This window comes from Aliiroseovarius pelagivivens, from assembly GCF_900302485.1.
Classification (GTDB): Bacteria; Pseudomonadota; Alphaproteobacteria; order Rhodobacterales; family Rhodobacteraceae; genus Aliiroseovarius; species Aliiroseovarius pelagivivens.
This window is the reverse complement of sequence record NZ_OMOI01000001.1, coordinates 1,078,618-1,135,226: the sequence shown is the minus strand read 5'-3', so window position 1 is coordinate 1,135,226 and position 56,609 is coordinate 1,078,618. Positions and strand designations below refer to the sequence as shown.

The window sequence follows — 56,609 nt, the reverse complement described above, 5'->3', positions numbered from 1 at the left end:
TCACGGCGGATGATTTGGCAGACACGGCGCTTTTCTTGGCGTCGGACGCCAGTTCCAAGGTCTCGGGTCAGGCCTTGGCCGTCGATGGACATACAGAAAGCTTGGTAGGATAGACGACAATGAAAGCAGCAATTATTGGCGGTGGCGTGATCGGCGGCGGATGGGCTGCACGCTTCCTTTTGAACGGATGGGATGTGGCTGTTTTCGACCCCGATCCGGAATCTGAACGCAAGATCAACGAAGTTCTGCTGAACGCGCGCCGCGCGCTTCCGGGGCTCTATGAAACGGCGCTGCCAATCGAAGGGAAGCTGACCTATCACTCTGATCTGGCCGAGGCCGTAGCAGACGCGAACTGGGTTCAGGAAAGCGTACCAGAGCGACTTGACCTGAAGCACAAAGTGTTCGCCGAACTTATGGAACATGCACCGGATGATGCCATCATCGGCTCATCAACTTCGGGCTTCAAGCCGTCGGAACTAAACGAAAAAGGCGCACGTGCAATCGTTGCCCACCCGTTCAACCCGGTTTATCTTCTGCCACTGATCGAACTGGTTGGCGACGCAGACACCTGTACCCGCGCAGCCGACATCCTAAGCGGCATCGGCATGTATCCCCTGAAGGTGCGCAAGGAAATCGACGCCCACATCGCTGACCGTTTCCTTGAAGCCGTCTGGCGCGAGGCGCTGTGGCTGGTCAAAGACGGCATCGCCACCACCGAGGAAATCGACGAGGCGATCCGCATGGGCTTTGGACTTCGCTGGGCACAGATGGGGCTGTTTGAAACCTATCGTGTGGCCGGTGGCGAAGCGGGTATGAAGCATTTCATGGCGCAATTTGGCCCCTGCCTGTCGTGGCCGTGGACCAAGCTAATGGACGTGCCAGAATTCACGGACGAGCTGGTGGACCTGATTGCGGGTCAGTCAGACGCCCAATCCGGCCATTTGTCGATCCGCGAGTTGGAGCGCCTGCGCGATGACAACCTCGTGTCTATGCTGCGTGCGTTGAAAGCCCGTGGTGATGGCTCGGGCGCAGGACGCGTGATCCGGGATCACGAAGGGGGGCTGTGGCCTGCCATGTCTGACGAGACACCGATGCGCACTGTCGCTCGTGACGTGCCGATCGATTGGACCGACTACAACGGCCACATGAACGAAGGGCGCTATGGACAGGTCTTCTCGGACGCGGCCGATCGCATCATGATCCATGTAGGCGCGGATCCAGAGTATATCGCATCAGGCCTCAGCTATTTCACAGCGGAAACAAACATCAAATACATCGATGAATGCCATGCGGGCGAAGCTGTCTATGTGGACACAACCGTCACTCTGGGTGAAGGCAAGAAACTTCGTCTGTGGCATGAAATGAAACGCACATCAGATGACGGGCTGCTGGCCACCTGCGACCAGTTCCTGCTGCATGTGGACCTGAACTCTCGCAAATCCTGCCCGCCCCGCGCGGATGTCGAAGCGAAAGTAGAGGCCCTCGCCGCTCTACACGCCAAAGGAGACGCGTGATGCATTTCGGATTGTCCGACGAACAGGAAATGATCGTCTCGACCGTGCGATCGTTTGTCGAGAATGAAATCTACCCGTTTGAGGCCGAAGTCGAGCGCACTGGGCAAGTGCCCCACGAGTTGGGCATGGAGATCAAGCAAAAGGTCGTCGACCTTGGCTTCTATGCCTGCAACTTCCCGGAGGAGGTCGGCGGCGCGGGTCTGTCCCACCTCGATTTCACGCTGGTCGAACGCGAACTTGGGCGCGGCTCGATGGCGCTTACGCATTTCTTCGGGCGCCCCCAGAATATCCTGATGGCCTGTGAAGGCGACCAACGCGACCGCTATCTGCTACCTGCCATTCGGGGCGAGAAGATGGACGCACTGGCCATGACCGAACCGGATGCCGGATCGGACGTGCGTGGCATGAAAGCAAACGCTGTGCGCGACGGAGGGGATTGGGTTCTAAACGGATCAAAGCACTTCATCTCTGGCGCTGAACACGCTGATTTCTTTATTGTTTTCATAGCCACAGGTGTGGATGAAACCCCCAGAGGGCCAAAGAAACGCATCACCTGTTTCCTTGTCGATCGTGGCACGCCGGGCTTCGAGGTGCGCGAAGGCTACAAGTCGGTCAGCCATCGTGGCTATAAGAACTATGTGCTCGATTTCGACAATTGCCGCCTGCCCGACGCGCAAGTGCTGGGCGAAGTTGATGGGGGCTTTGCGGTCATGAACGAATGGCTTTATGCCACCCGCCTGACAGTTGCGGCCTTCTGTGTCGGCCGTGCACGCCGGTGCTTTGATCTGGCGCTGGAATATGCTGCTGAACGTAAGCAATTCGGCCAGCCAATCGCCAAGTTCCAAGGCGTTAGCTTCCAAATCGCAGACATGATCACCGAGATCGATGCCGCTGATCTGATGACCCTCTCAGGCGCATGGCGACTGGATCAAAACCTCCCTGCCAACCGCGAGATCGCTTCGGCGAAGCTCTACGCCTCGGAGATGCTGGCACGTGTGACCGATACCAGCCTTCAGGTCTTCGGCGGTATGGGGCTGATGGACGATTTCCCCATCGAACGCTTCTGGCGCGATGCCCGCGTGGAACGGATTTGGGACGGCACCTCGGAAATCCAACGTCACATCATCAGCCGCGACCTGTTCCGGCCGCTGGGCGCCTAAGATGAGCCGTCTAGACCGGCTTCTGCGACCGCGCTCCATCGCCGTGATTGGCGGTGGATTCTGGTGCGCCAATGTGATCGAGCAATGCAGAAAAGTGGGCTTTCAGGGCGAGATTTGGCCCGTCCACCCGACGAAATCTGAGGTCGGCGGTTTGGCAACTTATCCGTCGATCGAAGCCCTGCCCTCGGCCCCAGATGCCAGCTTTGTCGGTGTGAACCGAAACGTCACCATCGAAGCCATTGCAATCTTGTCAGCGGCTGGTGCGGGTGGTGCGATCTGCTTTGCGTCTGGCTTTCGCGAAGCCCGTGCCGAACTAAACGATGGCGAAGCGCTGGAACAGGCGCTTTTGGAGGCCGCAGGCGACATGCCGATCATCGGTCCCAACTGCTACGGGTTTCTGAACCTTCTGGACGGCGCTGCACTTTGGCCCGACCAGCATGGCGCCACGCGTTGCGACACCGGCGTGGCGATCATCACACAAAGTTCCAACATCGCGATTAACCTGACCATGCAAAAGCGCGGCCTTCCCGTGGCCTATGTGGTCACGGCGGGCAATCAGGCACAGACCGGACTGGCCGAGATCGGGCAAGCTCTGCTCGAGGACAGCCGAGTCACGGCGCTTGGGTTACATATCGAAGGGATCGGCGATCTGCGCGCGTTCGAGGCACTGGCCTTGCGCGCCAACGAACTCGGCAAACCCATCGTGGCCCTAAAGGTCGGACGCTCGGATCAGGCGCGCGCGGCCACTGTTTCACACACAGCCTCGCTTGCGGGCAGTGACGCGGGCGCAAACGCGCTTTTAAGGCGGCTGGGAATGGGGCAAGTGGACAATCTGTCGGCCTTCTTGGAGGCGTTGAAACTGCTTCACGTCACTGGCCCGCTCCGCTCGAACCGGATCGCGTCGGCCTCGTGCTCGGGCGGCGAGGCCAGCCTGATCGCAGATGCGGCCCATCCGCTATATGTCGAGTTCCCTGCCCTTTTACCCGCCCAGTCTGACGGGTTGCGCACGGCTTTGGGCCCCAAGGTGTCGCTGGCCAATCCCTTGGACTACCACACCTATATCTGGGGCGACGTAGCCGCGATGACAGCGACCTTCACCGCGCTTATGCAGGGCGACCTGTCGCTTGGACTGGTGGTTCTGGACTTCCCTCGCTCGGATCGCTGTGACAGTTCCGAATGGACCAAGGTGATCGACGCGGTCGAAGCGACCATGACCGCCACGGGGCGCCCCATGGGCATTCTGGCTTCGCTTACCGATACGATGCCTGAAGACGTGGCACAGACTCTGATGGCACGCGGGATCGTACCATTCTCTGGGATGGCCGAGGCGATGGCGGCCATTGATCTGGCGGCGAACTTACCCCCGTTGACAGAGGATGCCCTGTTTCTTGAGCCCCCCTCAGAACGGGACACAACGCTGTCAGAAGCCGAAGCGAAATCCGCGCTGGCGCAGTTTGGGCTAAGAGTACCTGGGGCGCACCGTGCTCCCGCGCCTGAGGCCGCTGCAGATGTCGCCGAGAAATTAGGTTTCCCTGTTGTTCTGAAAGGCGAAGGGATCGCCCACAAGACCGAAGTCGGTGCGGTGGCCCTGAACCTGACCAGTCCGAAACAAGTTGAGGACGCCGCGCGTTCGATGCCCACTGACAGCTTCCTTGTCGAAGAGATGCTGACCAACGTACTGGCTGAGTTGCTGGTCGGCGTGACCTATGACCCCGCCCATGGCTATGTGCTAACGCTGGCTGCGGGTGGCACACTAACCGAAATCCTGAAGGACAGCCGCTCTCTGTTGGTTCCTGCCAGCCGCGATCACGTCCGCAGCGCTTTAGATCAGCTAAAAATCGCACCGCTTCTGGCAGGCTATCGCGGCGCACCGCCCGCTGATATGGACGCTGTTCTGGACGCGGTCGATGCAATCCAGTCCTATGTAATGGCCAATCCCGTGGCCGAAGTTGAAGTGAACCCACTGATGGTCATGGCCGATCGTGCCGTAGCCGCAGACGCCCTGATCCGTACTGGAGGAGAGACATGACCGACCTGACCAACCTGACCGAAGGCCCAGTACGCACCGCCCGGAATGGCCATGTGTTCGAGGTCACTCTGGACCGGCCAAAGGCCAACGCAATCGATCTGGCCACAAGCCGGATCATGGGAGACGTCTTTACTGCCTTTCGCGATGATCCCGAACTGCGCGTGGCCCTTCTGACCGCCGAGGGTGATAAGTTCTTCTGCCCCGGCTGGGACTTGAAAGCGGCAGCTGATGGCGATGCTGTGGATGGCGACTATGGTGTCGGCGGCTTCGGCGGTCTGCAAGAACTGCGTGGGCTGAACAAGCCCGTAATCGCGGCCGTAAACGGCATCTGCTGCGGTGGTGGGCTGGAGCTGGCTTTGTCTGCCGACATCATCCTCGCTGCCGATCACGCAAGCTTTGCCCTGCCTGAAATTCGGTCGGGTACGGTAGCGGATGCAGCATCGATCAAGCTGCCCAAGCGGATCCCCTATCACATCGCGATGGAGATGCTTTTGACCGGGCGCTGGATCGAAGTGGAGGAAGCCGCGCGCTGGGGCATGATCAACCATGTCTATCCGGCAAGTGATCTGATGGCCGAGGCACGCAAGCTGGCCGAACTCTTGGCCTCGGGTCCGCCGCTCGTCTACGCTGCGATCAAGGAAGTGGTGCGCGAAGCCGAAGACATGAAGTTTCAGGATGCGCTCAACAAGATCACCAAGAGCCAATTCGAAACGGTCGAAAAGCTTTACCGGTCCGAGGATCAGCTGGAAGGCGCGCGCGCCTTTGCTGAGAAGCGCGACCCGGTGTGGAAGGGCAAGTAGCCAAATCTGGCGGTCGGAGAGCGACGTGCGTTCACTTCGCTCTCTGACATATCACCTTTTGCTGCTGGCCACCAAACACACCATATCAAGCAGCAACGAGGCCCCAGCCAGCGCAGTAATTTCGGCGTGATCAAAGGGGGGGGAAACTTCGACGAGGTCAGCACCGACAAGGTTGATGCCGCCGAGTTTGCGCACCAGAGACTGCCCCTGATAAGTCGACAGACCGCCACAGACCGGCGTGCCCGTGCCCGGCGCAAACGCAGGATCAAGCGCGTCGATATCGAAAGTCAGATAGGCTGGCCGATCCCCGACGATCTCTTTGATCCGTGCGACTGTGGCGTCAATGCCGTTTTCATGCACCCAATTGGCATCCAAAACATTGAAGCCATGTGTCTTATAATTGAGCGTGCGCATTCCAGCCTGAACTGATGTTTCTGGTGACAAAACACCCTCGACCGCCGCGTGATAGAACATGGACCCATGATCGATCCGCTTCGGATCTTCTTCCCAAGTGTCCGAATGCGCGTCGATCTGGATCAGCGAGATTGGCCCGTGACGCTCGGCCTGAGCTTTCAAGATGGGATAGGTCACGGAATGATCCCCCCCCATCGTCAGAAGGAACGCGCCCGACTTCAGGATCTCGCGGGCTTGCTCCTCAATTTGTCCGGCGATCTGCTCGGGGAACCCGTGGTCGAAATCACAGTCGCCATAATCAACCATGTTCAGGGTTTCAAACGGGTCAAACCCCCACGGCCACGGCCCACCATCCCATGCAAGGTTCGACGACACGGCGCGGATCGCCCGCGGGCCGAACCGACATCCCGGTCGGTTGGTGACGGACAGGTCATAGGGTACACCCCATGTGACCATATCCACCCCTTCGAGGTCGCGCGAGTAGCGCCGCCTGAACAGGCTTGTCGCCCCGCTATAGGTGGGCTCATAGCCCATCCCTTTTGCATCTCGGGCCATAAAGGCGCGGTCGGTTGAGGTCAGCATGTGAGGCTCCGTTCTGTACTTATGTCGGGTGACGGTTCAACTGGGCTGGGCGTTGCGTTGGAACGCCCAGCCTGTCTTTCGTGGATGGCTTCGCACCGTTGGAATGGATCAGGTGCCAGACTTGACGCTGGTCCACAGGCGGTTCCGGTTGCGCAGCGTTTTCGCGCCCACGCTAAGATCTGGAAACAGACGCCCAAGCGTTGCTTCATCCGGGTAGATTCCGGGGTCCGTCAGGATAGCCTCGTCAACGAATGCGTCTGCCGCTTTGTTGGCATTGGCGAAGTAGACATAGTTTGAAACGTCCGCGATAACTTCGGGCCGCAACATGTAGTCCAGGAAACGATAGGCGTCGTCGACGCGTTTTGCATCCACCGGGATGGCCATAAGGTCGATCCACATCAGCGTCCCTTCGGTCGGGATCGAATACAGGATATCCACCCCGCTTTCCGCTTCCATCGCACGCGCCTGTGCGATCCCAGCGTCCCCGCTATACATCACCGAAAGACAGACATCCCCACTGGGAAGATCCGTTGACGCCTTTTGATTGTGGAAATAGCGGATCGAGGGAGAAACCGCCGTATACAGATCCCGAACCTTGTCGAGATCCTCGCGATCATTGGAATAGGGATCTGCCCCAAGATAGTTCAAAGCCACCGACACCATTTCAATCGGAGAATCCAGAACGGCAATCCCGCAATCGGCAAGCTTTCCGGCAATTTCCGGGTCAAACAGAACATCCCAAGATGTGATCGTGTCTGTGCCCAACCGTTCTTCGATCATCGCCACGTTGTAGGCCAGCCCGATCGTGCCCCAAGTGTATGGAACGCCCAATTCGCGGCCGCCCGGGATCGCGTCGAGTGACGTCAGAATATCCGGATTGAGATTTCCATAGTTACTTAGCCGCGAAGGATCGATTGGATGCAGGGCACCTGCCTGAAACTCGCGCTGCGCATTGGAAGCTGCTGGGAACACGACATCATAGCCGGATGCGCCGGTCAGCAGTTTTGTCTCCAACACTTCGTTTGAATCGAAATAATCCAGTGTGACGTCGGTTCCGGTCTCGGCCTCGTAATCCGAAACCGTGGTTTCGCCGAAATAATCAGCCCAGTTGTAGATCGAGAGTTCCTCAGCTGTCGCCGCGATGGGCCCGGCGAAGAGTGAACCAGTGACAATGGCCAATAGGCCCGTTTGCCTTTTCATGGGTTGTCCTCCTTGTTGCGCGTTTTCTTTCCTCCACAATGGAATCGGGTAGCCCCACCTGTAAATTTGCGGCAAGATATATATCTATGGATATAGACAACACAGAATGGGACGAGGCTTTTGCAGCCGTCCTGACACAGATCGGAACGGACCTGTTCCCGACTGCGCTTCGAAAGCTCATCGAACTGCGTGTCGGTTTTGAATCGATGATCCTCACCCGGTATCGGGATCAATCACCTCCGGTTTCTCTGTATTACGACCTGGATGATGTTCAGGCGGCAATTTCCATTCAGTTCTATGCAACCGGCCCGTATCTGCTGGACCCCTTCCTTCAAGCCTGCAAATCGAATGTGACACCCGGGGCCTATTGCCTGACCGACTTGGTCAACGAGGCGTTCTTTCGATCCGAGTACTATCGGACGTTTTATCGAAAAATCCGCATCAGTGATGAGCTTGGTGTGTTGATCAAGCTGGACGCTGAAGATTGGGTCGCCATTTCCCTGTCCCGGGGGCCACGTCAGCCGCGGTTCACATCCGAAGACGTGAACAAGATCAACGCCATACACAAAACCCTGTCAGCCGCCGTCATTCGACATTGGAACCTGAACGACCGCGAGAACGAACAAGACGTTGAAACACAGGTCGAGGCCCGTCTGGCAACTTTTGGAAAAGACAGGCTCAGCCCGCGCGAAGCGGAAGTCATTCGCCTGATCCTTCAAGGTCACTCTGCCGGCTCTGCGTCTGCATTCCTTGGGATCACGGAAGGTACCGTTAAGGTTCATCGCCACAACGCATATGCAAAGCTTGGGGTAAGTTCACAAGCCGAACTGTTTTCGGCGGCCACACGATACTTGGCCTCAAAACAGTCGTAGTCCGCGGTAGCGGCGGCAGAGCTACGCGTAGTGTCTTCAGGGATCTCAATCAGGCTGGACTAAAAGTAATCGGCTGAGTTCAAAAGAGCGGCCTTTGATGAACTCAGCCGCTAGATCAGGCGTGCATTGCGGCGACCGCATCGGCCAGATGCACCTGCCCAGTCACCTTGCCATCAGGATCCTTGACCGGCACGATATGCCCTTCCGCGCCAGCAATCATTTCCAGCGCATCCTCAAGAACCATGCTGTCTGCCAGCGCGTCACCCGCTGGGACCGCCCCCTTCAGGGGCTTTTGAAGCGCGCGCAAGCGCACCACTTTGGCGCGGTTAATCTCGCGGGTGAAGTCCGCGATGTAGTCATCCGCCGGATGCAGCACGATGTCCTGCCCGTCACCCGTCTGGATCAAGGCACCATCGCGCAAGATGGCAATGTTGTCGCCCAGACGCAGCGCTTCGTCGAGGTCATGGGTGATGAAGACGATGGTCTTGTGCAGCTCTTCCTGAAGTTCCAGCAAGATCCCCTGCATATCCATGCGGATCAGCGGATCAAGGGCCGAGAACGCCTCGTCCATCAACAGGATATCCGCATCGGTGGCCAACGCCCGCGCCAGTCCAACCCGCTGCTGCATACCGCCGGACAACTGGCCGGGATAGTAGTCCTCGTACCCTGTCAGACCCACACGATCGAGCCAGTGACGCGCGCGCTTACCTGCCTCGTCGTCTTTGATCCCCTGAATAAGCAGTCCGTACTCGGCGTTCTCCAGAACCGTACGGTGCGGCAGAAGCGCGAACTTCTGAAACACCATGGACATCTTGAAGCGGCGCAAATCACGCAGGCGATTTTCATCCATCGCCAGCACGTCTTCGCCATCCACGATGACCTCGCCAGCCGTGGGGTCGATCAGCCGGTTCAGGTGGCGGATCAGCGTCGATTTTCCCGACCCTGACAGGCCCATAACCACCTGGATCTTCCGGTCATGCATATCCAGAGAGATGTCATTCAGCCCAAGCACATGGCCGGTTTGCTCCAACAGATCGTCCTTGGACATGCCTTCGCGCACTTTATCCATGGCCTTGGCTGGGTTGCTGCCAAAGATCTTGTACAGGTTGCGGATCGAGATCTTGATGTCATCAGTCATGGCCGCTCTCCCGGTAAGCTTGCAGGCGTTTGCCATAGGTCTGGCTGACGCGATCAAAGATGATGGCCAGCGCCACGATGGCCAGACCGTTCATCAGGCCAAGCGCCAGATACTGGTTTGAAATGGCTCGCAGAACCGGAACGCCCAGCCCCTGCACACCGATCATCGAGGCGATCACAACCATTGACAGCGCCATCATGATGGTCTGGTTCACACCAGCAAAGATGTTGGGCAGCGCCAGTGGGATCTGCACACCAAACAGCTTCTCTTTGTAGGACGCGCCGAACGCCTCGGCGGCTTCCATCACCTGTTTGTCCACAAGTCGGATGCCGAGATTGGTCAGACGCACGATGGGCGGCAGTGCATAGATACACACGGCCAGAAGACCCGGCACTTTGCCGATACCCAGAAGCATCACAACCGGGATCAGGTAGACAAAGCTTGGGATGGTCTGCATCACGTCAAGAATGGGCGTGATGATCGATTGCGCGCGGTCATAGCGTGCCATCAAAACACCAAGCGGAATGCCCACAAGGATGCACAGGAAGGTCGCGACCGAGATGATCGCCAGCGTCGACATGGTGTCTTCCCACATGCCGAAAAACCCGATGGTCAACAGGCAGATCCCTGCCCCAATGGTGATCTTCCATGACCGCGCCCCGGCATAAGCCAAGCCACAGAGAACGAAAATGATGATGGGCCACGGTGTGGCCAGCAACAGGTCTTCAAACCAGACGAGAAATCTTAGAAGCGGTGTAAAGATCGCTTCAATCGTTTCGCCCCATGCGCGGGTGAATTCGCGAAACGTGCCATCAATCGCACGTCTGAGCGCGCTCAGGTCCTTGCGCCCAAGTGATGGGAATTCGGTCAGAAACTCCATGTCCTGCCCCCCTGTATTTTTTGCTTATTCATGCATTGGCCGAGGGCACACACAAGGTGCCCTCGGCTGCGATCAATTTGGCTGCGCGATCCCTAGGGATCAAAGCGCGCCTTTGATCTTCTCGGCCACATCTGCCGGAACCCAAGTGGTCCACAGATCTTCGTGCGTGGCCAGGAACTCATAGGCCGCATCTTCGCCGGTGGCCTGATTGTCAGTCATATAGACCAGCATTTCGTTCATCACAGCACCCGGGAAGACGCGCGATTTGAAATACTCCTGAGCAGGACCAGAATTGGCGACGAAATCGTCGGTCACAACTGTGCTGACCTCGGACACAGTCCACGAAGACGGCTTCGGATCTGCACAATCCTGTTCGGCCTTCACGATGCAGCCGTCCCAGTTTTCAGAACCGGCCCATTCGGCTTCGAATGGAAGCTTCACCATCTCGTATTTGCCGATCAGCGCGGTGGGCGACCAGTAGTAGCCAAACCAAGGCTCACCACGTTCAGCAGCTTTCGCCATCGAACCGTCCAGACCTGCGGCCGAACCCGGATCAACCAGAACCCAGCCTTTTTCTTCCATACCAAAGGCACGGAACAGGTTGGCATTGGTCAGCTGACAGCCCCAGCCCGCCGGGCAGGTAATGAACGCCCCTTTCGAGGGGTCTTCCACATCCGGGAACAGATCCGGGCGCGCCAGCACCTTTTCAACCGTGTTCAGGTCAGGATTAGCTTCGGCAAATGCGGGCGTTACCCACCAGCCTTCGCCCAATTCGGTGATCGGACCTTCGTTCAGAATAACCATCGAACCTTCGCCTGTTGCCACGGCCAGCGGCTCGCGTACGGCATTGGTCCAAAGTTCGGGCGCCACGTCAGGTTGGCCCTTTTCATTCATCGAGGCAAATGTGGTGGTGGTGGCACCAGGCACTTTCTCGACGTCACAACCGAAGCCCTCTTCCAAAATGATGGCATCAACATTCGCCATCAACTCGGCCGAGGCCCAGTTCATTTCGGCAATGGAAACCTTGCCGCATTCCTCCGCTGCTGCGCCTTGGCTGAACGCAAACAAAGCACCAGCTACACCAAGTGCACCTTTGATAGTTTTCTTCATTGTTGGGGTTTTCCCTATCCAGATCTTTTGACTTTAAAGGGCCGCGGATCTTCGGTTTCACGGCCAGTCACCAGCCCTCGCGGCTGATTTCCCGGATGTATCGACCTTTCGGTGTCACTGCTCCGAGCTGCGCAGTCAGTGAAGCACGGCAATACAGGCAATGCAACATTTTTGAACATTACCCCACGTACGCGTAAGATTCCGCAAATGCCCAGCCCTCAAGTGTAATTTTCTTACACATCAACCAGAAACACCAACGCATCTAGATGGCTCAGCTTTAGGTGCAGCCCGTCTAACGCAACCCGGCCTTTCCCAGATCCGAGGTCAATGCCATGATTTGGCTCTGCGAGATCATCGGGTATGTCGCCCAGAAGCTTTCTAACGAGAACGAAGGCTCAATGCTAAGTACCTCTTCCACTTCCCATGCGCCCTCCGCGACATCACCTTGTTTTACCTTACAGGCGGCAATGTAAATTCGCGCCTCCAAGTTCGATGGATTTCGCGTTGAGGCCTCGCCCAGATTGATCAGGGCCTGCTTGCAATCATCAAGGAAATAATACGCACGCCCCAGAAGCAAAAAATAGAGATAGCCTGCATCCGGCCGCAACCGGATCGCTTCACGCAACAGGGGCAAAGTGTCTGCTGGCTGGCCAGCATATGTACGAATACCCCCGAGCAGAGCCAATGCATCCGCATAACCAGGGTCCAGCTTTCGGGCTTTATTCAAGGCCGCTTCGGCCGCCGTGAAATTTCGCCTCTGCGTCTGGACGTATCCAATCACCCAGTATTGGTCAGGAAGATTGGGCTCGATGCTAAGCGCCGTTTCCGCCATGGTCAGCGCCTGATCAAGGGCATGGTCCGCGTTGCTTACCCACCCATTGCGAAAATCGGCGGCATGGGTCAGTGCCAAACCACCATAGGCGCGTGCAAAGTTCGGATCACGCATGATCGCTTTTTGGTACAGTTCGCGGGCGCGGGAATTGCTTTGCGGATCTCGCGGCAACAGGGCCGCACGCGCTTGCAGAAACAGGTCATAGGCGTCGATACTCTCGGTTAATCCACGCGATTGAGCCGTCCGGTGCGCCAGATCGATATCAAGTGCCAAGGCCGTGACGACATCCGCCTCGATCAACGCTTGGACCTCTAGAATATCTGAAAAATCTCGATCATGCCTTTGGGTCGACAAGATAACACCGGTGTTGGCGTCACTCAGCCGCGTGTCAATCCGAATACGATTGTCGGCGCGCAAGACATTGCCTTCCAAATGATAGTCCGCAGGCGAACCGGTCTCCAACTGAGAGGCGGCGACCTGATGGACCCCCACAAGCCCGTTCAGAACGGATTGCTGTACGCCTTGCGCCAAATAATCTTGGGCAGGATCTCCACTTATGTTTTGAAACCGCGCCACCGCGACATGAACTCGATCATCGGCCCTTACCACGACCGCTTGAGGGGTTTCATCTGGCTTCCAGAAGGCGGCAAAAAGCCCGGCCACCAAAACAAGGATCCCGACGCTGGCCGCAAGGACCCCCACCGGCTTCGCTTGATGCGTGCGCCTTGGCTCTAGCGGCGACACATCGGCAATCAGACGATAGCCGCGTTTCGGGATCGTTTCGATCACGCGTGGATTACGGGCGTCATCCCCAAACGCTTTGCGGATCTTGATGATCGCATTGGTCAGACTGTCGTCCCCGACAATCACATCACTCCAGATCGCCTCCTGAAGCTGATCACGCGACACGACTTCTCCGGCGTGGGCAAAGAGGTGAACAAGCACCTCCATCGACTTCGGCTCGATGCGCGTGACCTGATCCCCCAACGCGATCTCGTTGGTGTCAGGCGTCACAATGTGATCCAGCACGACGTATTGGGAGTGATCTTGGGGCGAAGGCATAAGCACGCGCTTTCATACGGTTTTTTTCATCATAGCGCAAAAAACGGAAAACCGTCGGAAAACCGTTGGGACTTTTTCCCGCCCTGTTTTGCAAGCTTTTAGAAGGCATTCCACAGGAGGACAGAACATGACGGCTTTCAACGCAGAGGCATATAAAACAACCACACACGCGCAGTGGCAGGACGCTGCGAAAGCATGGAATGATTGGGGACGGGTCCTGCAACAATGGTTGGGACCCGCAACCGAGACCATGCTGGATATGGCAGGGGTCGCTCATGGCAGTCATGTTCTTGACGTGGCTGCGGGCGCAGGAGAGCAATCGCTTGCCGCGGCTGAACGCGTCGGCGCTGCCGGGCGCGTTCTGGCAACCGACATCTCTGAAAACATCCTTGAATATGCCGCCGAGAATGCACGCGCTGCGGGGCATGAGCAGCTGGATACATTGGTCTGCGATGGCGAGGTTCTGGACGTACCCCCGGCCTCGTTTGATGCAGCGATTTCGCGTGTCGGCCTGATCTATTTCCCGGATCAGCAAGCCGCACTGGGTCGCATCCGCAGGGCGTTGAAAGCCGGCGGCCGTTTCGCAGCGATGGTCTATTCCACGCCGGATCGGAACGGGTTCTTTTCGACACCAGTCTCGATCATCCGCGAGCGCGCCGCGCTTCCGCCCCCCCTGCCCGGTCAACCCGGCCCCTTTAGCCTTGGCGGTTCAGGTGTGCTGGCAAGTGTGCTGCAGACAGCAGGGTTCGAGGACATCGAAGAACACGTGATTGAAGCGCCTTTGTGCCTGCCCAATGCGTCGGACTGCCTACGGTTCGAGAAGGAAAGCTTCGGCGCCCTCCATCAGATGCTTTCAAGTCTCTCGCCCGAAAAACGCGAAAGCGTCTGGGATGAAATCGCGGACGCCTTGTCTGCTTATGAAACCAAAGACGGCTTTGTTGGCCCATGTGAAATGGTCGTCGTCTCTGGCCGCAATGGAAAGGAAATCCAATGAAGACCGCAGTTGTTCAGGAACCACCCGTCTATCTTGATCTGGCCGCCAGCATGGAGCGCGCCGTCGGGTTGATCGAAAAGGCCGCCGCCGAGGGTGCCAAGCTGATCGTTTTCCCCGAAGCATGGTTTCCGGGCTATCCCACCTTCGTTTGGCGTCTGCCACCCGGTGCTGGCATGGGAAAAACTGACGAGCTGTTTGCCCGCATGCAAGCCAATGCGATTGACCTGAGCCGTGGCGGCATGATCCCGTTGCAGGAAGCGGCCCGCGAGAACGAGATGGTGATCGTTGCAGGCTATCACGAATTGGATGGCGCGGTGTCGGGCTCGACCCTCTACAATTCCTGCGTCATCATCGATGCCGATGGGCAGATCGCGAACAATCACCGCAAGTTGATGCCAACCAACCCGGAACGCATGGTTTGGGGGTTCGGTGATGGATCGGGCTTGAAGGTGGTCGAGACCGCCGTGGGCCGGATCGGCGCACTGATCTGTTGGGAAAACTACATGCCCTTGGCGCGTTTTGCGATGTACGCCCAAGACATCGACATCTATGTCGCGCCCACTTGGGACAGCGGTGATACGTGGCTGGCCACGATGCAGCATATTGCGCGCGAAGGTGGCTGCTGGGTGATCGGTTGCGCCACTGCGCTTGAGGTCTCGGATATCCCGACCGACATCCCGCATTACGACGAGCTGTTCCCAAACAAGGATGAATGGGTGAACCCCGGCGACGCTGTGATCTACAAACCCTTCGGCGGCGTCATGGCTGGCCCGATGCACCAAGAAAAGGGCCTGTTGCTGGCCGAGATTGATCCCAGCGAGGCTCGCGCCTCGCGTCGTAAGTTCGACGTGGCCGGCCACTATGCCCGTCCGGATGTATTCAGCCTGACCGTCAACCGTGCAGTGCAACCGCCTGCAACCTTCAGCGATTAATACAGAAAAGGAGTACTCCCATGTCAGATCAAACTTATCACGGCAGCTGTTTCTGCGGAAAAGTCGCCTTCTCGGTAACGGGTGCCCCCGCAGGGATGGGGTATTGCCACTGCCTGTCTTGCAGAACGTGGTCAGCAGCACCGGTAAATGCCTTTACGCTGTGGGAACCTGCCAGCCTGACCATCACCGCAGGCGAGGATCAGATCGCGACCTACTGCAAGACCGACCAAAGCCACCGGAAGTTCTGCACGTCGTGTGGCGGTCACCTGATGACGGACCATCCGCAAATGGGGCTGGTCGACATCTATGCCGCCATGCTGCCAGATCTGGACTTCCAGCCGGCCCTTCACGTTCACTATGGCGAGAAAGTCCTAAGCATCCCCGATGGCCTGACCAAGTTCAACGACATGCCCGCCGACCTAGGCGGAAGCGGAACGGAGTTGCCTGACTAACCGCCTTTCGATGTAGGGCGATCCGTCATGAACCCGCAAATTCTTCTGCATCCAAACCAACAGGCGGCCTCGAAACTCCAACCTCGGGGCTGCCTTCTTTTCTGGGTTTTGAGATTTGCCCCCTCTCGGCACCTCGCCTGACTTGATTGATCTTCCGGTTCGGCGTTCAGCGATAGGTGGACGTCACAGCGTATTTCAAATGCAGAAAGCAAACCGGTCTTGTTGCCACTTCGGCTGGCTGGAAGTGACCTTTCGACTATATTTTCCCATAAGGAGACAATGAGTTAGCTGACGTCACTTTGTTGTGCAGAGTCATACCGAATCCATGACGCTGCCCCATTTTGGTCCCAATTCCCCAATTTAATAGTCAGGATTACTAGTAGTTGCATTTTACCAAGTTCCTTTCAGTCACAAGCTGACAAATATTTCGCCGATTACGAGAGATGCAGGTAAGATCAATGAGCCAAAATCAGGCCGCCGGAAAAGATGCGCAAGATCCTCAGGTTGCAGTGCTGCAGCCAGGAGAAACTCTACTGCATGGTCAGTACGAGATACTTCGTTTCCTGAATGGTGGTGGTTTCGGAATCACATATCTGGCGCGCGACAGTCTGGAGCGGCAGGTCGTGATCAAGGAATGCTACCCCGGCGCTTTGTGCCGCCGTGTTGGCAGCAAGGTGGAAGCAGCAGACCCCGAATTCGCGGAAGATCTGAAATCAATTATTGGGTTGTTCCTTCAAGAAGCACGCAATCACGCGCGTTTGGTGCATCCGAACATTGTGAATGTGCATCAGGTCTTTGAGTATAACCAGACCGCCTATCTTGCGATGGACCTGATCCGCGGCGGTGATCTTCTTGATTATGTCCAAGACCGACGGAATGACATCACGCCGGACTTTTTCATCACTGTCACCGAGAAAATGCTGTCGGCGGTGTCGTTCATCCATAACAACGGGATGCTGCACCGTGATATCTCGCCCGACAACATCCTAATCGACGAAGGTGGCGAACCGCTTTTGATTGATTTCGGCGCGGCACGTGAGCTTGCCATGGGCAGTTCAGCGGCTCTGTTGACCCTGCGTGTGGTCAAGGACGGCTACTCGCCACATGAATTCTATGCCCGCGGCGCCGAGCAGGACGTGACAAGCGATTTGTATGTGCTGGCGGCCACCCTTTATCACGCAATCAGCGGCGAGCGACCCATCGATGGCAAGTCGCGGCTGGATGCATTCAACAATGGCACGGAAGACCCTTATGTTCCCCTTACCGGGCGTTTTGAAGGCTATCCGGATGGGTTCCTTGAAGCGCTGGATAAGGCGATGGAAGTGCATATTGTGAACCGTGTGCAATCGGCGCTCGAGTGGCTGCGCATGTTCCGCGGCCCAGATGTGGAATTCGAAGAGTTCGGGGGCAAACCCAGCTCGGTCATCGTGGCGCTGGATCGTGCCGACGACAAGCCCGCCAACGAGCATGCCGAGGCGATCGTGACAGCCCTGCTTACCGGCGATGAAGATGTCGCGGCGACCGCCCGCAGCGAAGGACTGACCCACGCCAAACCTAAGAACGATTCATCGGTTACCGTGGTGAAAAGCGGATCTGGTGGCGGTGGCAGCAAAGCCATCCTTGGTGCACTTGCACTGCTCGCCGTTGGCGCAGGTGGCTTTTTCATGATGGGTGGCTCGGATGACGCCACGCCCACGCAGGAAACCCAAGCGACGGCAGCGGCACCAACGCAGGCTTCTGAACCAGACACCCAGATCGCGGCGGTTGCTTCGGCCCCTGTGCCTGCGCCGGAAGAGCCGGCTGCAACGCCTGTGGAAGCGACCCCCGCCCCTCTTCAAGCTACGACGGACGTGACCCGAGCAGATGAGATGGCCGCTCAGGCGGCGGCTGATCCGACACCAACGCCCGTACCAGAAGCACAACCGATTGCGGAACCGGATATCACGCCTGCACAGCAAGCAGCGGAAACCACTGGCACTCAGGATGTGGCCGAAACAAGCGCTACGGAAGAGACAGAGATCGAGGCTATCGTAGTCGCCGACGCCGAGACAGTTGCGCCTGCCCCCGTTGTGGTTGAACCCGCCCCCGAGCCCGAGCCCCAGCCGGAACCCGAGCCACAGGTAATGGCGGCAGAGGAAGTCGAAGAGTTCTCGGGCGTTCGGACGGCTAATGTGGTCGAATTCCCAGTCCTTCCCAATCTGACAGATCCCAACGTCGTGTTGTTTGCAGGTGGAGCGTTCGGTGACCAAGTTGAACCTGGACAACGGATCACTTCAGTTAACGGCGTCTCGGTCAAAACACTGACGGACATCCCACAGGTCATCAGCGAGACGAGCTCTTATGGCGCGGGTGATCAGGTTACAGTCGAGATTTCCATTGAAGGTGATGCTGGTGCCGTCTCTTCAAGGGACATCACGTTGCCGGCTCTGAAAGAAACCAGCCTGCTCGGCGGTCTGCGCTTCCACACGCAGCTTCAGGACGGCGAATGGATCACAACCGTTGTTGACGGCACCGGAACCGGCAAGACCGGTTTGCTTCCGGGCGATCGCATGGTCGCGCTGATGCCCGCGAAGGAAGCCATCGAAACCGAGACCGCCATGGCCGATATCCTACGTCGAGAGATCGAGAACGGGACCACCAAATTTAGTTTCGCGGTAACGCGTAACGACAGCCTTTGGTTCGTCTCGATGACCTACCAACCAGACGGTGCCAACTAGATTTTCAGGCAGGTTTCTCGGAACCGAAGGCAACCACCGCACAAGAAATAGCCCCTGCGCGCAAGCTGCAGGGGCTTTGTTTTTGGGCGCTGTCAGCGGAATTACTCGTCGAGCGCGCGCCCAACAAGGTGCAAGCGTGCTACGCCCCAAATGCTTTCCGTAGAAGGTAGTTTCCAATGATCGAGCGTACTGCGCAGACGATCGCTGGAAACCGCTTGTTATGCCAAGCCTGAAGACACAAAAAACCCGCACGTAGAACCAGTTACTTGGCCGGTCTACGCGCGGGCTGAGGCCTATTCGTTACCGAAGGTGTCGCCACCGGCATCCCGGATCGAATCCAGATAGTCGGTTTCAGCTACATTGGATTCCGGAACCAGCATCGAGATCAGCGCCCGAATACCAGCTGGTCCTGTACTGGTGACCATGAAGGCAGGGAGAGGGCCCTCATATCCGGTGATCAGATGCTGATGGAAAACCAAATCGGCCTCGGCTTCCGTCAATCCAACCTTCTCGGCGGCCTCAAGATAGCGCTCCGCCGTCGACTTCATGGCATTGCCGTGCTTGTTGAAGCCAGCGGTGTCGCCGGCTTCATTTGCTGCGACAGTGGCCAAAATCTCGATCACAATCTTCTGCGCATAGAAATCCAGACGGCGCTGGTCGGTCTGCTTCAGATCATCATAGCCAGCCTGAACCACATGCCCCTGTGGGATGGCAACAGCCGGCGCCATCACCTGCGCGTAGCCGACGGCTGGGATCGAGATCGCCGTGACCACTGCAAAGTACCTTAAGGTATCTAGTATGTTTTTAGCTTTCATTAGCTCGATTCCGGGACGTGAACGGACAGACCGAGGCTGAGCCAAGCCTGCATTCCACCACGATAGTAGTTCAGCTTTTCAGCCGGATAGCCGACCGACATAAGATTGCGGATGGCGCGTGGCGACTGGCCACACCATGGGCCATTACAGAACAGCGCAAGGTCTTTTGCATTCGTGAAATCCCACGTTCCGTCGCTGGATTGTACAGCGCCGAAGAGCTGCAAAACGGGAACCAGAAATGGGTTCGAGTCAGGGTTTTCAAATAGGTTAAAAGCGATGTTGATCGAGCCAGGAATGGTGCCACCGCGGTACCAGGTCTCGACACGTGCATCGATCAGAGCACCCGACCCGTCTTGAACCTTTTCCTCGAGGAAGGTCAGAAGCTCCAGCTCTCCTAGGGTCGAGACACCATCCGCGACTTCAAGCGGTTGAATACAAAAGGGTGGGCATTTGCGAGACGTTTTAGCGAAGGCATCCGGAATGGTTGCTTCAGTATCTTGATTTCGTTCAATGACGTGGAACTCAACACCGTTGTCAAATTCGAAGAATGGCAGCTCCTGGGTAATAAAAACCTCTTGTGCCGAAACTGGCATGGAAAGAGTTGCTGCCAAACCCAGACCGGCGAGCAAACGGAAAGCTAAAGACGACGCAGAGCGCATGTGTATCTCCTAATGTTAATGTCCCAAATACTGACTGGGCGAGGCACTCACATTACGAACACTTCATACACAGTGCTCAACCACACCCGAAAAAAGGGAACCCGTTAAGGTAGTGGCTTAACATGTGATGTTTGGTGATGAATGTGGACAATTTAAGGCGAGAGGCGGGGATTGTTCTGTTGTCGGCGCATAAAAACTAATTTCCCTGACCAAAAGACTAGGTTGGCAAACGGAAAGCCGTGCCATCTTGGTTAAAATAATATGCATTCCACCTAAAGAAGTTACATGAAGCGCGTCCACTGATTGCAAAAAAACGGAAACAATGCCCGATTATTGCCCCATTTTGTCCAAATATAGTGCGTACCAAACTTCTAACGCTCGGCCACAAGAACGCCGAGCTACCCTACATATACACCTATAGGCCAAACCAAGTGCCATCACTTAAAGGCTTGTATTTTTGAAGAAAAACAGAGGAGATCGCCGTGAAAATGGTCACTATTGGCACCATCAAGCGCTTTTTAAAGACGACCACTATTCTTGGGGCGTTGCAGTTTCCTGCAGTTGCTCTTGCCTCTGAAGTTACTCTTCAATCCTCCGACGGTACGTTAAAATTCGTCGGTGAGCTTATCGAATTTAAAGATGGCAAATACATCCTCAGCACGAATCTTGGTGACATTGCAATTGGCGCCGAAGGTGTGGTGTGTGAAGGCGAGGCCTGCCCGACCATTGAAGCCCCGGCAGAAGAAGTAGCCGCTGCTGAAAGTACTCCTGCCGACTTCAAAGGTGGTCCAGTTTCGCTTCAATCATTTGATGGCGCGCTAAAGTTTGAGGGCAACCTGATCGCCATTGAAAACGGCAACTATATTGTCCGCACACAGCTGGGTGACCTTCAGATCGCGACCGACAGTGTGACCTGCGTCGGAGGGGGGTGCCCGCAAGTGGTTGTGGAATCCCTCGAGCCAACGGAAACCGTTCCCGAGAACATCAAGATTGATGCTGATGACCCCCGCGTGACCCTGACGTCTTTTGACGGAAACCTGAAATTCGTTGGTGATCTTATTGAAGTGACCAATGGCAAATACGTCATCAAAACTAATCTTGGCGAACTTCGCGTAAGTGCAAGTACCGTGAAATGCGAAGGTCCCGCCTGTCCCACGATCGGCTCGCAGATTATCGAGGTCGACAGCGCAGACAGCACTGAAAGCAATACGCGTGATGACACCCCAATCGAGATCAGCTTTACGATTTCCGGTCCCGACCTGATCGGTTCGAAAATGATGCCGCTATTGATCAGTGGTTACGCAGCCTCGAAAGGCGCGGTTGTGGAAGTCACCGACAGCGCAGATCAGGATGGCAAAGTGGCTAGCCTGATCTCTGACGGTGGAAATGGCGAGCGCATGGGATCCTATCTGATCGCCCCTGCTTCGTCCCAGCGTGCCATTCAAGATCTTGGAAATGGTCAGTCGCAGATTGCGATGTCCGCACGACACGCCCTGCCCTCCGAAGTCGCGTCGTTCTCGGTAGCAGGTGCCGGGGATCTGGTCAGCGCAGACCAAGAGCATTTGATTGCCCTCGATAACTTGGTGATCGTGACCCACCCGGATAATCCCATTGGGCAGATCTCTATGGACAGCCTTGGCGCGATTTACGGCGGCATCATCACCGACTGGGCGCAAGTTGGCGGTCAAGGCGGCTCGATCAAAGTTGTCTCGCAAGGTGCCGGGTCAGATTCGCGCGATTTCTTCGAAGATCACGTCTTTGAAGGACGCGGAACAGCTTCCGGAAGCAACCAAGCTGTCGCCGAAAGCGCTGCCGATGTGGTTGCCATGATCAAGGACGATCCAAGCGCCATTGGTTATGTCAGCTATGCCAGCCTGGACGGGTTGAAGCCCCTGTCGCTGGTCAGCGAGTGCGGAATCACATCTTCTCCGGACGCATTCTCGGCCAAGACGGAAGAATACTCGCTTGGGCGCCGCCTGTATCTCTATAACCGCGCAGACAACTTGAATGCTGACGCCAAGCAGATCCTCGATTTTGCGACCTCGGAAGAGGCGGACGCTCTGATCGCTCAGGCAGGTCTGGTGAACCTCGATGTAGCGCGCCGCGTTCAAAGCTCGTCTGACGCACGTGTCGCGGCCTTGCAAAACACCAAATTCCCGAACACCGAGGCGGGTGTTGTCAACGCCATGCTGGATGCGATCGGCAAATACGACCGTCTGTCGACCACATTCCGCTTCGGCACAGGGTCGGCGCGTCTTGACGAGAAAGCCCGCGGAGAACTGCCGCGTCTGGTACAATACCTGAAGGACCTGCCCACTGGATCGGACGTTGTTCTTGTCGGTTTCGCAGATTCTGTCGGTGCGTTTGGTCGCAACCAATCCCTGTCTGTGACCCGCGCGAACCAAGCCCGCAGCGAAGTTGAAGCGGCGGCTAGAAATGGCGAGCTAAACGACCTGAACATCAAGGTGATGGGCTTCGGTGAAATCGCGCCCTCTTCTTGTAATGATACGGATGGCGGTCGCGCACTTAACCGCCGTGTTGAAATCTGGGTCAGCAAGTAATCTTACGGGATGAACGAACGGGAAGAGCCTTGAAGTATTTCAAGGCTCTTTTCGTTTCTCTTGATACGCTGCGGTCTATCGGGATCTATCTTGCAAGACTTGCTATCGCCTCACCAGGCTGGAAGCTTATCGCATCCACGCCTGTGCGGGATCTTCTTCACAATAGATACGAAGATGATCGATATCATCAATTTTGGCGCGGTTCTGCTTGACCTGAACCCCCTCGTCTTTCAGCCGGGCAAAAGCGCGGCTAAGGCTTTCGGGCTTCATACCAAGACGTCCCGCGATCAGGATCTTGTCGTAGGGAAGCACGACTTCGCATGCGCCTGTCTTGCACTCGGCAAGCTCACAAAGAAACTCGGCGACCCTCTGAGCACCGGTGCGGGCTTTCAGAGCTTCAATCTGAGAAACGAGATTGTGCAAGTGCACAAAAGTTGCCGACAACAGTGAAATTGCGGTTTCGGGTGTTTCCCGGATGCGACGAAGATAATCCTCGGCATCAATCCGCAAGAGCGTGCATTGCGTCACAGCTTCAGATGACACTGGATAGACATCGCCCTGAAAGGCCAGTGCTTCGCCAAAACTGCGTCCTTTGGTAAACACGCCCACGACAGCTTCGGCGCCGCTTGGCGCAATGCGATAAAGCTTTGCCCAGCCATCGACAACGATGAAGATAGCGGTCGCCCGTTCACCCTGCAAAAAGACTGTCTGACCGCGGTCGTACTTCGTCACGCTGGCGCGCGAGAGCAATGCCTCGGCGTCATCCGCCGGCATACTGCGTAACAGCAAAGACTGATGCGCCACCGCCTTATGCTCTGGCTGCATTTCTAGCTCCCCAAGCTTGAGATATTTATGGATACGCCGTTCCACGACAGCATTGCAACCAGCCAAAACAGAACGTCAGGCTGGTGCAATAGTCCGTTAGACCACTTTCGGCTGGCCCCACAAGAGCTAATTGAGCGTTGGTCTAGGCCTGCTCAAGATACTCCAAACGGGCCCCGTTAAAGGCCTGAATAATGCCAGCAGACCGATCAGCGGGCACAAGACAAAGCGCGGTGGACAGCCCGTCGGCAAGAACAGCACGAGGCGCGGAAACCGAGGCGATCTTAGCGCGGGCGCGTGCACCTGTTGGGGTCAGGATATGACAGTGTTCCGACCCGATGGTCATCGCATTAGGGACAGACGTTGCAACGGCCCGGTCTTGCGCGGTTAACCGGTGCACGAGCGTGCCATCGGGCAATGCCACGCCAATGTTCCAAGGGCCGTTTGGGCCGTTTCCGACAGCTGCAATTTCACCCATGTCGACCAGTACATTTTGAAGGCCATGGCTTTTCAGAAGGTCGACAACGGCATCTGTTATCGCACCTTGCGCAATGCCGTTCAGGGTCAACGCCCCTTCATCAGGAAGGCGAACCTTGCTTGTGTCAAAGCGTACACGCAACCAGCCGACTGCTTGCTTGGCACGCGAAACCTCGTCTGCTTCTTTGTTCAGCGCAATGGCGCGCCACAACGGCTGAATGCTGGGATCAAATGCGCCGTCGCTTGCAGAGTGCAGTGCGCTGCACAGGCTAAGGACGGACAGAAGCTCGGGCGAAGGCGCTGACAACTGCCCATCCCGGTTCAAGCGGACAAGCTCTGACGAGTCTTGGTACAGGCTGAAGATCGCCTCTAGTCGCGTCAATTCGGCCTCAACCGCAGCAAAAATTGGCTGCGCCTCGGCATCGTTCAAGCCAGCCAATTGCATCGATACAGGCCCGCCCAACGCCCGCCCAGTCCAGCGCGCAACCGAAGCGGCCGCAGCCGCGCCCGGCAGCGCCATGGCAGCTGCTGTGATGGTCAAGAACCGACGGCGATCAAAGCGTGTCATGATGGGGTCTCCAAGGTGAGCGAAAGGTCGACAGGGGCCAAAACGGCATCGTCAGGGATTGCATCCAGCAGCAAAACCTCGCCGCCATAGGTTTCAACAAACGCGGTGGCAGCTTCAGGATTCACGAAGGGCACGATTTCGGGGGCACCCATACCGCCTGCAACCGGAGCTCCGACCACGAAGCTGGCCTCGCCAACGGGGATCCAGTTCGAAATGCCCGGTTCCGACCAACTTGGGGCCGCCCCCATATCGCTGACATAGACAGCCGTGATCTCGGCGTCCCGCTCGGGGCTTTTCAGATATGCCATAAGGTCGCGCACCTGTGCGAAAAACAGCGGGGCGGGATGGCCCTCCAAGTGGATTTGCCCCTTGGGTCCGCCATGCTCCGCGATGTTCATCTGACAGAAATAGCTCAGCGCTTGTTCGGTCAGATCGGCAGGTGGAGGAGGCGCTTTCGCCTCGTCTTCATTGCAGGCAGCCAGCGTCAGAGCCGCGAGAAGGATCAGGCGCTTCATGGCTCAACCCTCTTGAATGCGGCGCGGGCCAGAAGGAAGGCAATCACTGGCCAGACGACCAATGATGCAGGCGCGGCCCAGGCGGGCAAGGTCTGTGCAGCGCCGGCCATGCCAGACGCCAGCGCAACGCCGTCAGAGGCTGCGATGTTCCAAACCCGGAACGCATCCGCCGGGTTGGCCACCATCAGCCACGGGAAAATCGAGCGGGTGAAGTTTCCGCCGCCGTCCATCACCACCGCGCCCAGAAGACCAAGGTCATAAAGTACGACGAACACCAACCACAGGCCTGCCGACAGGCCAGCAGCAGCGGTCGCGCTGCGCGACAGGGCGGAGACGAGGTAACCAAGCCCAAGGAACACCGCGCCCAGCAGGATCGAGGTGGCGATCAGACGGGCCAGAGCGATCAGACTGTCAGCCCCTGCCCCACCGGACCAAGCGGCAATCGCGCCAGCCGATCCGAAGCCAACCGTCATGGCAAAACCCAAGGCTGCCAGATGCGCTGCGAACTTGCCCAGCAAGATTTCACCGCGCCCGGCAGGATAGGATAAAAGCAGCGACAGGCTGCCGCGTTCAGCTTCGCCAGCGATGGCATCAAAACTGATCATCAGCGCCAGAAGAGGCGCAAGGTAAACGGACAGCGTCGTCATCGACGTGACCGAGATGGTCAGCATATCAACGCCCAGCGTGCCCGTTGGGGCGCTGCCTGCAAAGGTCAGCGCCAGCGCGAAAAGCACCATCACGATGGTCGCCATCAAAAGCCACCGATTGCGGCGTAGGATCAGCATCTCGGTTGCAGCGATGGACAGGAAACGGGTCATTGTATCCCCTCCTTGGCGTAGTAGCGATAGAGGTCTTCAAGCCTCGGCGGTGTCATTTCAATGTCAGCCACAGCGTCACCCATCGCGGCCACGTCACGTAACCGAGCCATCTTTTGGTCAGGGGCGCAGAGGACCTCGACCGAGGCGCCGTTGATACGCGTACCGCCCATCGTCTCGGCGATTTGATCGGCATGGGTGCCGGTCGCGCGGATGCGCAATTTGGTTGGCAGACCAGCTTGGGTTGAAAGAGCCTCTAGCGTGTCATCGGCCACTTTCACACCCTTGCGCAGAATGGCGATGCGGTCAGTGCGCGCCTCGACCTCGGTCAGGGCATGGCTGGCGATCAGAACGGCGCTGCCCTGTGCGGCCAGCTCGTCGATGATCGCATAAAGATCTTGCCGCGAGATCGGATCAAGACCGCTTGTCGGTTCATCCAGCAACGCCACTTTTGGCTGGCCCAAAAGCACTTGAGCCAGCCCCAGACGTTGGCGCATCCCTTTGGAATAGGCGCCAATCCGGCGGTCCATGGCATCGCCCAGACCAACGCGATCCAGCAGGCCAGGAATATCCGCACCCTGCCCATCAAGCCGGGCAAACAGCGTCAATTGCTCACGACCAGTCAGGGCAGGATGGAAGCTGACCGCTTCGGGAAGGTAGGCGGTCAACCGTCGGGCCCGCGCCGAACCGGGTCGCGCACCGTCGATGCTTACCCGGCCAGACGTGAGGGGTGTCAGGCCCAGAATTGTTTTGATCAGGGTCGATTTCCCGGCCCCGTTGTGACCCAGAAGCGCCACGCGCTCGCCGGGGTTTACGGTCAGGGAAACATCATCCAGAACGGTCGCTTTGCCGCGATCTTTCCGGACGTTTTCAATAGTCAGTGCGTTATCCGTCATGGGGCACCTTTGCGATCGCAGGCGGTTTCGGAGCCTGCATAAGTGGGTGAGAATCCACCACCCCGCCCGGTAGTAGCGCGGGGAAAGCGGATTGAGACCAGCGCACCAGCTGAACAGCCGGCGAGCCAAGAAGCATTTTTGCGGCAGGTTGGGTCCACAGCACGTGATCCATGCTGTCATTGGGGCGATAGGGCGCGTCGGCCACGCCGTCTCCGTCCACGTCAAACGCGGCGAAGTCGGACCAGTGGTTGCCCTGCCCGTCCTCGGACCATTCGACCCATTTGGTCGACACGTATTTCACCTGCGTGCGATTGCCGATGAAGCTGTTGCCAACGATCCGGTTGTCATCGGACCCGGCAGTGAAGTGAATGCCAATCCCGCAGCCCTGAAACCAGTTGCCCGAGAAGTCATTTTTGTTCGAGTTGTAAAGGAACGTGCATTTTTCAGTCGCGTTCTTCACATAGTTTCCGGTGATCACGCTGCGGTTGGCATAGTTCAGCATGACCCCGTGATCTCGATCGTTGATCGAGACATTGTCGGCCACCTTCACGCGGGTCGAGAACATGACCGCATAGCCAAGGTGGTTGCCTATTGAAACATTCCCCGACACTTCGGTGTTGTCTGCATACATATAGTGCACGGCGAAACGCAGGTCGCGGAACGTGTTGTTACGGAAGATGTTCTTCTTCGACGAGTTGACGAAAATACCATCGCGGCCCCAACGGACTTCGTTGCCTTCGACAATCGCGCCGGGCGCGTTCCAGACGTAAATCCCATTGCCACGCGCATTCATGCGGCGATCTTGGCGCCCTTCAATCCTGTTGTTTGAGACCAGCGCATCATCCGCGCCGTGAACATCGATTCCGTAAAGGTTGCCCAGAAGCACGTTGTTGCGAATGATCGGGGCGTCGGCGGTTTTCAGAAGCTGAATGCCGCTGTCGATGCCGTCATGTTCAGACCCGGACCCGATCACGGTCAGCCCTTCAACGGTCACGTTGTCACCGGTCACGGTGATCACACTGCCGTTGCCCTGCCCATCAATCGTGGCCCTGCCGCCGCCATCAAGCGTCACGGGTTTGTCCAGAACGACATTTTCAAAGTAGGTCCCGGGCCGCAGGCGAAGCGTGTCGCCTTCTGCGGCCCGAGCCAGTGTTTCAGCAATGGCCCCTGCCCTGTTGGGCACATCCCAATCCGCCGCCTGCGATGGGAAGGCAGATAGGATCAGTCCAAGTGTCAGGAGCCACCGCATGTCTTACGCCTCGCGGGGTTCTACGAACATCCGGCCGCGCATCTCCATGTGGAGCGCATGGCAGAACCACTGGCAATAGAACCAGTGAACACCCGGACGGTCAGCAACGAACGTCACGGACGCGGTTGCCTGCGGTGCGACTTCCATGGCGACACCAAAGTTGGCCATGCAGAACCCGTGGGTCACGTCGTCCACGTCATCAAGGTTGGTCACGTAAACCGTAACTTCGTCACCCTGCTTCACAGTGAACTTCTCCATCGAGAAGGTCGGCGCGACCGAGTACATGTAGACGCGGACTTTGGTGGGATCGTCCTTGTCACGGATGATCTCGTCATGTCCGTCTTCCAAGTTGACGCCATCGGCTTCGGCTTGTTTACGGGCGTCTTCCCATGTCACATCGTTACGATCCCAAACGTTGACCGGGTTCACGATGTCGCGGCGAACGATGATTGAATCGTGCGGCTCGGCGAAAGTCGGACCGTCATGGACCACTTTCATCTTGTCACCCGAGATATCAATCAGCTGCTCGTTCTCTGGCTTCAGAGGTCCAACATTCAGGAAGCGGTCTTTCGAGAACTTGTTCATCGAAATCAGCCACTGGCCATCAGCATCCGCAGTTTCACCCATCGAGGTCGAGTTGTGGCCCGGCTGATAGTGCACGTCCACTTTGTCAACGATCGGATCAACGTCGTCGCCAGCATAAGCTTGGATCGCCTTGGCGATGTCCCACTTCACAACCTGGCTGTCCAAGAACAGCGTGGTGTAGGCATTGCCGCGGTTATCAAACGCAGTGTGTAGCGGTCCAAGACCCAGTTCGGGCTCGGCCACGATGCACGAACGCTCGTCCGCACCTGCAAAGACATCATCCAGTTTGGTTACGTCGATCACCGAAACAGTGGGCGACAGTTTACCATTGATCATGATGTGCTGTTTGTCAGGGGCAGCGTTTACGCCGTGTGGCGAGTTCGGGATCGGAATGTAGCGGGTGTAGTTTTTGTTCTGACCTTTGCGGCCATCCACAACTTTCACGCCGTTCAGTTCCTGATAGTCGCCGCTTTCAATCGCTTTCTCGATTTCCTTCAGGTTGAACACTACAACGTGGTCCAGCTCGTTCTCGGTCATCTCGGGCAGGGTCATCCCCATTTCCGAGTTGTACGAGGTCGAGAAGGCGTATTTGCCCTGATAGTCACAATCGGTGTTATCAAGGTTGCCCGAAACGATCACCTGCCACGCCACTTTCATCTCGTCGCCATCAATGGCGGTGAAGATGTTCACGTACTGCTCTGGTTCGTCCAGGATTTTGCCGTCGTTGACCAGCGGTGCTTCGTGCTCGCCGTTGGCGAAGACATAGCCTGTGCGCGGGAATTTCTGCGGACGCAGGCCGTGAATGTCCATTGCGTTCGGGATCTCGATGATCTTGTCGCATTTCATCACGTCACAACGTACACGAGCCACACGCGTGTTGGCTTTGTCATTCATGAACAGATAGCGACCGTCATAAGTGCCGTCTGTGAAGGACATGTGTGGGTGGTGCAAATCGCCGTTGTCATAGGTGACTTTGTTGTTTGACGCGAGGTACTGCTTGGTTTCAGGCAGAAGACCTTCGGTCAGAATTTTCAGCGATTCATTCGTCTGACCCCAACCAGTTGCCGAGCAACGGTTGAAAACAGGCACACGCATAAATTCACGCATGGACGGTACGCCCAGAATGCGCAGCTCGCCGGTTTGGCCCGAAGACCAGAAGCCATAGTAGTCGTCCAGCTCGCCCGGTTCCAGGCTTGCATTCGCGGCGGCACTTGCCTCCTTCGCGGTCATCAGTGTAGCGCCCAGTCCGGTACCGGCGAAGACCGCGCCCGTAGCGGTGGCCCCCAGCATGCCCCGGCGGGTCATCGAGAGTTTGTCATTCGTGTCAGTCATTGTGTTTCCTCCTTAGGAACTGTCGTTCTTTTGGCGTTAGGATGGTTCGCCGGTGGTTTCTTTGACGGAATATTCAGGTCCGCCACGCCGGTCTTGGCCCGCCGCTTAAGCGTGCGGATGACCACCGGACATTTGTCGGCCGACTGATACAGAACCTGACAATGCAGGCAGTCGACACATTCGTTAGGATTGATTTCGCCCGTCGGGTGAATGGCCTGAACGGGGCATTCGTTGCGGCAGGTCTGACAGGGATGGCCGCAATCGTGATAGCGCTTGAGCCAGTCAAACATGCGGATGCGCGCAGGGATCGCCAGGGCTCCGCCCAGTGGGCAAAGGTAGCGGCAATAGAAGCGCTCGACGAACAGTCCAGCGATCAAAAGCAGGACGGCAAAGACCACGAAGGGCCATTCGCGCACGAACTTCAGGATGATCGCGGTCTTGAAGGGCTCGACCTCGGCATAAGTTTCGGCCAGTGGGATCGAGACCATGGACAGCCCGAAAAGTCCGAAGAAGATCATGTATTTGACCGGCCACAGGCGCTCATGCAGGCCCCAAGGCAGGGTCCATTGCGGAATTTTCAGCGCTCGTGCGGCTTTGTTCAGAAGCTCCTGCAACGCACCGAAGGGGCACAGCCAGCCACAATAGGCACCCCGGCCCCAGAAGATCAGGGCGGCAGCCACGGCAAACCATTGGATGAAGACCAGTGGGTCCATCAAGAAGGCATCCCATGTGAAGCCAGACCGCAGGCTGCCAGCCAGCGCCATCAGGTTTACGATGGACAATTGCGCGTTCGCGTACCAGCCAAGGAAGACCAGCGTGAAGGTCAGATACCCGATGCGGAACCAATAGAAGGCGCGCGCATTGCGGGTTGCATGGAACTGAAAGAAGAACGCGCCGGTCAGGACCAGAAGCATTGCGCCAAGGATGCCAATCTCGACCGTTTTGTCTTTCCAGATGCGTTTCCACAGCGCAGATTTGGCAGCGGCTTCGGCTTCCGCGTCATCAACAATGGGCGCGACGGCGGCAACCGGCATCAGGAAACGCTCGGGCAATTTATAGCCCAGGTCGAAGGTCAGGAAGGCCCGTTCAAGGGCACCGATCGAGCGCTGTGCCAGCAATTGCAGGCGAAACGGCTCTGCGGGATTGAACTCGGCTTCGGCGGGGATTTTGAACAGGTCAAGCTCGGCAAAGCTGGGGCTGTCTGTAGTCGCCAGATCGCCCAACCGGCGTTGCTGTTTATCAAAGAAGCGGACCGAGTTATCGCCTTGGATCAACTGGATACGGTCAAAGATACCACCGCGCACATACCCAGATCCCTTGAAGCTGTAAGCGCCACGGCCCAGCAGAAGGATCGCATGCTCGCCCTCGTCCAACCATTCAATCAGGTTCGCATATTCGGCCTCGCCCAGCAGCGATTTGCCGATCGAAGGAACGGACACCACCGCCATGTGCATGTCGATGAACGTGTCCTCGGGCGCACCACGCTCGGGGCGTGCGATGGCTTTCGGGTCGCCGGTGGCCTCGAACGCGGCGTTGATCTGGCCAATGTCGAGCGTCAATCGACGCACCGATCCGTCGCCAGACAAGGTCGTCCAGTCCGAGATGGCCTCGTTCGTCAGATCAATCTCGCGTTTTGGGCCTTCTGCCTGGCGGGGCGACAACCCTCCCAGCCCCAGCGCACGTGCCACTTTGATGCCGCCGCGTACAAGGCTGTCATCAATCACCATGATGGTGACGGTCGCGCCCGAGATAATATCAAGGTCGTGGGCATCGCCGCCAGACGCGGCCTCGGCTTTCAGGTCCAACCCGGCATAGCCTTCGGTCAGCTTTACCATTTTCGAGTTGGGAATGCCGATCAGAACAATGGGTTCCGAGTGCTCCACCAGCTTGACACCGGTCAGAACAGCATCGGGATCAATAGCAGCAACGACGTGAATGGGTTTGCCAGAATACCCCGTCGTGCCCACGTAGTCTGAGGTCAGGAAGGCATAGGCGATCACCTCGCCGCCCTTCAGGATCGGGGCAACGGGCACGTCCTCGCGGATCGGTCCAAACGCATCAGCGCCGGGGGCCAATTCAGCAGGTGTCAGGTCTGGCAGGAATTTGGCAAGGCTGTCCGCCTTCGCCGTATCGGTCATGACCCCGGACAGGATCAGGACAAGGGCACAGAGCCAAGAGTAGATTGCGCGCTTTATGATCACAGCGCACCTCCTTTAAGATGAGGGGTTGCTGTGAATGCGCCACGCGCGGCGCAATTCGGTTTTTCAGTTTTCGCGGCTGGAGGTCCACGGGTTTCGGGCCAAGCTCGTTCTTGGTCCAGACCAACAGTTTGGGTGTGCATAATAGTTGATTGAGTCAATCCGGACCGGTCAAAGCACCGTCCGTCCTGTTCGTGAGAGATACCCGTCATCGAAGATGCGCAGATTCCGCAGTTGGTGCAGTCCTCACAGCATTTTCGGTCGTTCTCTGGATCTGCTTCACCGCCGCTCAGATCGACCTGCACATACGCGCCATCGTCCTCTGCGCAAATCTCAATCCAAGTCATGTTGCTGGCGTGACTGAGTGAAGCGGTAAACGGCTGCAACACCAGCGCCATAACCCCCAACAGTGACAGGAATGCACGAAAAGACAGACGACCCTTTCGGTCACCTGACATAGTCTTTTCAATCCTTTGGCTGCGGAAATACATCCATGGCCCCTGTTGATGGTTCCACGGAACAATGCGGTGAGTCCGAGGGCGTCTCCTTGACGAAAGTCAACCGTATCGCTGTTCAGCATATTGTCGTGCCAATGACGCGATCGACCTTGACTGGGAACGCCAAGCTCATCCCGAAACGACGCTGGTCGTCTTCATGATTGTTGTGATTATCGGTCAGATTTCTGCTGGCCTTCCGATCGAAGGCCTGCCCGGTGCGGCGGCCAAAATGGCGACCTCAAAGCCGCACAAGACGGGCAGCAGGAAGACGGCACGAAGCCCGTCAGGCTTCGTCTTCCGCCTTGTCGATCAATCCGCGCATCCATTTCCCGGCGATCCACGCAAAAGGTACGCCAAGCACCACACCTCCGATGATGGATTGCACCGGTGTCAGCGCGCTAAGCCCGATGGCTTGGGTCATGAGGGTCAGGAAAAACAAGTTTACGGCCGCCGCGCCTGCCGCAAGTGGGTAAAGCACAACGGCCAGCAGCCAGACTGGCCAACGACCCGATCTGTCTGGCAATTCATCCGTCACTTGCGAAACACCGATTTCTGCACAGCGATCAGCGCAATGATCATTGCGACCGCCGCACCGGCCAGCCAAAAGGTCGCGCCTCCGACATCGTGGGTGTGCCCGTCAACAACAGCTTCGCGCAGCGGGGTTTTGTCGTGATGTGCCATCGCGGGGGATGCGACGACCATGATCCAAACTGCAATTTTCAAAGCGTTCATGATGAAACTCCTGTCAAGTTCGACCCCACGGGTAACAAGCCAAGCGGGCCTAGGCCTTGACCAACATCAAGCACTCTACATCGCCAGCGGAAGCGCATAGATCAGCGCAGCCACCCCCAGAAACCCGACCAGAAACGCCGTGAATCCGCCCTGAAAGCTGGGGGCCGCACGCAGGCCCAGATAATCTGACAGGATCACTCGGGCCTTCAGGCCGGACAGTACAAGGACGGTCAGGACAAAGACGGGACCGGCTTCGGGCAAGACACCCGCGAAGACGGTGGTGACAAAGCTTAGGCTAATCAGCAGGATAAGGGCGCGGGTTAGGATCGATGTTGTCATCAGTGCACCAGATAGATGATCGGAAACAGCAGCACCCAAACCAAATCAACCATGTGCCAGAAGGCGGCGCCCGCCTCCAGATTGCGTGGCGTATCCCAACGCATCAACAGCGCAAAGATCACCAGCCCCGCTACGACGTGCAGGGCGTGAAAACCGGTCAGAAGATAGTAGAATGTGAAGAAATCGCTGGTCTCGATCCCGATCCCGTGGCGCGCTTTCTCAGCATACTCGATCCATTTGACGATCAGGAAAACGAGGCCAAGCGCCATCGCGCCGGACAGCCATGCCCGCATGGGACGTGCAGACTGCACTGCGCGCGCGGCGCAATATCCGCTGGAAACCAGAACGATCGTGTTCACGCCTCCCGCCACGCGGTTAAGCGCGGCTTGGTCAGCCGCAAAACCCACCGGATCCATCGCCCGCATCCCCAGAAAGGCCAAAAGCCCCGCGCCGAACACCAAAAGCTCCGAAACGATCAGAACCCAGATCATCAGATCGCCGGGAAGCTCGTCCAGAACAGAAGCCTGATCGCTCATGCGCCACCCGTAATCTGGCGATAGATCTCAGGCAGAGCAGCCGTCAGTTTTGTGGGGTCTGGCACGATCGAAAACCCATCTGTTCCAAAGATACGTTGCACCCAGCCCTGCCCTTTCTGATCAACTACAACGCCATGCACCGCATGCCCTTTTCGGCGGGCTTCGCGTACAGCCATGCGGCTGTCTTCAATCCCGTGCCGTCCTTCGTAGTGGTCCAAATCATTGGGCTTGCCGTCGGTGATGACCAACAGCAAACGGCGCGTGTTTGGACGGTCGTCCAGCTCTGCCGTCGCGTGGCGCATGGCGGCGCCGAGCCGTGTATAGAATGCAGGGGTCAGCCCACCGATCCGTGCTTCAACACGTGGGCCCATCTTTTCGTCGAAGCCTTTGCATTCTTGAACATACACACGGTCGCGTTTCAGGGACGAAAACGCATGGATTGCGAAGTCATCCCCACAAGCGTTCAGTCCCCACGACAAAGCGGTCAGAGCCTCGCGCTCGACATCAATAACATTGCGATCACCGATCGAGGCTTCTGTTGATCGCGAGATATCCATCAGGACCGAAATCGCCAAATCCCGCTCCATCACACGGGCAGCGCGATAAACGCGGTCGCTGGACCGGCCCGTGGCTTTCAATTCGACCTGAGCGGCGATGGCGGCCTCAAGGTCCAGTTCATCGCCGTCCATCTGGCGTGGCAGGATCACGCGTTTGGGGCGCAAGGCCTCGAACTGGCGTTTCACCGCGCGGATGCGGCGTTCGGTGGCGGGATCGTGTTCCAGCGCCTCAACCTCATCTGCTACGCTCGCCAGAACGCGTGCATGGGCAGGAATATGGGCACCTTTCCGGTGATCCCATTCTGGATAGAGAAACTTGCCGGATAAACGTTCCCGTTCCGCATCTTCCGGAGACAAATCTAGGTGGAACTTCAATCGCGTGGCAGTCTTTTTGGACAATTGCCCCAGCGCCAGCTCGTCCTGATCTTCGGCGGCACGGCGGGCGTTGTCTTCGTCATCATCTTCGACCCGACGGTTCATGTTTAGGCTTTCAACCCAACTGAAAATCGCCTCGAACTTGTGCAGGATCAGGCTGTCGCGCCGTTCAGCCAAATCACTGTCAGAGCGGCGTGCCGCCTTGGTGCCCTGGGCCTCGTCCCCCGGCCCCTGCCCTTGTTCTTCGCTTTCCGGCAGACGGTCTGCCGCGGCGCGCTTGGCCATCGGGCGCAAGTCAGGCCACATCGGCACCGGGCGAAACGGTCGATAGCCGTTTGGCGCGCGCAGATGATCCATATCCGCATCTGGCTGACGGATCAGCGCCACGAACGCGCGATCAAGCGTGCCCTTGGGTTCCGGGCCACCCAGCAGATGGTCAATCGCACCCTCAATTGCCGCTTCATATTTCGGCAGCATCGCGTCAGGCCGGGTTTCCCGACAGGCCCCGACAAGGGTTTCATAGAACCCGCGCAGGCCGGGGCAGTCCTTCAACGTTGTCTGCGTCATTGCGATCGACGCCTGCAGCGCGCGCAAATCAGCGCGCAATGGGTCTTGATCGATAACAGGTTCGGGCGCATGCGCCACCGATGCGACCAACCAAAAGTAGAGCGCTGCATTGGCTTCGCGCGCTGGGAACTCGGCGATCGTTTCAGGCAAGCGCAGAGCTTCGCCATCAAAACTGGGACGCGCTTCGCGTTCGCGCCACGTGCCCAAGGCACGGCGGAAGGAAAGTCGGTGGTTTGAGACTTGCAGCGTCGCCGGCTTGATCTCGGCTGCATGAGACCCGCCAAGCCCTCGGAAGAAGACGCCCAGACGGCCCGAGATTTCTTCGAGCGACACAGCGGTTTCGTCATGGGTGCTGCGCGCATCAAGGCCGCTGGCGTACTTGTGCCAGATTTTGCCAACGGTTTCTTCGGGCTCAAAGGGGTCGAAAACACGTTCGGACATGGGGAACCTCGGGTATCGGGCTAGCGTCCAGAGTTGAATGCGTTTGCGACCGACCCGTTGGCCGGTCGCAACAAAGCGTTAGCCATAGATCGCGGTGACAAGGTCCATAAGACCCCGCTTGACGTCTTCATCGTCAGACAGAGGCTCGATCATCGCCGCGCGGATTGCACGATCAACGGACATGCCGTCCTCGATCAGCGTGGCGCAATAGATCACAAGACGTGTAGAGACGCCCTCTTCCAGATCTTGCCCTTTCAGGCCGCGCAGTTTGTTTGCCAGCCGAACAAGGGACGTTGTCCGGCTGACATCCAGCCCGCTTTCACGTGTCACAATCTCAATCTCGCGGTCGTGGGTAGGGAAATCGAAATCGATCGAAAGAAAACGCTGGCGGGTTGAGGGTTTCAGTGTCTTCAGGATGTTCTGATACCCAGGGTTATATGATGCGACGAGCATGAAGCCGGGAGCGGCCTCGATCTCTTCGCCGGTCTTGTCGAGCGGCAGGATGCGACGATCGTCGGTCAACGGGTGCAGAACAACGGTAACGTCCTTGCGGGCTTCGACCACTTCGTCCAGATAACAAATCGCGCCTTCGCGCACAGCGCGCGTCAAAGGACCATCCACCCAAACCGTTTCGCCGCCCTTCAGAAGATAGCGACCGACAAGGTCAGCTGCGGACAGGTCATCGTGGCAAGCGACAGTATAAAGAGGGCGCCCAAGACGGACCGCCATATGCGAGACAAAGCGGGTCTTACCGCAACCGGTCGGGCCTTTCAAAAGCAGCGGCAGCCCATGGCGTTCAGCGGCTTCGAAGATATCGCATTCGTCAGAAACGGGCGCGTAGAAGGGGGCCCGAGCCCCCCCCATGTTTTTATCTGCGGTTTTTTCAGCGGCAGCCATATCAGGCACCTTCGCTTTCAGCACCGCGCGCAATCACTTCACGACGTGGGGCCAATTGCGCGTAGATGAACAAGATAGCGCCAATGACGACACACAGTCCCGACCCCCAACGCATGATGAAGAACAGGTGCAGACCTTCTTGGATCTCCATGAAGTTCTCGCCCAGCACACGTTGCATATGGGTCTGAATGGTACCGGCAAAAGTCAGGACGAATGTCATGAACGCCATACCGCCGGTCATCAGCCAGAAGCTTACCATGTTGAGAACCTGATTGTACGGGTCGCGGCCCGTCAGGATCGGCATGGCATAGGTGATGATCGCAAGGTTCACCGACACATAGGCACCAAAGAAGGCCAAGTGACCGTGGGCGGCCGTGATCTGCGTGCCGTGGGTGTAGTAGTTCACACCGTGCAGCGTATGCAGGAAGCCCCAGACACCCGCACCAAAGAAGGCGACAGTTGCGGCACCCAATGCCCAAAGCAATGCTGCTTTGTTCGGGTGGTCACGTTTGCCCTTCCAGACCATGACGAAGCTGAAGCTCATCATTGCGAAGAACGGGATGACTTCCAGCGATGAGAAGATCGACCCGATCCACTGCCAGTAGCCCGGCAAACCGATCCAGTAATAGTGGTGGCCCGTACCCAGAATGCCCGAGAACAGCGCGGTCGCGACGATGATATAGAGCCATTTTTCAATGACCTCACGGTCCACACCGGTCAGTTTCAGAAGCAGATAGGCAAGAATGGATGCCATCACCAGCTCCCAAGTGCCTTCGACCCACAGGTGGACGATGTACCACCAGAACATTTTATCAAGCGCAAGGTTCGATGGGTTGTAGAAGGCAAACAGGAATAGCAGCACCAGACCCCAAAGGCCCAGAAGCAGCACGTTCGTGATCGCAGTCTTACGACCTTTCAGAACCGTCATCGTGATGTTGAACAGGAAGATCAGCGCCGCAACAACGATGCCTAGCTTCACCCAAACGGGTTGTTCAATGAACTCGCGACCTTCTTTGCCCAGAAACCAGTTTCCGGGGAACAGGTCGAACGTGTAAGTTACAACCACGCCCAACGTGCCGACCAAAAGGATGATCAGCTGAAGGTAGGCAAGCAGCGGTGAATGGATCTCACGCTCGGCTTCTTCCGGTACAAGGAAGTAGGCCGCGCCAAAGAACCCTAGAAGCAACCACACAATCAAAGAGTTTGTGTGCAGCATGCGAACGATGTTGAACGGCAGCAGCTCGGACAGGAAGTTCGGGCTGACATAGATCCAACCTGCCAAAAGGCCACCCAGCACCTGCACGGCGAAAATCGCCATTGCTGCCAGGAAGTACCAATAGGCAATTTTTTGTGTTTGGTATTTCATGTCTTGTCTCCTCGTCCGGCCTTAGCCCGCCTCGTTCGGCGGCCAGCCCTGCGCGTCGATCGTATTCACCCAACGGAAAAACTCCGCCAGATCGCGAATATCTTCGTCGCTCAGGTTGAAATTCGGCATCTGACGACGCCCTTCGATGCCGGTTGGCTGTGCTTCCATCCAACCTTTCAACACTTCGAAAGCGTCTTCAGGTTCGTCTTGCACGCCCCAACGGGTCATTACGTTTTGCAGTTCGGGGGCGAAGTAAGCACCTTCTCCCATCAATGTGTGGCAGTTGATGCAGGCGTTCTTTTCCCACACATGTTTGCCACGGGCGACACTGTCCGTCAGTGGTGCATTTGCCGTCGACTGGGTCACCACATAGCGAACCGAATGCGCCGACAAGAGCAAAAAAACCACGATGAAGAACAGCGATCCGCCATAGAACACGTTACGTGCCATGGTCTTAGTCATGACTTCTCGCATATCGGCCTCCAGCTCAGTTATCCAATTGTCTGGTTAACCGAGCGGCCCCGCCAACCGCTTGACAAATGTTAAGGAGGTTGGGTTTTCATGAGATTGGTGGGGCTGACAGACGAATTCGAGGTCGCCTTAGCTGGGCTAGTCAGGCCAGCACCGCAATCGCTCCACGCGTTTCTTCCAAATCTCAGCTGCGAACAGGGGACCAAACCGACGCCACCAGTATCGTACCGCTTCATGGCTGACATCAACGCCACGCTCGTGCAGAAGACCCTCTACTTTTCGAAGCGACAGTTGAAATCTGACGTACAACAGAACAGCCAAGCGGATGATCTCGGGACTGGATTCTAAAGCTACGGAAAGGGAGCGTTTGGACATGGCGGAACGCTGTGTCAGCGCCTGCTTGCCTCAAGCTAGTTTCTTCTGACCGAACCCAATATAGTTTTCACTGGCAAAGACGCACCGCAGGCTTTTTCCTGTTCAGTCTGTCGAAGGAGTACGATCTCAGAAGGTCGTTGTTGCAAGCCAAAACTGGCTGACACAGATCGTTAGATCACTCGTCCAAAGATCCGTGCACTGCGAACTGATCCAACTGGGCCTGTTGTGGCTGGATCGCGCGATAGCTTTCGCGAACACCTGCGTCCGTCAATTCGCGCGCAACCGTCAAAAGCGTACCGTCTTCGTGTTCGTCACATAGGTCGGCCATATGAGCGATTTCATCAGCCGCGACGGGGCGAGCCGCATCGATGTCCGGCGCGCCATAATATGTCACGAAATGCTGCGCCAGCTGGCTTGTAAGCCGTTCAACCTCGACCGCCTCTACTGCGGTGACGGCAACAAATGTTACACGCCCACCCGTGTCCAAGCCGAACCACCCGTTCGAGAACGCCTGACGCGCCTTGCCCACCAGATCCGCCTCGGCCCAGTTCGAAAACTCGAACCCACCTGAAACGCACCATTCCCCCGTGCGGGCGTGATTAGCAAAGACGCGCGTGTCGCTGTCATCCAGATGGGTCGCAATGGCTAGTTTCATTAGAGGGTCTCCAGAAGGCTGCTCAGGGGAATAAGATGGGTGGTGCCTTCGTCATCGCGTAAAAGCATTCCGAAATTCTCATCAACGCCCATGAAGGTGCCAATCAAACCGTTCTGGCTGACCTCTTCACCCATCGCATACGCCAAGCCGCGCCATTCTTCATGCAACGAGCGCGGTCCGTCCTGTTCCCAACGGTTGATCCAGTTCAGTGTATGACGCGCCCAGGCTTCCAGCAGGCGGGGCGCCTCTACATCGACGCAGCCTTCGGCATAGAGTGCTGTGGCGTCCGGCGTGTCGCCGGGGCGGTCACTTTCGGGCCAAAGCGGCAGGGTAAACCCCACGACCAACCAGTCCGGCACCTCGTCGACATTCGGGTCCGACGCCGCCACGCGGAACGTGCCGCACCGTGCGCCATTCACGCGGATGCCGCCGCCCCATTCCAAATGCACTGCAACCTCAGGAGGTGCCAACGCGCCAAGGGCGTTCTGGAACCCGACCTCACAGGTGGGCAGCATGGACATAGCGCGTGACAAGGGCACTTCGGGTGCAAAGACCAACGCCGCAGACAAGCTGTTTGCACCAAGGTTATAGACGATCAACCCGGCATCGCAGCCCATCGCAGCCTTGGCTTGTGCGGTGGCGAATGCATCGCTGACACCGCTGACGGCGTGGCCCGACATCATAGGCGGAAAGACCAGCGGGTCGGTCATGCATGGCCTCCGTTGATCAGGGCGCGGGCGACCTGACGGAAGGCATCCGCCTGAGGACTGTCGGGCTGGCTTGTCACGATCGGCGCGCCTCCGTCAGCGGCCAAACGGATTTGCAGGTCGAGCGGGATCTCGGCCAAGAGCGGCACGCCCAGCTTTTCGGCCTCGGCGGCGACGCCACCATGGCCAAAAGTGTGCTCTTCGTGGCCGCAATTCGAACAGATATGGGTCGACATATTTTCGATCATACCATGGATCGGCACGTTCATTTGATTGAACATGTCGATACCCTTGCGCGCGTCCAAAAGCGCCACATCCTGAGGCGTCGAGACAATTATCGCGCCATCAACCGGGGCCTTTTGCGCCAGCGTCATCTGCACGTCACCCGTGCCCGGCGGCAGATCCACGATCAAGACGTCCAACGCACCCCATTGGACCTGCGTCATCATCTGTTGTAGCGCGCCCATCAGCATCGGCCCGCGCCAGACGACGGCCTGATCATCATTGGTCATAAGACCGATCGACATCATCGTCACACCGTGATTGCGCAAGGGTAGAATGGTCTTCCCATCTGGGCTGGAGGGCCGCCCCGAAACGCCAAGCATACGCGGTTGCGATGGACCGTAGACATCCGCGTCCAACAGCCCCACGCGCCGCCCTTCAGCGGCCAGCGCACAGGCCAAGTTGGCGGATACGGTCGACTTGCCGACCCCACCCTTGCCCGAGGCCACAGCCAGAATGCGATCCACGCCCGGGATCTTTTCCGGCCCCTTAGGGGCGGCGGCAGATTGCGGTTTCAGGTCGGGCGGAGCGGCAGGAGCGCTGTGCGCGGTCATGACGATATTGGCTGTGGCGCCGATGGCGGTCAAAGCTGCCTCGGCTTGCGCCTTTACACCTTCATAGGCCTCGGCCCGCGCTGGATCTATTTCCAACACGAACCGCACTGTTTTGCCATCCACATTCAGCGCGCGCATCGTGCCCGAAGACACGATGTCACCACCAGCGGGATCGTTCACGCCCTTGAGCGCGTCCAGAACCTGTTCTCGGGTCACGGGTTACTCCTGTGCCTTGATGTCGCCTTCGACCTCGTGGGTCATGCCCAGCTCGTCGATGGTGATGACCGCGCGCGCCTTGAAGCTTTTACCCTCGGTCTCGGGGGCGTCGCGCAAGGCCTCTTCGATGGCTTGTTGCGAAGTTACGCCAACCTGTTTCAGGAATTTGCGCATCGACATGTTGAAATCGTCGCTCATGGAGGTCTCCTATCTCAGTGATCGCGCCGCTTGGACAGATAGTCTGCCGTGGTGCGCGGGCGGGGCCGTTCGCCCCCTTCAAACGGATTGTTCTTGGCGTGATACTGCGCGTTCACGCGACAGTCATCACACATCTGTATCATGCGCACCGCTTCCGGGTTGGCAAACATCGCATGGTTGCCTGCCAGCTTCTCGGTGATCTTTTCAATGGTGGACTTCACACCGAACAGCGCGCCGCATTCAACACAGGCAAACGGCTCTTCTTCGTGAAGCACCTGTTGATCCAGCGCCGCCGGGGTCAGGTTCATCTGAGGCGCAAGCGTAATGGCCTTTTCCGGGCAGGTGGATGCGCAGATCCCGCATTGCAAGCAGGCGTCTTCCTGAAAGCGCAGTTGCGGCATGTCTGGATTGTCTCCCAATGCACCCGAGGGGCAAAGCGATACACAAGACAGGCACAGCGTGCAGGCATCCGTATCGATCAGCGTCGCGCCATAAGGTGCACCTTCGGGCAGTGACAAAGCTTCCACACCGGGGTTCAGCGCGATGGCGGCCTGACGCGCAACCTGACGGCGGCTGCCCACAGGGCGCACCGGCGAGGCGACCGGCGCAGGGGCGTCAGCATCATACAGCGCATCCGACATCGCATCGGGATCACTGGAGTCCAACAGCGTGACCCCTGCCCCCAAAGCGCGGGCCAGTTCGGCCTCATAGGTGATGACGTCGGCATCGACGCCCGGTGCCAACACAAGTGTTACGTCGGCAAAGCCTGCCGCGGCAGCGGCCAGCATCTCGGCATGACCGAAAGCCGCAAGTGCTGACAGTTCCAGCGGGATAACATCAGCAGGCAAGCCGCGCCCAAAGCGCGCCGACAGCCTGATCATCTCGGATCCGTGATCGTTCACAACCAAAAGGCGCGGCGCTTCGCCGCCCGCCTCCAGATAGGCCCGGGCCAGCGTCTGGACGCGTCGCATTGTAAGGTCCACCGGCGGCGCGTCATAGCTAATCGCCCCCGATGGGCACAGCGACGAACACGCGCCACAACCAGCGCAAATCATCGGGTCGATGATGACGTGGTCTCCGTTCGGCTGAATGGCCCCGGTCGGGCAAGCATCCAGACAACGAGAACAGCCCGGTTGGCTGGCGCGCGAATGGGCACAAAGCATAGGTTCTGCTTTGATATACAATGGCTTTTCGAAAGTTCCGACAAGATGCGAAGCCTGCATGACGACCTTGGAAATCGATGGCGCATGGGCGGGGTCTGCACGCAGATACCCTTCGCGCTTTTCCGGTGCCGGAAACAGCGGTATGTCGCCAGTTAGGTCCAAAATGATGTCACATTCCGACTGCCCACCATCGCGCGGCGCGGTCAGGCGTGGGGCACCACGACCGGCAGGATCCAATTGTTCCAGCGCGTCAATTTGTACGCTGAACTGCCCCAGCGCGCCTTGTGCAGATTTTAGGCGTCCGCGGATCACATCATAGGCTCGGGTCACCGGCAGATCCGCGCCGTCCGTCAGCAGAACGGTCACCCCAAGATGATCCTTCAATGCCTCGGCAGCCGGGATCGCAACGGGTTCCGCCCCGATGATCAGACACAGCCCTTCGGACCGCACATCCAGCACCTTCTCTGATGGGGCAGGCAATGCAGCTTCGGCCACCAACGCGGCCATTTTGGGTAGTTTCGAAGCCGGATCCTCGGACCAACCCGCCCTATCGCGCAGGTCCAGAACAGGGGGTGCAGGGGTTCCAATTTCTTCGGCCAGGGCTTCGAAAAGACGGTGTTCCTGAGCGCAACAAATAATTGCGTCTCCCCCGGAAATGGCGGCTGCGACCTGTTCGATTTCCGCCGTACACAGCGCTGAATGCAGCTTCGAGACCGAGGCCCCTGTTGCGTTTGACAGGGCTGTGCCGTCGATGGCCTGACTCCCGGAACAATCACATAGTATCAGTGTCTTATCCAAGTTTCCCCCCATCGGATTACCCTGCAATTCAACCCCATTCAGTGGTGTTGACCGGCAATCAACTAGCCATGATTTCAGTCAGGCGTAAACCGGTTTTATTCGGCACCCCCCATGCCTTGGGGTCCGATTTTTCCGCGACGATTCGCCAATCAGACCAAGCATCAATAATCCGATGGTTTTTGTCAGATTGGACATTTCGACCCGCACCGCCGATCGGCCAGTGGGCGTGTTGACAATTTGTCCCGAATGGCCCGAAGGCCGCAAATAGGCGTTTGCGGGCGCCCAAGCATGGCGCAGGATGTCGCAAGGGAGGACATCCAGAACGTGATCCACGATCCAAACAGGTTTGACGCGATGCCAATTGGCGTCGTTTTGCGCCGCGCTCCGGGCGTGACCCGGTGGGCTGCGTGGACGTGGAAAGCTGTCGATGTGCTGCCCGGTGCCAAGCAAGCGGATTGGCGGGTACTTCGCCAAGAGGGCGAGATAACCGACTATCACGCAGCCACTCCAACGCTTGAGTTACATGGCGCTGATACCGAAGCTTATCTGCACGGCTTAAACGCCCAGTCCCCTTCCCTCTACGCCGTGATGCGCGAAACTGAAGATGACGCCCGCCCGCTTGAACTCGTGTTGCTGACGGCCTCGCCCTACGAGGCGCAGGACTATGCGGATAACGGCGAAGACATCATCGAAAAGATCGCCATGCCGCCCGCCATTCAGGCTTGGGTCAGCGATTTCGTCGACACACATCATCGCGAAGAGGTGTTCAAGAAACGCAAGCGCGACAAGAAAGACATTGGCGCGGTCGAGGATGGCGTCGGAGACGCGCGGATCTCGCAGATGGCCGATGTCTATCGCTCGCCGATACAAGCCAAGAAGGAGCGTCTTCAATGAGCGACTTCTGGGCCCGCCGCAAAGCCGCAGTTTTGGCGGAAGAGCAAGACGCCGCACGCCTTGCTGACGCCGAAGCGCAACAAGAGCGCGAGGCAGAGCTGGCCGAACGCACCGACGAAGACATTCTAGCCGAGCTGGAACTGCCCGACCCCGACACTTTGGAAGAAGGTGACGATTTCAAGGTGTTCCTGACAGACGCTGTTCCCGCACGCATCCGCACCCGTGCGTTGCGCCGTTTGTGGCGGTTGAACCCTGTTCTGGCCAATGTCGACGGGTTGGTTGACTACGGCGAAGATTTTACCGATGCCGCTTGCGTGATCGAGAACCTGCAGACCGCCTATCAGGTTGGCAAGGGCATGACCGAACATGTGCTCGAGATGGCGCGGCAAGCAGAGGCGGCGGCCACCGCCGAAGAAGCTCCTGAACCCGAAGAGCCCCTTCTGGCTTCGACGGATGACGAGGACGACCAGCCAAGGGAGCTAGTCGACGATCCCGCTCCTGTTGATCACGTCCCTGACTATACCCTCTCTGATCCAGATCCGACCGAAGACATGGCGCCGACCGCCTCACGCCGTATGCGTTTCGCATTCGATGTGCCACAATCGGAGGCACACGGATGACACAGACACTTTTGCAGGAGCCGCCCATGAGCGCCACTGACGCCCCGCGTATAATCGACGAAGACCGGATGCGGGCTGACCTTTACAATTTCCTCGGGCTGTTGCTTGCCACGCCGCCCAGTACTGAAACCCTTTCAATGACTGCTGGCCTGACAGGGGATGACACGCCTCTTGGCACCGCCATCAACGCGCTGGCCCGGATTGCAAAACTGTCCAAGCCCGCAGGTGTGGAAAGCGAATTCAACAAGCTGTTCATCGGCTTGGGCCGGGGCGAGCTATTGCCCTATGCCAGCTACTATCTGACCGGGTTTCTGAACGAAAAGCCGCTGGCGAAACTGCGTCAGGACATGGCCACACGGGGCCTGACCCGCGCCGAAAACGTCTATGAGCCGGAAGACAACATCGCATCGCTGATGGAGATGATGGGCGCGATGATCGCCGGCCGCTTTGGGCGCGACCATGACATCGCGGACCAGAAGCTGTTCTTCAATACGCATATCGGCCCCTGGGCTGGTCACTTTTTCACGGATTTGGAAGCCGCCAAGAACTCGGTCTTCTATGCCGCCGTCGGCCAGGCAGGCCGGGTGTTCATGGAAATCGAGGCTGAAGGCTTCCGGATGAGCGCGGAGTGATCCGCACATATTGGCGGGCAACCGTCACCAACAGAGAGGAGGAACTCTCATGACCCAGAAGGACAAGGAAGCGACAAGCCGCCGCGACTTTCTGAAACTGGCCGGAACGGCAGCCCCAGCGGCTGCAGTGACCGTCATGGCCAGCGGGCAAGAGGCCGAAGCGGCCCCGGAACCCGACCTGCAGTCGACCCGTCTGCAGGATACGGCGCAAACCCGCGCCTATTTCGCATCCGCCAAGTTCTGACGCGGCAGGTGCTTACGACCCAAGGCGACTGGTTGCGATAGGCCCGACTGCCAAGGGAAAACATCAACCCAGCCAGCCCCTGTGGGGCAGCAAGGGAGGTTAACATGCTGAGGAAAAAGACCAACGGGGTTGCGAGACGCCCCCAGCGGACAAGTATCCTTTCCGATGTCGCAGAGAAATCTGTCGACCGCCGCGCGTTTCTGCGTGGCAGCGGCCTGGCCATTGGTGGTCTTGCCGCAATCAGCGCCACCGGAGGAACGGTGACGCAAGCTACGGCTGCTACGGCTGCCGATGGCGCAGTAGAGACCTTGAAATCGGTCTGTACGCACTGCTCGGTCGGTTGCACGGTCGTGGCAGAAGTTCAAAATGGTGTCTGGACCGGTCAGGAACCCGGTTATGACAGCCCCTTCAACCTTGGGTCCCATTGTGCGAAAGGCGCCTCGGTGCGTGAACACGCGCATGGCGAACGTCGCCTGAAGTACCCGATGAAGAAAGAGGGCGGCGAGTGGAAGCGCATCAGCTGGGAGCAAGCGATCGACGAGATCGGCGACGGTATGATGAACATTCGGGAAGAAAGTGGCCCGGACAGCGTCTACTGGCTCGGCTCGGCCAAACATTCGAATGAACAGGCGTATCTGTTCCGCAAGTTCGCCGCCTATTGGGGCACGAACAACGTGGATCACCAGGCGCGTATCTGTCACTCGACAACAGTGGCCGGCGTAGCGAACACATGGGGCTACGGCGCCATGACCAACAGCTACAACGACATCCACAACAGCCGCGCGATCTTCATCATTGGCGGCAACCCGGCCGAAGCACACCCCGTGTCGCTTCTGCACGTGTTGAAAGCCAAGGAAGAAAACAACGCGCCGCTGATCGTCTGCGACCCGCGCTTCACGCGCACGGCCGCCCATGCTGACGAATATGTCCGCTTCCGTCCCGGCACCGATGTAGCGCTGGTTTGGGGCATTCTGTGGCATATCTTCGAGAACGGTTGGGAGGACAAAGAGTTCATCCGCACCCGTGTCTGGGGCATGGATCAAATCCGTGACGAGGTGAAGAAGTGGACGCCTGAAGAGGTCGAACGCGTCACCGGCACCCCCGGTGAACAGCTGAAGCGCGTCGCGCATACGCTGGCCAACAACCGCCCCGGCACCGTGATCTGGTGTATGGGTGGTACGCAGCACACCAACGGCAACAACAACACCCGCGCCTATTGCATCCTTCAGCTTGCGCTGGGGAACATGGGTGCTGAAGGTGGTGGCACCAACATCTTCCGTGGTCACGACAACGTGCAAGGCGCTACTGACCTTGGCGTTCTTAGCCACACCCTGCCCGGCTACTACGGTCTGTCGGGTGGCGCATGGGCCCACTGGGCACGTGTTTGGGGTGAAGATGGTGACTGGTTGAGCGGTCAGTTTGCCAAGGTGACCGGCGCAGATGGCAAGGAAAAGAACCTTCAGAACCTGAAGGGTATTCCTGTCAGCCGCTGGATCGACGGCGTTCTGGAAGATCCCGAGAATATGGACAACCCCGACAAGGTGCGTGCCATGGTTCTTTGGGGCCACGCGCCGAACTCGCAAACCCGTCAGACGGAAATGAAGACGGCGATGGAGAAGCTGGACATGCTGGTCGTGATCGACCCGTATCCCACCGTCTCGGCCGTCCTGCATGACCGCACTGATGGCGTCTATCTGCTTCCGGCAGCGACACAGTTCGAAACCCGTGGCTCGGTCACGGCGTCGAACCGTTCGCTTCAGTGGCGCGAAAAGATCGTTGACCCGCTATTCGAATGCAAGCCAGACCATGTGATTATGGGCCTGTTTGCCAAGAAGTTCGGCTGGTCGGATCGCTTCTTCCGCAACATCGAGATGGAAGACGACGTCACCCCCAATGTTGAAAGCATCACGCGTGAATTCAACAGGGGTCTGTGGACCATCGGCTATACGGGTCAAAGCCCCGAGCGGATCAAGCTGCACATGGAAAACCAGCACACATTTGATCGCACCACGCTGAAAGCTGTGGGTGGTCCGGCTGACGGAGACTATTACGGTCTGCCATGGCCGTGCTGGGGAACGGCGGAAATGGGTCACCCCGGAACGCCGAACCTTTACGACATGTCGAAAGCCGTGTCCGAAGGTGGCCTGACCTTCCGCGCCCGTTTCGGTGTGGAGCGTGACGGTGACAACCTGCTGGCCGAAGGCGTCTATTCGAAAAACTCGGAAATCCAGGACGGGTACCCCGAGTTTACGATGCAGATGCTGATGGACTTGGGTTGGGACGGTGATCTAACGGATGACGAACGCGCCTCGATCGAGGCCGTGGCCGGTCCGAAGACCAACTGGAAAACCGACCTTTCGGGCGGTATCCAGCGGGTTGCGATCAAGCACGAATGTGCACCGTTCGGTAACGCCAAGGCCCGTGCTGTTGTGTGGACCTTCCCGGATCCGATCCCGCTGCACCGCGAGCCGCTTTACACGCCGCGTCGTGATCTTGTGGCGGATTATCCGACCTATGAAGATCGTCACGACTATCGTCTGCCGACGCTGTATGCCTCAATCCAGAAGAACGATTTCTCGCAAGAGTATCCGATCGTTCTGACCTCGGGGCGCTTGGTTGAATACGAGGGCGGCGGGGATGAAACCCGGTCTAACCCGTGGCTGGCCGAGCTTCAGCAGGACATGTTTGTCGAAGTGAACACACGTGACGCCAACAACCTTGGTGTGCGTGATGGCGAACAGGTCTGGGTCGAAGGCCCGGAAGGCGGCAAGGTCAAGGTCATGGCGATGGTCACCGAACGTGTCGGCGAAGGCGTTGCCTTCATGCCGTTCCATTTCGGCGGTCACTTCCAAGGCGAAGACCTGCGGCACAAATATCCCGACGGGGCTGATCCGTATGTGTTGGGCGAAAGCACCAACACCGCGCAGACCTATGGCTATGACTCAGTGACCCAGATGCAAGAGACGAAATGTACTCTTTGCAAAATCTGGGCAGCGTAAGGAGGAAAGAGAATGGCAAGAGCAAAGTTTCTCTGTGACGCCGAGCGCTGCATTGAGTGCAACGCCTGTGTAACCGCGTGTAAGAACGAGCATGAGGTGCCTTGGGGTATCAACCGCCGCCGTGTTGTGACCATCGAAGATGGTAAGCCCGGCGAACGGTCGATCTCGGTCGCCTGTATGCATTGTTCGGATGCGCCCTGCATGGCCGTTTGCCCGGTCGATTGCTTCTATCAGACCGAAGACGGTGTGGTGTTGCACTCGAAAGACCTGTGCATCGGTTGTGGTTATTGCTTCTACGCGTGCCCCTTCGGCGCGCCGCAATACCCGCAGGCTGGCAACTTCGGAAGCCGTGGCAAGATGGACAAATGTACCTTCTGTGCCGGTGGCCCCGAGGAAAACCACTCGACCGCCGAGTTCGCCAAATACGGACGTAACCGTCTGGCCGAGGGCAAACTGCCCATCTGTGCCGAGATGTGTTCGACCAAGGCGCTTCTGGCGGGGGATGGCGACGACGTGTCGAACATCTACCGCGAGCGTGTGGTGGCCCGTGGCTTCGGCTCTGGCGCTTGGGGCTGGGGTACAGCCTATCAGCGCAAGGGTGGCTGATCGGTCTTGATCACCTTCATGGGGCGGCCCTGCAACGGGGCCGCCCCACTTCAAACACTTGTTTCAAGGAGGAGCGACCATGCTGCGCATGGCACTCGCACTTGTCCTGATGCTAACGCTTGCTCCGGCAGGGTTCGCACAGGAAGACACTCCGGCAGTCGACCGTTCCGCCACTGGCGGCGCGCAGACGCTGGACGATATTCTGGCCCGTCAGGCCGGGCAGAAACTTGACGACAGCTTCCGGTCTGATGCCGTGGGCGACCCGAACGGCGCAGCAGGCATTGCTGCACAGCTTGGCACTCTGGGAGGCGTCTCAGACGCCGAAACATGGCGCGCCCTGCGCTATGGCTCAGCGAACGTAAACGTCTCGGCCGGTGGTGATGTCGCAACTGTTTTGGTTCAGGACGGCGGCATGCGCTGGCTCGAATTCCGCGACACCACGCTTCGAACCTATGGCGGTTGGTTGTTGGTCGGCACTTTGGTCGCGCTTTTGGCCTTCTATGTTCTGCATGGTCGGATCAAGATCGACGATGGCCGCGCCGGAACCACAGTGACCCGCTTCAAAGCGATTGAGCGTTTTGGTCACTGGCTTTTGGCGGGATCATTCATCCTGCTCGGGGTTACCGGACTGCTGGTCCTGTTTGGCCGCGTGTTCCTTGTGCCTCTCTTCGGAAAAGACGCCAATGCCTTCCTGCTGGTCTGGTCCAAATGGGTGCACAACAACGTGTCCTGGGCATTCATCCTTGGCCTCGTGATGATCTTTGTGATGTGGGTTGTTCACAACATCCCCAATCGCACTGACCTTCACTGGCTGAAGAAAGGCGGCGGCATTTTATTCGGGCATGATCACCCACCTGCAAAGAAGTTCAACGCCGGTCAGAAAATGATCTTCTGGTCCGTTGTTCTGTTTGGAGGCTCGATCGCCCTGACAGGCGTGTCCCTGTTGTTCCCCTTCGATCTGCCGCTCTTTGCGAAGACGTTCAACCTTCTGAACGCTACGGGTCTACCCCATATGATCGGGCTTGGAGAGCTGCAGGTGCAGCTTGCCCCGCAAGAGGAAATGCAGCTGGCGCAGGCCTGGCACGCGATCCTTGCCTTTGTTCTGACGGCCATCGTTCTGGCGCATATCTATATCGGCTCGGTCGGTATGGAAGGTGCCTATGACGCGATGAGCTCGGGCGAAGTGGACGAAGCTTGGGCTGAGCAACACCATTCGATCTGGTTGGAAGAATACAAAGCCGCCGAGCGGGATGCGGAAGGCAATAAGGCCCCACAGCCCGCAGAGTAATCAGACCACCGCCGCGCTCATTCCCATGGTCGTGGCGGTGGGTATCAGGATATTTCGGCGACCCCACATCTGGGCGCCATGACGGAGATGTAAAGATGAAAGCGATGCTTTTGGGCTTTGTGGCGATCATCGTAATTGCCATCGGTGCCAACAATATTCTTGGAACGCTAGGCTATTCCTCGTCCGACCGCTACTCTGGTGCTGCAGTCAGAAACTAAGGTCCGATCATGCGTGACGAATACGGAGAAAGCCTTGCCGGCGCGTCGATCCTTGTGATCGACGACGAACCCGGCATGCGAAACTTCCTGACCAAAATTCTGTCGCCGCGATGCAAGCGGGTTGAACAAGCGGGTTCGGCTATTGAAGCCTCGGCGGCGTTGGACCGGAACCATTTCGACCTTGTGATCCTAGACAACATCATGCCTGGAAAAACCGGGCTGGACTGGTTGCGGGAACAGGGCAAAGTCGGTCTGTTCTCAGATGCGATTTTGATCACGGCCTATGCCGATCTGGAAACCGCGATTGAAGCCTTGCGTATTGGTGTGGCCGATTTCGTTCTGAAGCCATTTCGTGCCAACCAGATCCTAAATGCAGTTGCACGTGCCTTGGATCGCAAGATCCTGCGCCGAGACAACTCGCTGTTGAAACATGAGTTGTCTGTCGAAGGTGGAACCGCGCGCGGTCGCCTGTTGGGGAACTCAATCCCGATCAACACCGTGCGCGAGATGTTGACCCGTTTGGCCCCAATGCCCACGCCAGTGTTGTTCACCGGCGCATCCGGCACCGGCAAAGAGATCGCCGCCCGAACATTGCACGCCATGTCCGACCGCGCCGAGAAACCCTTTGTCGCGGTGAATTGCGCTGCAATCTCGCAAGACAAATGTGCCGAAGACCTGTTCGGCGAAGTCAATGAAGACGGTCAAGGTCGGAACGGGTTGTTCCTACTGGCCGATGGCGGTGTGCTTTTCCTCGACGAAGTGGCACAGATGCCTGAAAAGATGCAGGCCGCCCTACTGCGCGTTTTGGAAGACCAGCGCATCCGGCCAGTTGGTGCAGAACGTGACATCCCTCTGAACCTACGGTTTTTCTTTGCCACCAACGCCGACCTGCCTGCGGCCGTGGCCAAAGGCACCTTCCGTGCCGACCTGTATCACCGGATCAATGTGGTCAATATCGACATGCCGCCCCTGAAAGATCGGTCGGAAGATATCGTCGAATTGGCAGCGCTGTTCATGGGGCAGTTCTCTAAAACACTGGCCTTGCCCGATCTAGAGCTGGATGATGATACGCTTTTGAAGATCAGCCGCTATGACTGGCCGGGCAATGTCCGCGAATTGCGTAACATGATCGAACGCTCTGTGATACTTGGTGCCTTTCCGGAAGAGTTCGCAGGCGGCGGGCAAGTCACGGGAAGCCGTGCCATCGAGACGCTTGATCTGGTCACCAAACGTCACATTCTGAACGTGCTGGATGCCTGCGACGGAAATCGGGCCGAAGCCTCACGCCGCCTTGGCGTTTCGCGCAAGACGGTTGACCGCAAATGCGCGTCGTGGGGGATGTGACAGGGCGGGCTAGTCCGCGAAGTCGCGCTTGGCCTTTGGAAGCCAAACAGTAAACACTGCGCCGCCCTCGGGACGGTTCGCAACCGAAATCGTCCCCCCCGCCTGCCGGATCAACGTCTGACTGATCGAAAGCCCCAGCCCGGTCCCTTCGCCCAGCTTGGTGGTGTGAAACGGGTCAAACACTCGATTCAGGTTGTCCGCGTCGATGCCCGGCCCGCTATCGGCCACTGTCAGCTCGACCCCGTCTTGGGCGTCATTCTGTGCTGGTCGGATGGTCAGCGCCATTTCTCCCACGCCGTTCATCGCTTGCACAGCATTCACCATCAGGTTCACCGCCACTTGCTGCATTTCACCCGCACTGATCGCCACGTTCGGAGCAGCCGCGAAGTCAGTGGTCACACGCACATCCTCCTGTGGCTGAACATGGGCGATCAGACCGCGGCAATCTTCGACCAGCTGTGACAGCTCGACCCCTTCGCCGGTAGCCGCATAGTCGGTCGGGCGCGCAAACTGCAGCAGCTTGCCAACAATTCCGTCAATACGCTGCACCTGCCGGTCGATTAGGTCCAGTTCGGTCTTCAGATCCTCGGCATCCGCACCCAAGGTCTGGCGCATCACGTCTACATTGCCCTGAATAACCGCCACCGGGTTGTTGATTTCATGCGCCACACCCGCCGTAATCTCGCCTATCGAGGCCAACTTCTCGGATGTTACAAGTTGCTGGAAGGTTTCTTCCAGTTTGTCCTTGGCCGCGCGCAGTTCGGCAGTACGTCTGTCAACCCGATCATTAAGCTCGTCAGCCCAGCTGCGCAGCGCTTGGTCACGTTCCTGCACCTGATCCAGAAGCGTATCCAAATGGGTTGCAACTTGCCCGATTTCGTCCTTTGGCCCTACATCGCCGATACGCGCCGCAAGGTCGCCGCGTTCCACCCGCTTCATGGTACTGGTCATCTTTTCGAGCGGCGAAAAGATTCCGCGCGCCATCCGTAGAAAAAGCGGTGCCGTCAGAATAAAAACCGCCGCCATAGACGCCAGCATTGCCAAGTAAGCCGCCCTCTTGGCACTTGAGAACGGTGCTTCGAGAAACCCAACGTAAAGCATGCCGACCCGTTCGCCATAACTGTCGATCAAGGGCTGATAGCCGGAAATGTACCAATCATTCACAACGAAGGCCCGGTCGAGCCATGTTTGCCCTTGGGTCAGAACCTCGGCCCGTACTTCAGCCGAGACGCGCGTCCCCAGCGCGCGCACGTCCTCGAACAAACGTACATTTGTCGATACGCGAACATCTTCAAGAAACAGCGTCGCGGTGCCCTGTCGGTCCCCGTTGGTCGCGGCGTTCAGATAGACCAGCGCGTTAATCGTATCGATGAAGTCAAGATTGCGATTCAGCAAAATCCCTCCGACCAGTACACCTCGGTTATCCGGTAGGTTAACCGGAGCAGCGGTGTGAATAACCATGCCACGATCCTCGACCGTTCGATCTGTGGGTATGGCGGCCTGCGTTTCAATCAGATCAATGCGCGCACGAAGTGCAAGTTGCGGGAAATCTGCCAGATCATCGGCCGAGAAAATGTCAATGTGCGAAGATCTCTGGCCATTCATCGCGGCCTGAATGACCGGCCAACGGAGGGCATGTTCAGCGTCGCCTTCAGGCAGGTAATATAGGAAATCAAGCGCTTGATCGATGCGCATCTCTTCCAAAAAGGCGGCGCGGCTGTCATCCCCTTGGGCAAGCACGGTCTCGAACACACGAGAGTCGGCGATCGCCTCGACCCCTGCCCCGGTGCCTGCCAGAATACGTCCCAGATACTGCTCGGCAATGCGAAGATCGCTGTCGACCTTCGAGATTAGAAGTTCATCGTAATCCGTGGTCCAGCGCGCCATCGCCAACAGCATTAGCAATGGCAAAAGCACCCCCAGAGGCGCCAAAGCCAGCACCAAAAGCTTCAGGCGAACAGAGTTCAAATCGCTTCCTTTCCGGCTTCTGCCGACATCCCCATCAAGCTTAGCAGACTCGGCATTGCATGCCAGTGTCATCGCCATTGTGCAGTGCGGGGGGTGGTCGAATTGGCAGGCTGAGAAGCTAAGAGGCAATTCGGGACGGTCAAAATGTCCAATACGCCGCTTCTTTGCCAGAATTCGGTTTTGCTGTTGCCTAAGATATGGTTGATCGATCCACAGCGGGTCGGACATTATGACCCCGTTCCGATGAAACGCGTTGAAGGATGACATCTTGGAAATATGGTCCGGGATAACCGAGGCTTTTTGGCTACTTGTAACGCTTGACGCGGACCTGGTCGAAATCACGCTAAGGTCTTTATATGTCACGCTGACGGCGCTTGTGATCGCCTCGGCCATTGCGCTGCCGCTTGGCGCGCTTCTGGCAGTCCGACGGTTTCGCGCACGACGGATCACAATTGCTGTTCTGAACGCGCTTATGGGGCTGCCTCCTGTCGTGGTAGGCCTGATTGTCTACGTGATGCTCAGCCGGTCGGGTCCTTTCGGGGTCTTGGGCCTATTGTTCACGCCGACCGCGATGATTATTGCCCAAGTCATCATCATTGTGCCGCTGATCGCCTCCATTGCCCATCAGGCCCTGCGCGAGCTTTGGTCCGACTATCACGATCTTCTGATCTCGATGAACACGACGCAGACACAACGGGTGCAGGCCCTCTTGTGGGACGGTCGTCGGGCGCTATTAACGGCGTCGTTGGCCGGGTTTGGTCGCGCCATCGGCGAGGTCGGCGCGATCATGGTGGTGGGCGGCAATATCGACCATCACACCCGGGTTCTTACCACCGCGATTGCACTTGAAACCGGCAAAGGCGAGTTTTCTCTGGCCCTTGGCCTGGGCTTTGTGCTGATCGCCATGGCGATTGCGGTAAACTTTGCCATTCACGTGATCGGGCGGACTGAACGTGGAGGGCGCTGGTGAGCAATCTATTCCCCGTAACGCTTGAAGACGCTACGTTGCGTCGTGCAGGCAAGACCCTTGTTGGGCCTGTAAATCTCGAACTACAGGCCAAAGGCGTGACCATTGTGATTGGCCCGAACGGCGCAGGTAAGACGTCGCTTCTGCGCATGATGCATGGCATTGCACGATTGGGGGAAGGCAGCATTCACTGGGCTTGCCCGCCCGAAGAAGCGCGCGTTCATCAGGCGTTTGTTTTTCAGCAACCGATCATGATGCGAAGGTCCGTGCTGGGCAATCTGGCCTATCCGCTGCGACTGACAGGCCAATCGCGGTCCGAGGCCCGTGACCGCGCCACTCGGGCCGCCATCGAGGTCGGATTGGGCGACATGCTAGAGCGTCCTGCGACATACCTGTCAGGTGGCGAACGGCAGAAGCTGGCCCTTGCCCGAGCCCTCGTCACCCAGCCCGAACTTCTGTTCCTTGATGAACCCTGCGCCTCTCTTGATGGCCGCGCCACCCGCGAAATCGAAGAGATTTTGACACGGGCGGCAGCTGCAGGCACGCGATTGATCATGTCGACACACGACATGGGTCAGGCTCGGCGATTAGCAACCGAAGTCTTGTTCCTTCTGAACGGCAACATCCACGAACACAGCTCTGCCGAAACGTTTTTTGGCGGCACACCCAGTCCACAAGCACAAGCTTTTCTCAATGGAGACATCGTAGAATGAAACGAACCGTTTTCGCCGCCCTCACAGCGACCCTTCTGGCCACCGGAGCGATCGCGGACGAGATGAAGCTTGCGGTCACCACGTCGTTCCATAACTCGGGTCTGTCCGACATTCTGCTGCCCCAGATCAAAGAAGATACCGGGATCGAAGTTCAGCTTCTGGTCGTCGGCACCGGCCAAGCGATTAAACTGGGCGAGGCCGGGGACGTGG

54 protein-coding genes and 1 pseudogene (2 of these 55 only partly in view) are annotated in these 56,609 nt (G+C 57.8%); 23 read left to right on the top strand and 32 right to left on the bottom strand.

All coding sequences use genetic code 11. The annotated features are described in order from the left end of the window. The 5 genes in view from ALP8811_RS05575 to ALP8811_RS05555 are tightly spaced (at most 6 nt apart) and all read left to right on the top strand, a layout consistent with a single transcriptional unit that may run on beyond the window. Positions 1 to 113, top strand: partial view of an SDR family oxidoreductase gene (locus tag ALP8811_RS05575; RefSeq protein WP_108856160.1) — the end only. 664 nt of this gene lie to the left of the window's left edge; the window shows 113 of its 777 coding nt (coding positions 665-777); the start codon falls outside the window, past its left edge; its stop codon occupies positions 111 to 113. A gap of 6 nt (positions 114 to 119) precedes the next feature. Continuing rightward, a complete protein-coding gene (locus ALP8811_RS05570; protein WP_108856159.1) occupies positions 120 to 1,514 on the top strand; it encodes a carnitine 3-dehydrogenase in 1,395 nt (464 codons plus the stop codon). Continuing rightward, entirely contained in the window at positions 1,514 to 2,674 is a 1,161-nt protein-coding gene (locus ALP8811_RS05565; RefSeq protein ID WP_108856158.1) for an acyl-CoA dehydrogenase family protein, read from the top strand. Before ALP8811_RS05570 ends, ALP8811_RS05565 begins: the two co-directional genes overlap by 1 nt. Before the next feature lies 1 nt (position 2,675). Continuing rightward, the gene (locus tag ALP8811_RS05560) at positions 2,676 to 4,703 is read left to right on the top strand and encodes an acetate--CoA ligase family protein (protein WP_108856157.1); all 2,028 of its coding nucleotides are present in this window, start codon (positions 2,676 to 2,678) and stop codon (positions 4,701 to 4,703) included. Further along, on the top strand, positions 4,700 to 5,503 hold the full coding sequence (locus ALP8811_RS05555) for a carnitinyl-CoA dehydratase (protein WP_370738878.1): 804 nt from the start codon (positions 4,700 to 4,702) through the stop codon (positions 5,501 to 5,503). Before ALP8811_RS05560 ends, ALP8811_RS05555 begins: the two co-directional genes overlap by 4 nt. 51 nt (positions 5,504 to 5,554) lie before the next feature. Here ALP8811_RS05555 and speB read toward each other — a convergent pair whose 3' ends face one another. Together speB and ALP8811_RS05545 are read right to left on the bottom strand one after the other, a co-directional pair. Next, positions 5,555 to 6,499, bottom strand: coding sequence for an agmatinase (speB, locus tag ALP8811_RS05550; RefSeq protein ID WP_108856156.1), 945 nt, complete (start codon positions 6,497 to 6,499; stop codon positions 5,555 to 5,557). A 108-nt stretch (positions 6,500 to 6,607) separates the two neighbouring features. Further along, positions 6,608 to 7,699: a polyamine ABC transporter substrate-binding protein gene (locus ALP8811_RS05545; RefSeq protein ID WP_108856155.1), complete on the bottom strand. Its 1,092-nt coding sequence runs from the start codon at positions 7,697 to 7,699 to the stop codon at positions 6,608 to 6,610. Positions 7,700 to 7,785: 86 nt separating this feature from the next. Here ALP8811_RS05545 and ALP8811_RS05540 point away from each other — a divergent pair, with 86 nt between their 5' ends. Beyond that, entirely contained in the window at positions 7,786 to 8,571 is a 786-nt protein-coding gene (locus ALP8811_RS05540; RefSeq protein ID WP_108856154.1) for a helix-turn-helix transcriptional regulator, read from the top strand. Between the two features lie 115 nt (positions 8,572 to 8,686). Here the strand turns inward: ALP8811_RS05540 and ALP8811_RS05535 are convergent, their stop codons facing one another. The 4 genes from ALP8811_RS05535 to ALP8811_RS05520 form a co-directional block, all read right to left on the bottom strand. Then, positions 8,687 to 9,709 carry a quaternary amine ABC transporter ATP-binding protein gene (locus tag ALP8811_RS05535; protein ID WP_108856153.1) on the bottom strand — a complete coding sequence of 341 codons (1,023 nt, stop codon included), beginning with the start codon at positions 9,707 to 9,709 and terminating at the stop codon, positions 8,687 to 8,689. Continuing rightward, positions 9,702 to 10,589, bottom strand: a complete 888-nt coding sequence (locus ALP8811_RS05530; RefSeq protein ID WP_108856152.1) for an ABC transporter permease — start codon at positions 10,587 to 10,589, stop codon at positions 9,702 to 9,704. The genes ALP8811_RS05535 and ALP8811_RS05530 overlap by 8 nt, the downstream gene beginning before the upstream one ends. 99 nt (positions 10,590 to 10,688) lie before the next feature. Continuing rightward, a complete protein-coding gene (locus ALP8811_RS05525) occupies positions 10,689 to 11,699 on the bottom strand; it encodes a glycine betaine ABC transporter substrate-binding protein (protein ID WP_108856151.1) in 1,011 nt (336 codons plus the stop codon). Positions 11,700 to 11,991: 292 nt separating this feature from the next. Beyond that, on the bottom strand, positions 11,992 to 13,593 hold the full coding sequence (locus ALP8811_RS05520) for a winged helix-turn-helix domain-containing protein (protein WP_108856150.1): 1,602 nt from the start codon (positions 13,591 to 13,593) through the stop codon (positions 11,992 to 11,994). Between the two features lie 127 nt (positions 13,594 to 13,720). Here ALP8811_RS05520 and ALP8811_RS05515 point away from each other — a divergent pair, with 127 nt between their 5' ends. The 4 genes from ALP8811_RS05515 (at position 13,721) to ALP8811_RS05500 (ending at position 18,688) form a co-directional block, all read left to right on the top strand. Then, the gene (locus ALP8811_RS05515; protein ID WP_108856149.1) at positions 13,721 to 14,587 is read left to right on the top strand and encodes a class I SAM-dependent methyltransferase; all 867 of its coding nucleotides are present in this window, start codon (positions 13,721 to 13,723) and stop codon (positions 14,585 to 14,587) included. Then, on the top strand, positions 14,584 to 15,519 hold the full coding sequence (locus tag ALP8811_RS05510) for a carbon-nitrogen hydrolase family protein (protein ID WP_108856148.1): 936 nt from the start codon (positions 14,584 to 14,586) through the stop codon (positions 15,517 to 15,519). The genes ALP8811_RS05515 and ALP8811_RS05510 overlap by 4 nt, the downstream gene beginning before the upstream one ends. A 20-nt stretch (positions 15,520 to 15,539) precedes the next feature. Beyond that, positions 15,540 to 15,971, top strand: a complete 432-nt coding sequence (locus ALP8811_RS05505) for a GFA family protein (protein ID WP_108856147.1) — start codon at positions 15,540 to 15,542, stop codon at positions 15,969 to 15,971. Between the two features lie 458 nt (positions 15,972 to 16,429). Continuing rightward, complete coding sequence (locus tag ALP8811_RS05500; protein ID WP_108856146.1) at positions 16,430 to 18,688, top strand: protein kinase domain-containing protein; 2,259 nt, start codon at positions 16,430 to 16,432, stop codon at positions 18,686 to 18,688. A gap of 293 nt (positions 18,689 to 18,981) precedes the next feature. Here ALP8811_RS05500 and ALP8811_RS05495 read toward each other — a convergent pair whose 3' ends face one another. Together ALP8811_RS05495 and ALP8811_RS05490 are read right to left on the bottom strand one after the other, a co-directional pair. Then, a complete protein-coding gene (locus ALP8811_RS05495; protein ID WP_146183994.1) occupies positions 18,982 to 19,503 on the bottom strand; it encodes a hypothetical protein in 522 nt (173 codons plus the stop codon). Next, positions 19,503 to 20,162, bottom strand: coding sequence for a rhodanese-like domain-containing protein (locus tag ALP8811_RS05490; RefSeq protein WP_108856144.1), 660 nt, complete (start codon positions 20,160 to 20,162; stop codon positions 19,503 to 19,505). Before ALP8811_RS05490 ends, ALP8811_RS05495 begins: the two co-directional genes overlap by 1 nt. 488 nt (positions 20,163 to 20,650) lie before the next feature. Here ALP8811_RS05490 and ALP8811_RS05485 point away from each other — a divergent pair, with 488 nt between their 5' ends. Then, positions 20,651 to 22,723 carry a phosphate ABC transporter substrate-binding/OmpA family protein gene (locus ALP8811_RS05485; RefSeq protein WP_245924640.1) on the top strand — a complete coding sequence of 691 codons (2,073 nt, stop codon included), beginning with the start codon at positions 20,651 to 20,653 and terminating at the stop codon, positions 22,721 to 22,723. Positions 22,724 to 22,849: 126 nt separating this feature from the next. On the opposite strand, the gene ALP8811_RS05480 is transcribed toward ALP8811_RS05485, so the two are convergent. The 23 genes and pseudogenes from ALP8811_RS05480 to ALP8811_RS05370 form a co-directional block, all read right to left on the bottom strand. After that, entirely contained in the window at positions 22,850 to 23,497 is a 648-nt protein-coding gene (locus ALP8811_RS05480) for a Crp/Fnr family transcriptional regulator (RefSeq protein WP_306418710.1), read from the bottom strand. A gap of 193 nt (positions 23,498 to 23,690) precedes the next feature. Then, entirely contained in the window at positions 23,691 to 24,590 is a 900-nt protein-coding gene (locus ALP8811_RS05475) for an FAD:protein FMN transferase (protein ID WP_108856141.1), read from the bottom strand. Beyond that, entirely contained in the window at positions 24,587 to 25,105 is a 519-nt protein-coding gene (locus ALP8811_RS05470) for a nitrous oxide reductase accessory protein NosL (protein WP_108856140.1), read from the bottom strand. The genes ALP8811_RS05475 and ALP8811_RS05470 overlap by 4 nt, the downstream gene beginning before the upstream one ends. Next, entirely contained in the window at positions 25,102 to 25,923 is an 822-nt protein-coding gene (locus ALP8811_RS05465) for an ABC transporter permease (protein WP_108856139.1), read from the bottom strand. The genes ALP8811_RS05470 and ALP8811_RS05465 overlap by 4 nt, the downstream gene beginning before the upstream one ends. Continuing rightward, entirely contained in the window at positions 25,920 to 26,816 is an 897-nt protein-coding gene (locus tag ALP8811_RS05460; protein ID WP_108856138.1) for an ABC transporter ATP-binding protein, read from the bottom strand. Before ALP8811_RS05460 ends, ALP8811_RS05465 begins: the two co-directional genes overlap by 4 nt. Then, positions 26,806 to 28,065 carry a nitrous oxide reductase family maturation protein NosD gene (locus ALP8811_RS05455; RefSeq protein ID WP_108856137.1) on the bottom strand — a complete coding sequence of 420 codons (1,260 nt, stop codon included), beginning with the start codon at positions 28,063 to 28,065 and terminating at the stop codon, positions 26,806 to 26,808. Before ALP8811_RS05455 ends, ALP8811_RS05460 begins: the two co-directional genes overlap by 11 nt. 3 nt (positions 28,066 to 28,068) lie before the next feature. Further along, positions 28,069 to 29,982, bottom strand: a complete 1,914-nt coding sequence (gene nosZ, locus ALP8811_RS05450; protein ID WP_108856136.1) for a TAT-dependent nitrous-oxide reductase — start codon at positions 29,980 to 29,982, stop codon at positions 28,069 to 28,071. Beyond that, positions 29,979 to 32,120: a 4Fe-4S binding protein gene (locus ALP8811_RS05445; RefSeq protein ID WP_370738900.1), complete on the bottom strand. Its 2,142-nt coding sequence runs from the start codon at positions 32,118 to 32,120 to the stop codon at positions 29,979 to 29,981. Before ALP8811_RS05445 ends, nosZ begins: the two co-directional genes overlap by 4 nt. Before the next feature lie 59 nt (positions 32,121 to 32,179). Next, complete coding sequence (locus ALP8811_RS05440) at positions 32,180 to 32,671, bottom strand: hypothetical protein (protein WP_146183993.1); 492 nt, start codon at positions 32,669 to 32,671, stop codon at positions 32,180 to 32,182. Positions 32,672 to 32,960: 289 nt separating this feature from the next. Further along, the gene (locus tag ALP8811_RS05435; protein WP_245924575.1) at positions 32,961 to 33,212 is read right to left on the bottom strand and encodes a hypothetical protein; all 252 of its coding nucleotides are present in this window, start codon (positions 33,210 to 33,212) and stop codon (positions 32,961 to 32,963) included. Continuing rightward, positions 33,209 to 33,409, bottom strand: coding sequence for a hypothetical protein (locus ALP8811_RS05430; protein ID WP_108856133.1), 201 nt, complete (start codon positions 33,407 to 33,409; stop codon positions 33,209 to 33,211). The genes ALP8811_RS05435 and ALP8811_RS05430 overlap by 4 nt, the downstream gene beginning before the upstream one ends. 75 nt (positions 33,410 to 33,484) lie before the next feature. After that, the gene (locus tag ALP8811_RS05425; RefSeq protein ID WP_108856132.1) at positions 33,485 to 33,748 is read right to left on the bottom strand and encodes a hypothetical protein; all 264 of its coding nucleotides are present in this window, start codon (positions 33,746 to 33,748) and stop codon (positions 33,485 to 33,487) included. After that, the gene (locus ALP8811_RS05420) at positions 33,748 to 34,284 is read right to left on the bottom strand and encodes a cytochrome c oxidase subunit 3 (protein ID WP_108856131.1); all 537 of its coding nucleotides are present in this window, start codon (positions 34,282 to 34,284) and stop codon (positions 33,748 to 33,750) included. Before ALP8811_RS05420 ends, ALP8811_RS05425 begins: the two co-directional genes overlap by 1 nt. After that, on the bottom strand, positions 34,281 to 36,224 hold the full coding sequence (locus ALP8811_RS05415; RefSeq protein ID WP_108856130.1) for a nitric oxide reductase activation protein NorD: 1,944 nt from the start codon (positions 36,222 to 36,224) through the stop codon (positions 34,281 to 34,283). Before ALP8811_RS05415 ends, ALP8811_RS05420 begins: the two co-directional genes overlap by 4 nt. 78 nt (positions 36,225 to 36,302) lie before the next feature. Then, positions 36,303 to 37,121 carry a CbbQ/NirQ/NorQ/GpvN family protein gene (locus ALP8811_RS05410; protein WP_108856129.1) on the bottom strand — a complete coding sequence of 273 codons (819 nt, stop codon included), beginning with the start codon at positions 37,119 to 37,121 and terminating at the stop codon, positions 36,303 to 36,305. 1 nt (position 37,122) lies between these two features. Further along, positions 37,123 to 38,487 (bottom strand): cbb3-type cytochrome c oxidase subunit I, encoded by a 1,365-nt coding sequence (locus ALP8811_RS05405; RefSeq protein WP_108856128.1) that lies wholly within the window; start codon positions 38,485 to 38,487, stop codon positions 37,123 to 37,125. Between the two features lie 21 nt (positions 38,488 to 38,508). Beyond that, the gene (locus ALP8811_RS05400) at positions 38,509 to 38,961 is read right to left on the bottom strand and encodes a c-type cytochrome (protein ID WP_108856127.1); all 453 of its coding nucleotides are present in this window, start codon (positions 38,959 to 38,961) and stop codon (positions 38,509 to 38,511) included. Positions 38,962 to 39,105: 144 nt separating this feature from the next. Next, positions 39,106 to 39,333, bottom strand: a pseudogene (locus ALP8811_RS16425) (IS6 family transposase); the annotation flags it as partial. A 175-nt stretch (positions 39,334 to 39,508) separates the two neighbouring features. Beyond that, positions 39,509 to 39,988 (bottom strand): DUF6505 family protein, encoded by a 480-nt coding sequence (locus ALP8811_RS05390; RefSeq protein ID WP_108856126.1) that lies wholly within the window; start codon positions 39,986 to 39,988, stop codon positions 39,509 to 39,511. Continuing rightward, positions 39,988 to 40,698, bottom strand: coding sequence for a biotin/lipoate--protein ligase family protein (locus ALP8811_RS05385; RefSeq protein ID WP_108856125.1), 711 nt, complete (start codon positions 40,696 to 40,698; stop codon positions 39,988 to 39,990). The genes ALP8811_RS05390 and ALP8811_RS05385 overlap by 1 nt, the downstream gene beginning before the upstream one ends. After that, positions 40,695 to 41,747, bottom strand: a complete 1,053-nt coding sequence (locus tag ALP8811_RS05380; RefSeq protein ID WP_108856124.1) for an Mrp/NBP35 family ATP-binding protein — start codon at positions 41,745 to 41,747, stop codon at positions 40,695 to 40,697. Before ALP8811_RS05380 ends, ALP8811_RS05385 begins: the two co-directional genes overlap by 4 nt. 3 nt (positions 41,748 to 41,750) lie before the next feature. Beyond that, positions 41,751 to 41,945, bottom strand: coding sequence for a DUF6494 family protein (locus ALP8811_RS05375; RefSeq protein ID WP_108856123.1), 195 nt, complete (start codon positions 41,943 to 41,945; stop codon positions 41,751 to 41,753). Positions 41,946 to 41,959: 14 nt separating this feature from the next. Next, the gene (locus ALP8811_RS05370; RefSeq protein WP_108857445.1) at positions 41,960 to 43,906 is read right to left on the bottom strand and encodes a 4Fe-4S binding protein; all 1,947 of its coding nucleotides are present in this window, start codon (positions 43,904 to 43,906) and stop codon (positions 41,960 to 41,962) included. Between the two features lie 354 nt (positions 43,907 to 44,260). On the opposite strand from ALP8811_RS05370, the gene ALP8811_RS05365 reads away from it, so the two are divergent. From ALP8811_RS05365 to ALP8811_RS05330, 9 genes are all read left to right on the top strand, one after another. Next, complete coding sequence (locus tag ALP8811_RS05365; RefSeq protein WP_108857444.1) at positions 44,261 to 44,800, top strand: DUF3305 domain-containing protein; 540 nt, start codon at positions 44,261 to 44,263, stop codon at positions 44,798 to 44,800. Next, positions 44,797 to 45,420 carry a DUF3306 domain-containing protein gene (locus ALP8811_RS05360; protein WP_108856122.1) on the top strand — a complete coding sequence of 208 codons (624 nt, stop codon included), beginning with the start codon at positions 44,797 to 44,799 and terminating at the stop codon, positions 45,418 to 45,420. Before ALP8811_RS05365 ends, ALP8811_RS05360 begins: the two co-directional genes overlap by 4 nt. A gap of 26 nt (positions 45,421 to 45,446) precedes the next feature. Further along, positions 45,447 to 46,052: a TorD/DmsD family molecular chaperone gene (locus tag ALP8811_RS05355; RefSeq protein ID WP_245924574.1), complete on the top strand. Its 606-nt coding sequence runs from the start codon at positions 45,447 to 45,449 to the stop codon at positions 46,050 to 46,052. Between the two features lie 49 nt (positions 46,053 to 46,101). Beyond that, a complete protein-coding gene (locus ALP8811_RS05350) occupies positions 46,102 to 46,296 on the top strand; it encodes a twin-arginine translocation signal domain-containing protein (RefSeq protein WP_108856120.1) in 195 nt (64 codons plus the stop codon). A gap of 104 nt (positions 46,297 to 46,400) precedes the next feature. Continuing rightward, the gene (locus tag ALP8811_RS05345; protein WP_108856119.1) at positions 46,401 to 49,295 is read left to right on the top strand and encodes a formate dehydrogenase subunit alpha; all 2,895 of its coding nucleotides are present in this window, start codon (positions 46,401 to 46,403) and stop codon (positions 49,293 to 49,295) included. 12 nt (positions 49,296 to 49,307) lie between these two features. Next, positions 49,308 to 49,901, top strand: a complete 594-nt coding sequence (gene fdh3B, locus ALP8811_RS05340) for a formate dehydrogenase FDH3 subunit beta (protein WP_108856118.1) — start codon at positions 49,308 to 49,310, stop codon at positions 49,899 to 49,901. Between the two features lie 79 nt (positions 49,902 to 49,980). Next, positions 49,981 to 51,189, top strand: a complete 1,209-nt coding sequence (locus ALP8811_RS05335; RefSeq protein ID WP_108856117.1) for a formate dehydrogenase subunit gamma — start codon at positions 49,981 to 49,983, stop codon at positions 51,187 to 51,189. A gap of 95 nt (positions 51,190 to 51,284) precedes the next feature. Then, a complete protein-coding gene (locus ALP8811_RS16485) occupies positions 51,285 to 51,407 on the top strand; it encodes a hypothetical protein (RefSeq protein ID WP_281260694.1) in 123 nt (40 codons plus the stop codon). A gap of 9 nt (positions 51,408 to 51,416) precedes the next feature. Further along, positions 51,417 to 52,751, top strand: coding sequence for a sigma-54-dependent transcriptional regulator (locus ALP8811_RS05330; protein WP_108856116.1), 1,335 nt, complete (start codon positions 51,417 to 51,419; stop codon positions 52,749 to 52,751). A 9-nt stretch (positions 52,752 to 52,760) separates the two neighbouring features. Here ALP8811_RS05330 and ALP8811_RS05325 read toward each other — a convergent pair whose 3' ends face one another. Next, entirely contained in the window at positions 52,761 to 54,719 is a 1,959-nt protein-coding gene (locus ALP8811_RS05325; protein ID WP_245924573.1) for a sensor histidine kinase, read from the bottom strand. Positions 54,720 to 54,984: 265 nt separating this feature from the next. Here ALP8811_RS05325 and ALP8811_RS05320 point away from each other — a divergent pair, with 265 nt between their 5' ends. The 3 genes in view from ALP8811_RS05320 to ALP8811_RS05310 are tightly spaced (each overlapping or abutting the next) and all read left to right on the top strand, a layout consistent with a single transcriptional unit that may run on beyond the window. Then, positions 54,985 to 55,689 (top strand): ABC transporter permease, encoded by a 705-nt coding sequence (locus ALP8811_RS05320; protein ID WP_108857442.1) that lies wholly within the window; start codon positions 54,985 to 54,987, stop codon positions 55,687 to 55,689. Next, positions 55,686 to 56,399 carry an ATP-binding cassette domain-containing protein gene (locus tag ALP8811_RS05315; protein ID WP_108856115.1) on the top strand — a complete coding sequence of 238 codons (714 nt, stop codon included), beginning with the start codon at positions 55,686 to 55,688 and terminating at the stop codon, positions 56,397 to 56,399. The genes ALP8811_RS05320 and ALP8811_RS05315 overlap by 4 nt, the downstream gene beginning before the upstream one ends. Continuing rightward, a protein-coding gene (locus ALP8811_RS05310) for an ABC transporter substrate-binding protein (protein ID WP_108856114.1) crosses the window boundary here: on the top strand, positions 56,396 to 56,609 show its 5' portion. The gene runs 581 nt beyond the window's last position; 214 of the gene's 795 nt are visible here — the first part of the coding sequence; the start codon lies at positions 56,396 to 56,398; its stop codon lies off the right edge, out of view. Before ALP8811_RS05315 ends, ALP8811_RS05310 begins: the two co-directional genes overlap by 4 nt.

What these genes read in the sequence shown, in the direction of transcription:
- speB (WP_108856156.1), bottom strand. Translation starts at nt 6,499, where the DNA reads ATGCTGACCTCAACCGACCGCGCCTTTATGGCCCGAGATGCAAAAGGG.
- fdh3B (WP_108856118.1), top strand. Translation starts at nt 49,308, where the DNA reads ATGGCAAGAGCAAAGTTTCTCTGTGACGCCGAGCGCTGCATTGAGTGC.
- ALP8811_RS05410 (WP_108856129.1), bottom strand. Translation starts at nt 37,121, where the DNA reads ATGGCTGCCGCTGAAAAAACCGCAGATAAAAACATGGGGGGGGCTCGG.
- ALP8811_RS05570 (WP_108856159.1), top strand. Translation starts at nt 120, where the DNA reads ATGAAAGCAGCAATTATTGGCGGTGGCGTGATCGGCGGCGGATGGGCT.
- ALP8811_RS05560 (WP_108856157.1), top strand. Translation starts at nt 2,676, where the DNA reads ATGAGCCGTCTAGACCGGCTTCTGCGACCGCGCTCCATCGCCGTGATT.
- ALP8811_RS05405 (WP_108856128.1), bottom strand. Translation starts at nt 38,487, where the DNA reads ATGAAATACCAAACACAAAAAATTGCCTATTGGTACTTCCTGGCAGCA.
- ALP8811_RS05365 (WP_108857444.1), top strand. Translation starts at nt 44,261, where the DNA reads ATGCCAATTGGCGTCGTTTTGCGCCGCGCTCCGGGCGTGACCCGGTGG.
- ALP8811_RS05495 (WP_146183994.1), bottom strand. Translation starts at nt 19,503, where the DNA reads ATGAAAGCTAAAAACATACTAGATACCTTAAGGTACTTTGCAGTGGTC.
- ALP8811_RS05515 (WP_108856149.1), top strand. Translation starts at nt 13,721, where the DNA reads ATGACGGCTTTCAACGCAGAGGCATATAAAACAACCACACACGCGCAG.
- ALP8811_RS05335 (WP_108856117.1), top strand. Translation starts at nt 49,981, where the DNA reads ATGCTGCGCATGGCACTCGCACTTGTCCTGATGCTAACGCTTGCTCCG.
- ALP8811_RS05565 (WP_108856158.1), top strand. Translation starts at nt 1,514, where the DNA reads ATGCATTTCGGATTGTCCGACGAACAGGAAATGATCGTCTCGACCGTG.
- ALP8811_RS05540 (WP_108856154.1), top strand. Translation starts at nt 7,786, where the DNA reads ATGGATATAGACAACACAGAATGGGACGAGGCTTTTGCAGCCGTCCTG.
- ALP8811_RS05470 (WP_108856140.1), bottom strand. Translation starts at nt 25,105, where the DNA reads ATGAAGCGCCTGATCCTTCTCGCGGCTCTGACGCTGGCTGCCTGCAAT.
- ALP8811_RS05555 (WP_370738878.1), top strand. Translation starts at nt 4,700, where the DNA reads ATGACCGACCTGACCAACCTGACCGAAGGCCCAGTACGCACCGCCCGG.
- ALP8811_RS05490 (WP_108856144.1), bottom strand. Translation starts at nt 20,162, where the DNA reads ATGCGCTCTGCGTCGTCTTTAGCTTTCCGTTTGCTCGCCGGTCTGGGT.
- ALP8811_RS05355 (WP_245924574.1), top strand. Translation starts at nt 45,447, where the DNA reads ATGAGCGCCACTGACGCCCCGCGTATAATCGACGAAGACCGGATGCGG.
- ALP8811_RS05480 (WP_306418710.1), bottom strand. Translation starts at nt 23,497, where the DNA reads ATGCCGGCGGATGACGCCGAGGCATTGCTCTCGCGCGCCAGCGTGACG.
- ALP8811_RS05440 (WP_146183993.1), bottom strand. Translation starts at nt 32,671, where the DNA reads ATGTATTTCCGCAGCCAAAGGATTGAAAAGACTATGTCAGGTGACCGA.
- ALP8811_RS05545 (WP_108856155.1), bottom strand. Translation starts at nt 7,699, where the DNA reads ATGAAAAGGCAAACGGGCCTATTGGCCATTGTCACTGGTTCACTCTTC.
- ALP8811_RS05415 (WP_108856130.1), bottom strand. Translation starts at nt 36,224, where the DNA reads ATGTCCGAACGTGTTTTCGACCCCTTTGAGCCCGAAGAAACCGTTGGC.
- ALP8811_RS05350 (WP_108856120.1), top strand. Translation starts at nt 46,102, where the DNA reads ATGACCCAGAAGGACAAGGAAGCGACAAGCCGCCGCGACTTTCTGAAA.
- ALP8811_RS05455 (WP_108856137.1), bottom strand. Translation starts at nt 28,065, where the DNA reads ATGCGGTGGCTCCTGACACTTGGACTGATCCTATCTGCCTTCCCATCG.
- ALP8811_RS05330 (WP_108856116.1), top strand. Translation starts at nt 51,417, where the DNA reads ATGCGTGACGAATACGGAGAAAGCCTTGCCGGCGCGTCGATCCTTGTG.
- ALP8811_RS05530 (WP_108856152.1), bottom strand. Translation starts at nt 10,589, where the DNA reads ATGGAGTTTCTGACCGAATTCCCATCACTTGGGCGCAAGGACCTGAGC.
- ALP8811_RS05375 (WP_108856123.1), bottom strand. Translation starts at nt 41,945, where the DNA reads ATGAGCGACGATTTCAACATGTCGATGCGCAAATTCCTGAAACAGGTT.
- ALP8811_RS05500 (WP_108856146.1), top strand. Translation starts at nt 16,430, where the DNA reads ATGAGCCAAAATCAGGCCGCCGGAAAAGATGCGCAAGATCCTCAGGTT.
- ALP8811_RS05485 (WP_245924640.1), top strand. Translation starts at nt 20,651, where the DNA reads ATGGTCACTATTGGCACCATCAAGCGCTTTTTAAAGACGACCACTATT.
- ALP8811_RS05390 (WP_108856126.1), bottom strand. Translation starts at nt 39,988, where the DNA reads ATGAAACTAGCCATTGCGACCCATCTGGATGACAGCGACACGCGCGTC.
- ALP8811_RS05385 (WP_108856125.1), bottom strand. Translation starts at nt 40,698, where the DNA reads ATGACCGACCCGCTGGTCTTTCCGCCTATGATGTCGGGCCACGCCGTC.
- ALP8811_RS05465 (WP_108856139.1), bottom strand. Translation starts at nt 25,923, where the DNA reads ATGACCCGTTTCCTGTCCATCGCTGCAACCGAGATGCTGATCCTACGC.
- ALP8811_RS05525 (WP_108856151.1), bottom strand. Translation starts at nt 11,699, where the DNA reads ATGAAGAAAACTATCAAAGGTGCACTTGGTGTAGCTGGTGCTTTGTTT.
- nosZ (WP_108856136.1), bottom strand. Translation starts at nt 29,982, where the DNA reads ATGACTGACACGAATGACAAACTCTCGATGACCCGCCGGGGCATGCTG.
- ALP8811_RS05475 (WP_108856141.1), bottom strand. Translation starts at nt 24,590, where the DNA reads ATGACACGCTTTGATCGCCGTCGGTTCTTGACCATCACAGCAGCTGCC.
- ALP8811_RS05510 (WP_108856148.1), top strand. Translation starts at nt 14,584, where the DNA reads ATGAAGACCGCAGTTGTTCAGGAACCACCCGTCTATCTTGATCTGGCC.
- ALP8811_RS05345 (WP_108856119.1), top strand. Translation starts at nt 46,401, where the DNA reads ATGCTGAGGAAAAAGACCAACGGGGTTGCGAGACGCCCCCAGCGGACA.
- ALP8811_RS05520 (WP_108856150.1), bottom strand. Translation starts at nt 13,593, where the DNA reads ATGCCTTCGCCCCAAGATCACTCCCAATACGTCGTGCTGGATCACATT.
- ALP8811_RS05460 (WP_108856138.1), bottom strand. Translation starts at nt 26,816, where the DNA reads ATGACGGATAACGCACTGACTATTGAAAACGTCCGGAAAGATCGCGGC.
- ALP8811_RS05360 (WP_108856122.1), top strand. Translation starts at nt 44,797, where the DNA reads ATGAGCGACTTCTGGGCCCGCCGCAAAGCCGCAGTTTTGGCGGAAGAG.
- ALP8811_RS05505 (WP_108856147.1), top strand. Translation starts at nt 15,540, where the DNA reads ATGTCAGATCAAACTTATCACGGCAGCTGTTTCTGCGGAAAAGTCGCC.
- ALP8811_RS05430 (WP_108856133.1), bottom strand. Translation starts at nt 33,409, where the DNA reads ATGAACGCTTTGAAAATTGCAGTTTGGATCATGGTCGTCGCATCCCCC.
- ALP8811_RS05535 (WP_108856153.1), bottom strand. Translation starts at nt 9,709, where the DNA reads ATGACTGATGACATCAAGATCTCGATCCGCAACCTGTACAAGATCTTT.
- ALP8811_RS05400 (WP_108856127.1), bottom strand. Translation starts at nt 38,961, where the DNA reads ATGCGAGAAGTCATGACTAAGACCATGGCACGTAACGTGTTCTATGGC.
- ALP8811_RS05420 (WP_108856131.1), bottom strand. Translation starts at nt 34,284, where the DNA reads ATGAGCGATCAGGCTTCTGTTCTGGACGAGCTTCCCGGCGATCTGATG.
- ALP8811_RS16485 (WP_281260694.1), top strand. Translation starts at nt 51,285, where the DNA reads ATGAAAGCGATGCTTTTGGGCTTTGTGGCGATCATCGTAATTGCCATC.
- ALP8811_RS05425 (WP_108856132.1), bottom strand. Translation starts at nt 33,748, where the DNA reads ATGACAACATCGATCCTAACCCGCGCCCTTATCCTGCTGATTAGCCTA.
- ALP8811_RS05445 (WP_370738900.1), bottom strand. Translation starts at nt 32,120, where the DNA reads ATGACCGATACGGCGAAGGCGGACAGCCTTGCCAAATTCCTGCCAGAC.